This is a genomic window from Marinobacter sp. LQ44 (assembly GCF_001447155.2).
In the GTDB taxonomy this organism is placed as follows: domain Bacteria; phylum Pseudomonadota; class Gammaproteobacteria; order Pseudomonadales; family Oleiphilaceae; genus Marinobacter.
Map to the genome: position 1 here is coordinate 2,632,231 of NZ_CP014754.1, position 57,671 is coordinate 2,689,901.

The 57,671-nt window shown below is 58.6% G+C and carries 48 protein-coding genes and 1 pseudogene (1 of these 49 running past the window's edge); 30 read left to right on the forward strand and 19 right to left on the reverse strand.

The annotated features are described in order from the left end of the window. Both ASQ50_RS12100 and ASQ50_RS12105 read right to left on the reverse strand, forming a co-directional pair. Positions 1–815: the 5' end (the start) of an MHYT domain-containing protein gene (locus ASQ50_RS12100; RefSeq protein ID WP_058091603.1), read on the reverse strand. The gene continues 2,092 nt to the left of window position 1, outside the view; 815 of the gene's 2,907 nt are visible here — the first part of the coding sequence; its start codon is at positions 813–815; its stop codon lies beyond the left edge, outside the window. A 100-nt stretch (positions 816–915) separates the two neighbouring features. Continuing rightward, positions 916–2,184 carry a sensor domain-containing diguanylate cyclase gene (locus ASQ50_RS12105; protein WP_082888484.1) on the reverse strand — a complete coding sequence of 423 codons (1,269 nt, stop codon included), beginning with the start codon at positions 2,182–2,184 and terminating at the stop codon, positions 916–918. A 208-nt stretch (positions 2,185–2,392) separates the two neighbouring features. Here ASQ50_RS12105 and acnA point away from each other — a divergent pair, with 208 nt between their 5' ends. Further along, positions 2,393–5,152 (forward strand): aconitate hydratase AcnA, encoded by a 2,760-nt coding sequence (gene acnA, locus ASQ50_RS12110; protein ID WP_058091602.1) that lies wholly within the window; start codon positions 2,393–2,395, stop codon positions 5,150–5,152. 76 nt (positions 5,153–5,228) lie between these two features. On the opposite strand, the gene ASQ50_RS12115 is transcribed toward acnA, so the two are convergent. Beyond that, the gene (locus tag ASQ50_RS12115; RefSeq protein WP_058091601.1) at positions 5,229–7,298 is read right to left on the reverse strand and encodes a GAF domain-containing protein; all 2,070 of its coding nucleotides are present in this window, start codon (positions 7,296–7,298) and stop codon (positions 5,229–5,231) included. Beyond that, on the reverse strand, positions 7,295–9,070 hold the full coding sequence (locus tag ASQ50_RS12120; protein ID WP_058091600.1) for a sensor histidine kinase: 1,776 nt from the start codon (positions 9,068–9,070) through the stop codon (positions 7,295–7,297). Before ASQ50_RS12120 ends, ASQ50_RS12115 begins: the two co-directional genes overlap by 4 nt. Positions 9,071–9,164: 94 nt before the next feature. Here ASQ50_RS12120 and ASQ50_RS12125 point away from each other — a divergent pair, with 94 nt between their 5' ends. The 8 genes from ASQ50_RS12125 to ASQ50_RS12160 all read left to right on the forward strand — a co-directional run bounded on the left by ASQ50_RS12125 (position 9,165) and on the right by ASQ50_RS12160 (position 16,791). After that, positions 9,165–10,880: a diguanylate cyclase gene (locus ASQ50_RS12125; protein ID WP_058091599.1), complete on the forward strand. Its 1,716-nt coding sequence runs from the start codon at positions 9,165–9,167 to the stop codon at positions 10,878–10,880. 10 nt (positions 10,881–10,890) lie between these two features. After that, on the forward strand, positions 10,891–11,085 hold the full coding sequence (locus ASQ50_RS12130; RefSeq protein ID WP_058091598.1) for a hypothetical protein: 195 nt from the start codon (positions 10,891–10,893) through the stop codon (positions 11,083–11,085). Positions 11,086–11,297: 212 nt separating this feature from the next. After that, the gene (locus ASQ50_RS12135; protein ID WP_319823017.1) at positions 11,298–11,540 is read left to right on the forward strand and encodes a hypothetical protein; all 243 of its coding nucleotides are present in this window, start codon (positions 11,298–11,300) and stop codon (positions 11,538–11,540) included. A 108-nt stretch (positions 11,541–11,648) separates the two neighbouring features. Beyond that, the gene (locus tag ASQ50_RS12140; protein WP_058091596.1) at positions 11,649–12,056 is read left to right on the forward strand and encodes a response regulator; all 408 of its coding nucleotides are present in this window, start codon (positions 11,649–11,651) and stop codon (positions 12,054–12,056) included. Between the two features lie 86 nt (positions 12,057–12,142). After that, positions 12,143–12,463, forward strand: coding sequence for a DUF2288 domain-containing protein (locus ASQ50_RS12145; protein WP_058091595.1), 321 nt, complete (start codon positions 12,143–12,145; stop codon positions 12,461–12,463). A gap of 65 nt (positions 12,464–12,528) precedes the next feature. Beyond that, positions 12,529–13,437 carry a lysine exporter LysO family protein gene (locus tag ASQ50_RS12150; protein WP_058091594.1) on the forward strand — a complete coding sequence of 303 codons (909 nt, stop codon included), beginning with the start codon at positions 12,529–12,531 and terminating at the stop codon, positions 13,435–13,437. A gap of 121 nt (positions 13,438–13,558) precedes the next feature. Further along, entirely contained in the window at positions 13,559–14,515 is a 957-nt protein-coding gene (locus ASQ50_RS12155; RefSeq protein ID WP_058091593.1) for an ABC transporter substrate-binding protein, read from the forward strand. Then, positions 14,512–16,791, forward strand: a complete 2,280-nt coding sequence (locus ASQ50_RS12160) for a diguanylate cyclase domain-containing protein (protein ID WP_227513154.1) — start codon at positions 14,512–14,514, stop codon at positions 16,789–16,791. The genes ASQ50_RS12155 and ASQ50_RS12160 overlap by 4 nt, the downstream gene beginning before the upstream one ends. Here the strand turns inward: ASQ50_RS12160 and ASQ50_RS12165 are convergent. From ASQ50_RS12165 to ASQ50_RS12175, 3 genes are all read right to left on the reverse strand, one after another. Beyond that, positions 16,761–18,380, reverse strand: coding sequence for a Na/Pi cotransporter family protein (locus ASQ50_RS12165; RefSeq protein ID WP_058091591.1), 1,620 nt, complete (start codon positions 18,378–18,380; stop codon positions 16,761–16,763). The genes ASQ50_RS12160 and ASQ50_RS12165 overlap by 31 nt on opposite strands. A 66-nt stretch (positions 18,381–18,446) precedes the next feature. After that, on the reverse strand, positions 18,447–19,655 hold the full coding sequence (locus ASQ50_RS12170) for an HD-GYP domain-containing protein (protein ID WP_058091590.1): 1,209 nt from the start codon (positions 19,653–19,655) through the stop codon (positions 18,447–18,449). Further along, a complete protein-coding gene (locus ASQ50_RS12175) occupies positions 19,652–20,461 on the reverse strand; it encodes a TatD family hydrolase (protein WP_058091589.1) in 810 nt (269 codons plus the stop codon). The genes ASQ50_RS12170 and ASQ50_RS12175 overlap by 4 nt, the downstream gene beginning before the upstream one ends. Before the next feature lie 119 nt (positions 20,462–20,580). Between ASQ50_RS12175 and ASQ50_RS12180 the strand changes: the two genes are divergently transcribed. Both ASQ50_RS12180 and ASQ50_RS12185 read left to right on the forward strand, forming a co-directional pair. Beyond that, the gene (locus tag ASQ50_RS12180; protein ID WP_058091588.1) at positions 20,581–21,411 is read left to right on the forward strand and encodes a polyphosphate kinase 2 family protein; all 831 of its coding nucleotides are present in this window, start codon (positions 20,581–20,583) and stop codon (positions 21,409–21,411) included. Between the two features lie 12 nt (positions 21,412–21,423). Next, a complete protein-coding gene (locus tag ASQ50_RS12185) occupies positions 21,424–22,695 on the forward strand; it encodes a D-amino acid dehydrogenase (protein WP_058091587.1) in 1,272 nt (423 codons plus the stop codon). 2 nt (positions 22,696–22,697) lie between these two features. Here ASQ50_RS12185 and ASQ50_RS12190 read toward each other — a convergent pair whose 3' ends face one another. Next, a complete protein-coding gene (locus tag ASQ50_RS12190; RefSeq protein ID WP_058091586.1) occupies positions 22,698–23,378 on the reverse strand; it encodes a tRNA/rRNA methyltransferase in 681 nt (226 codons plus the stop codon). Here ASQ50_RS12190 and ASQ50_RS12195 point away from each other — a divergent pair. Further along, entirely contained in the window at positions 23,377–24,621 is a 1,245-nt protein-coding gene (locus ASQ50_RS12195; protein ID WP_058091585.1) for a methyltransferase, read from the forward strand. The genes ASQ50_RS12190 and ASQ50_RS12195 overlap by 2 nt on opposite strands. Before the next feature lie 81 nt (positions 24,622–24,702). Here ASQ50_RS12195 and ASQ50_RS12200 read toward each other — a convergent pair whose 3' ends face one another. Both ASQ50_RS12200 and ASQ50_RS12205 read right to left on the reverse strand, forming a co-directional pair. Next, complete coding sequence (locus ASQ50_RS12200; RefSeq protein ID WP_058091584.1) at positions 24,703–25,845, reverse strand: OmpA family protein; 1,143 nt, start codon at positions 25,843–25,845, stop codon at positions 24,703–24,705. Positions 25,846–26,009: 164 nt separating this feature from the next. Next, positions 26,010–28,334, reverse strand: coding sequence for an ATP-dependent helicase (locus ASQ50_RS12205; protein WP_058091583.1), 2,325 nt, complete (start codon positions 28,332–28,334; stop codon positions 26,010–26,012). A 189-nt stretch (positions 28,335–28,523) separates the two neighbouring features. On the opposite strand from ASQ50_RS12205, the gene ASQ50_RS12210 reads away from it, so the two are divergent. The 3 genes from ASQ50_RS12210 to ASQ50_RS12220 all read left to right on the forward strand — a co-directional run bounded on the left by ASQ50_RS12210 (position 28,524) and on the right by ASQ50_RS12220 (position 31,707). After that, the gene (locus ASQ50_RS12210; protein WP_058091582.1) at positions 28,524–28,904 is read left to right on the forward strand and encodes a DUF2237 family protein; all 381 of its coding nucleotides are present in this window, start codon (positions 28,524–28,526) and stop codon (positions 28,902–28,904) included. After that, positions 28,905–31,049: a tRNA(Met) cytidine acetyltransferase TmcA gene (locus ASQ50_RS12215; protein ID WP_058091581.1), complete on the forward strand. Its 2,145-nt coding sequence runs from the start codon at positions 28,905–28,907 to the stop codon at positions 31,047–31,049. 70 nt (positions 31,050–31,119) lie between these two features. Then, complete coding sequence (locus ASQ50_RS12220; protein ID WP_058091580.1) at positions 31,120–31,707, forward strand: ankyrin repeat domain-containing protein; 588 nt, start codon at positions 31,120–31,122, stop codon at positions 31,705–31,707. 10 nt (positions 31,708–31,717) lie between these two features. Here ASQ50_RS12220 and ASQ50_RS12225 read toward each other — a convergent pair whose 3' ends face one another. Continuing rightward, on the reverse strand, positions 31,718–32,821 hold the full coding sequence (locus tag ASQ50_RS12225) for an enoyl-CoA hydratase/isomerase family protein (protein ID WP_058091579.1): 1,104 nt from the start codon (positions 32,819–32,821) through the stop codon (positions 31,718–31,720). A 225-nt stretch (positions 32,822–33,046) separates the two neighbouring features. On the opposite strand from ASQ50_RS12225, the gene ASQ50_RS12230 reads away from it, so the two are divergent. Continuing rightward, on the forward strand, positions 33,047–33,382 hold the full coding sequence (locus ASQ50_RS12230) for a c-type cytochrome (protein WP_058091578.1): 336 nt from the start codon (positions 33,047–33,049) through the stop codon (positions 33,380–33,382). A 27-nt stretch (positions 33,383–33,409) separates the two neighbouring features. On the opposite strand, the gene ppnN is transcribed toward ASQ50_RS12230, so the two are convergent. Then, positions 33,410–34,792: a nucleotide 5'-monophosphate nucleosidase PpnN gene (gene ppnN / locus ASQ50_RS12235; protein WP_058091577.1), complete on the reverse strand. Its 1,383-nt coding sequence runs from the start codon at positions 34,790–34,792 to the stop codon at positions 33,410–33,412. Positions 34,793–34,913: 121 nt separating this feature from the next. Here ppnN and thiI point away from each other — a divergent pair, with 121 nt between their 5' ends. Next, positions 34,914–36,368 (forward strand): tRNA uracil 4-sulfurtransferase ThiI, encoded by a 1,455-nt coding sequence (thiI, locus tag ASQ50_RS12240; RefSeq protein ID WP_058091576.1) that lies wholly within the window; start codon positions 34,914–34,916, stop codon positions 36,366–36,368. A 1-nt stretch (position 36,369) separates the two neighbouring features. Here thiI and ASQ50_RS12245 read toward each other — a convergent pair whose 3' ends face one another. After that, positions 36,370–37,383 carry a histone deacetylase family protein gene (locus tag ASQ50_RS12245; protein ID WP_058091575.1) on the reverse strand — a complete coding sequence of 338 codons (1,014 nt, stop codon included), beginning with the start codon at positions 37,381–37,383 and terminating at the stop codon, positions 36,370–36,372. Between the two features lie 195 nt (positions 37,384–37,578). Here ASQ50_RS12245 and ASQ50_RS12250 point away from each other — a divergent pair, with 195 nt between their 5' ends. Together ASQ50_RS12250 and uvrD are read left to right on the forward strand one after the other, a co-directional pair. Beyond that, positions 37,579–39,027 (forward strand): NAD-dependent succinate-semialdehyde dehydrogenase, encoded by a 1,449-nt coding sequence (locus ASQ50_RS12250; RefSeq protein ID WP_058091574.1) that lies wholly within the window; start codon positions 37,579–37,581, stop codon positions 39,025–39,027. A 246-nt stretch (positions 39,028–39,273) separates the two neighbouring features. Next, a complete protein-coding gene (uvrD, locus tag ASQ50_RS12255; protein WP_058091573.1) occupies positions 39,274–41,439 on the forward strand; it encodes a DNA helicase II in 2,166 nt (721 codons plus the stop codon). A gap of 149 nt (positions 41,440–41,588) precedes the next feature. On the opposite strand, the gene ASQ50_RS12260 is transcribed toward uvrD, so the two are convergent. From ASQ50_RS12260 to ASQ50_RS21445, 3 genes and pseudogenes are all read right to left on the reverse strand, one after another. Then, positions 41,589–42,386 carry an undecaprenyl-diphosphate phosphatase gene (locus tag ASQ50_RS12260; protein WP_058091572.1) on the reverse strand — a complete coding sequence of 266 codons (798 nt, stop codon included), beginning with the start codon at positions 42,384–42,386 and terminating at the stop codon, positions 41,589–41,591. Between the two features lie 133 nt (positions 42,387–42,519). Next, positions 42,520–43,584 carry an ACR3 family arsenite efflux transporter gene (gene arsB, locus ASQ50_RS12265; protein WP_058091571.1) on the reverse strand — a complete coding sequence of 355 codons (1,065 nt, stop codon included), beginning with the start codon at positions 43,582–43,584 and terminating at the stop codon, positions 42,520–42,522. Positions 43,585–43,593: 9 nt separating this feature from the next. After that, positions 43,594–43,683 (reverse strand): annotated as a pseudogene (locus tag ASQ50_RS21445) (arsenical resistance protein ArsH); the annotation flags it as partial. A 120-nt stretch (positions 43,684–43,803) separates the two neighbouring features. Here ASQ50_RS21445 and ASQ50_RS12270 point away from each other — a divergent pair. Genes ASQ50_RS12270 through arsJ form a run of 3 tightly spaced genes read left to right on the forward strand, consistent with a single transcriptional unit; the run spans position 43,804 to position 46,813 of the window. Beyond that, a complete protein-coding gene (locus tag ASQ50_RS12270; RefSeq protein ID WP_058091570.1) occupies positions 43,804–44,568 on the forward strand; it encodes a metalloregulator ArsR/SmtB family transcription factor in 765 nt (254 codons plus the stop codon). Positions 44,569–44,613: 45 nt separating this feature from the next. Further along, positions 44,614–45,618: an ArsJ-associated glyceraldehyde-3-phosphate dehydrogenase gene (locus tag ASQ50_RS12275; protein ID WP_058091569.1), complete on the forward strand. Its 1,005-nt coding sequence runs from the start codon at positions 44,614–44,616 to the stop codon at positions 45,616–45,618. Position 45,619: 1 nt separating this feature from the next. After that, entirely contained in the window at positions 45,620–46,813 is a 1,194-nt protein-coding gene (gene arsJ, locus ASQ50_RS12280) for an organoarsenical effux MFS transporter ArsJ (protein WP_058091568.1), read from the forward strand. Positions 46,814–46,820: 7 nt separating this feature from the next. Here arsJ and ASQ50_RS12285 read toward each other — a convergent pair whose 3' ends face one another. Continuing rightward, on the reverse strand, positions 46,821–47,447 hold the full coding sequence (locus ASQ50_RS12285) for an outer membrane beta-barrel protein (RefSeq protein WP_058091567.1): 627 nt from the start codon (positions 47,445–47,447) through the stop codon (positions 46,821–46,823). 115 nt (positions 47,448–47,562) lie between these two features. Between ASQ50_RS12285 and ASQ50_RS12290 the strand changes: the two genes are divergently transcribed. From ASQ50_RS12290 to ASQ50_RS12300, 3 genes are all read left to right on the forward strand, one after another. Continuing rightward, positions 47,563–48,234, forward strand: coding sequence for an SDR family oxidoreductase (locus tag ASQ50_RS12290; protein ID WP_058091566.1), 672 nt, complete (start codon positions 47,563–47,565; stop codon positions 48,232–48,234). An 88-nt stretch (positions 48,235–48,322) separates the two neighbouring features. Next, positions 48,323–49,498 carry an MFS transporter gene (locus ASQ50_RS12295; protein ID WP_058091565.1) on the forward strand — a complete coding sequence of 392 codons (1,176 nt, stop codon included), beginning with the start codon at positions 48,323–48,325 and terminating at the stop codon, positions 49,496–49,498. 43 nt (positions 49,499–49,541) lie between these two features. Further along, complete coding sequence (locus ASQ50_RS12300; RefSeq protein WP_058091564.1) at positions 49,542–50,654, forward strand: DUF3524 domain-containing protein; 1,113 nt, start codon at positions 49,542–49,544, stop codon at positions 50,652–50,654. 183 nt (positions 50,655–50,837) lie between these two features. On the opposite strand, the gene ASQ50_RS12305 is transcribed toward ASQ50_RS12300, so the two are convergent. Continuing rightward, positions 50,838–51,242 (reverse strand): acyl-CoA thioesterase, encoded by a 405-nt coding sequence (locus ASQ50_RS12305; protein ID WP_058091563.1) that lies wholly within the window; start codon positions 51,240–51,242, stop codon positions 50,838–50,840. Positions 51,243–51,433: 191 nt separating this feature from the next. Between ASQ50_RS12305 and ASQ50_RS12310 the strand changes: the two genes are divergently transcribed. From ASQ50_RS12310 to phoU, 5 genes are all read left to right on the forward strand, one after another. Next, on the forward strand, positions 51,434–52,483 hold the full coding sequence (locus tag ASQ50_RS12310; protein ID WP_058091562.1) for a substrate-binding domain-containing protein: 1,050 nt from the start codon (positions 51,434–51,436) through the stop codon (positions 52,481–52,483). Positions 52,484–52,631: 148 nt separating this feature from the next. Continuing rightward, positions 52,632–54,020, forward strand: coding sequence for a phosphate ABC transporter permease subunit PstC (gene pstC / locus ASQ50_RS12315; protein WP_058091561.1), 1,389 nt, complete (start codon positions 52,632–52,634; stop codon positions 54,018–54,020). Continuing rightward, positions 54,013–55,290 carry a phosphate ABC transporter permease PstA gene (pstA, locus tag ASQ50_RS12320; RefSeq protein ID WP_058091560.1) on the forward strand — a complete coding sequence of 426 codons (1,278 nt, stop codon included), beginning with the start codon at positions 54,013–54,015 and terminating at the stop codon, positions 55,288–55,290. Before pstC ends, pstA begins: the two co-directional genes overlap by 8 nt. An 11-nt stretch (positions 55,291–55,301) precedes the next feature. After that, complete coding sequence (gene pstB, locus ASQ50_RS12325; RefSeq protein WP_058091559.1) at positions 55,302–56,189, forward strand: phosphate ABC transporter ATP-binding protein PstB; 888 nt, start codon at positions 55,302–55,304, stop codon at positions 56,187–56,189. A 30-nt stretch (positions 56,190–56,219) separates the two neighbouring features. Next, positions 56,220–56,942, forward strand: coding sequence for a phosphate signaling complex protein PhoU (gene phoU, locus ASQ50_RS12330; RefSeq protein WP_058091558.1), 723 nt, complete (start codon positions 56,220–56,222; stop codon positions 56,940–56,942). A 353-nt stretch (positions 56,943–57,295) separates the two neighbouring features. Here the strand turns inward: phoU and ASQ50_RS12335 are convergent, their stop codons facing one another. Further along, positions 57,296–57,661 (reverse strand): histidine triad nucleotide-binding protein, encoded by a 366-nt coding sequence (locus ASQ50_RS12335; protein WP_058091557.1) that lies wholly within the window; start codon positions 57,659–57,661, stop codon positions 57,296–57,298. Positions 57,662–57,671: the final 10 nt, after the last annotated feature.

The following is a 57,671-nucleotide window of genomic DNA, read 5'->3' on the forward strand; positions in this document are numbered from 1 at the left end:
AGCTCACCCGCGGTTTCGAGACTACGCCGCATCAGTGCCCGGTAGCGGACGATGGCATTGATACCGGCAGCCATCAGGCTGAGCCCAACAGTAATGAACGCAATGGCAAGAGCGAGAGCGGTATGCTGGTTGCTGCCGGGAAGAAAATCCGGGTCGGGCTGTCCGATAAATCGGGCAGCCTCCATGGCCGTGTAATGCATGCCGGCGATGGCCAGTCCCATGACTGTGCCTGCCAGCAGTCGGCGACTGAAACCGCGCATCCGGGTTCTTTGGCGTAAACCGAAACTGATCCATAACGCGAGCGTGCCCAGCAGCACCGCAACGACAATGGACAGAGCGAACAGAAGCGGGTCATAGCGCAGGGCGGGGCCGATTTCCATGGCGGCCATCCCCAGGTAGTGCATGGCACCGATGCCGGCACCTACCACCACGCCGCCGCTGAGCAATCTTGGGGCGGTGATCTCCTGCTTCGATAACAGGCTGAGTGCAACCCATGAGGCAAGCAGACTGGGAGCGGAGGACAACGCGGTGATCCACGGGTGATAGTGCACATGGGTCGGCACTTCAAACGCCAGCATGCCAATAAAGTGCATGGACCAGATGCCAAAGCCGAGCGAAGCGGAACCGCTGAACAGATGCATGCGGTGAATGAACACAGTGCTGCTTCGTCTTGCCGCTGCCGCCAGTGTCAGCGCCATGTAGGATGCGCCAACGGCAATCAAAAGTGACAGAACCACCAGTTCGGCATCGTACTGGCCGGTGACCAGTCTCTCTGCGGCGGGGTTCAGGACAAAAAAGTGATCAAACGCCAGCACGCGGAATACCTGTCAGAATTCGGGAAGCCCAGTTTGAGTACGTTAACAGTACAGGTTTCGTTCAGATATCGTCTTTTTGTTTTATTTGTGTTCAGGTTTGCTATGCCATCACACGGTTTTTTCCTTGTCGCTTGGCACGGTAAAGTTGCTGGTCTACCCGCTCGAGCAGGCCGGTGGGCGTATCGTTCACCTGCGATTCCGTCACTCCGATAGACAGGGTTATACGGCCTGCATCATCAAAGTTTGAGCCAGCCATCTCAGAGCGAATACTTTCGGCAATCGTCAGGGCTTTCGGAAGGTCGCAGAACGGCAGGAGCACAATGAATTCCTCACCGCCCCAGCGTATGCACTTGTCTGTTTTCCGGGTCTGGTCCATCAAAATCTCCGCCACAGCTTTGATGATTTCGTCGCCCCGCGGGTGGCCGTGGGTGTCGTTCACGGCTTTGAAATCGTCAATGTCGGTCATCAGCAGGCAGAACGAGGCTTCTTTCTCCTCGGCCTGAATAAGCGCGATGTCCAGCTCGATCTCGCCGGCCCGGCGATTCAGCAGGCCGGTCAGGGAATCGTGGGAAGCCTGCTCTCGCAGTTTCAGTTCCTCAAACACCCGGTCGGTCATGTCTTTTATGATGCTGATAAAGTGGGTGATTCTGCCATCCGAGCTTTTGACTGGCGTGATGGTTTGTTGGCAATGAATTTCATGGCCATTTTTGTGCCGGTTGGTCACCATGGCCCGAAAGGGCAACCCCTCGTTCAGGTGTCGCCATAGGCCTTTGTAAAACGTATTGTCGTGTTTGCCGGATTTCAGCAACGAGGGCTTTTTGCCCACCACCTCGTTGGGGCTGTAGCCGGTAATGATCTCAAAGCCCTGGTTGGCAAACTCAATCACGCCATCGGCGTTGGTGATGAATATACCGTCGTAGGCCGCATCGATGGCCTTGGCAAAAAGGTTGCCGGTGGATTGCTCGGCATGCAGTTGGGTAATGTCTTTCTGGATAGAGATAAAGTAGCGCAGTTCGCCCGATGCACTGCAAATGGGTGAGATGGTCCATTCCACCAGATAGGGGCGGCCATTTTTCCGGTAATTGATGGTGGAGCCGTTGAAAGAGACATTCTTTTGCAAAGCGGCGGTCATTCGGTCGATCACACTTTGTTCGGTGAGCGGCCCCTGAAGCATGCGGGGATTCTCTCCCAGGAGTTCGTCCAGCGGGTAACCCGTCATGTTACAGAATGCCGGGTTGGCGTAGATGATACGACGATCCGCCCCGGTTATCAGAATGGAGTTAAAGGACAACTCGGTAGCGGTGCGCAGCAGCAACAGAGAGTCTTCATTGGAAGTGCCGGATAGCGAAAACGGAGTGTCCGGGTTCAAGGGCGTTCCTGCAAGGGTTTGATTTATTGTGGTTGGAGTCTAGTCAGCTTTGTCTAAACACCGGTTGCTGTCAACGCGTGGAAATCCCTATTCTGCGCGCCGGATAGCGGTATTCATCCCAGCAATAGCGAACATTCATCGGCGTTGAGTTGAACTATGTTCATTCGATGCAATAGTTAGTGTAGATCACACCAAGAGGAGGCTCCGCATGTCGAACACCTCACTGAGCAAAGACAGCCTGAATACCCTCTCCACCCTGAGCGCGGGTGGCAAGACCTACCATTATTACAGTCTGCCCAAGGCGGCCGACACCCTGGGCGATCTCAACCGCCTGCCGTTCTCGCTGAAAGTCCTGATGGAAAATCTGCTGCGTAACGAGGACGACACCACGGTTGACCGCTCCCACATTGACGCCATGGTGCAATGGCTGAAAGACCGCAGCTCAGACACCGAGATTCAGTTCCGCCCAGCCCGGGTGTTGATGCAGGATTTCACTGGCGTGCCCGGCGTGGTGGATCTGGCGGCCATGCGCGAGGCGGTAAAACAGGCCGGCAAAGACCCGGCCCTGATCAACCCGTTGTCACCGGTGGATCTGGTGATTGACCACTCGGTGATGGTGGACAAGTTCGGCAATCCGTCGGCCTTTAAGGATAACGTCGCCATCGAGATGGAGCGTAACCAGGAGCGCTATGAATTCCTGCGCTGGGGCCAGCAGGCCTTCGACAACTTCCGCGTGGTGCCACCGGGCACCGGTATTTGCCACCAGGTGAACCTGGAGTATCTGGGTAAGACCGTGTGGCAGAAAGAGGTGGACGGCAAAACCATCGCCTACCCGGATACCCTGGTGGGCACCGACTCTCACACCACCATGATCAACGGCCTCGGCATTCTCGGCTGGGGCGTTGGAGGTATTGAAGCGGAAGCTGCCATGCTGGGCCAACCGGTATCGATGCTCATTCCCGAAGTGGTGGGCTTCAAGATCACCGGCAAGTTGCGCGAAGGCATCACTGCCACCGACCTGGTGTTAACCGTGGTGGAAATGCTGCGCAAGAAAGGCGTGGTGGGTAAGTTCGTGGAGTTTTACGGCGACGGTCTGAAAGACATGCCGGTGGCGGACCGGGCCACCATCGCTAACATGGCGCCGGAATACGGGGCCACCTGCGGCTTCTTCCCGGTGGACGATCAGACCCTTACCTATATGCGCCTGACCGGTCGCGATGAAGAATTGCTGGATCTGGTGGAAGCCTACGCCAAGGCGCAGGGCCTGTGGCGGGAGCCGGGGCACGAACCGGTATACACCGACACCCTGGAGCTGGATATGGGCGATGTGGAAGCCAGCCTTGCTGGACCGAAGCGTCCCCAGGACCGGGTGGCCCTGAAAAATATGAAAGCGTCATTCGAGCTGCTGATGGAAACCGCCGAAGGTCCGGCGCAGAATCAGGAGAGCAAGTTGGCATCGGAGGGCGGCCAGACCGCAGTAGGTGTGGATAACAGCTACGAACACCCGGCCAGCCAGCCACTGGAAATGAATGGCGAGAAAACCCGGCTCGATCCGGGTGCGGTGGTGATCGCGGCGATTACCTCCTGTACCAACACTTCCAATCCCAGTGTGATGATGGCCGCCGGCCTGATTGCCAAAAAGGCGGTGGAGAGGGGCCTTAAAACCAAACCCTGGGTGAAAACTTCACTGGCGCCGGGCTCCAAGGTGGTCACCGAGTACCTGAACGTGGCTGGCCTTCAGGACGACCTGAATCAACTGGGTTTCAACCTGGTGGGTTATGGCTGCACCACCTGCATCGGTAACTCCGGCCCGTTGCCGGATGCCGTTGAGAAAGCCATCAACGAGGGAGATCTCACTGTCGCCTCGGTGCTGTCCGGAAACCGGAACTTTGAGGGCCGGGTACATCCACTGGTTAAGACCAACTGGCTGGCGTCGCCGCCCCTCGTGGTTGCTTATGCGCTCGCCGGAAACGTGCGGCTGGATCTGAGTAAAGACCCCCTGGGGACTGACAAAAACGGCAAACCGGTGTACCTGAATGACCTCTGGCCCAGTCAGGCGGAAATCGCCGAGGCGGTCGAGAAGGTCAAAACCGACATGTTCCGCAAGGAATACGGCGAGGTATTCGAGGGCGACGACATCTGGAAGTCCATCAAGGTGCCGGAAAGCAAGGTGTATGAATGGAGCAACAAGTCCACCTATATCCAGCATCCGCCGTTTTTCGAAGGCATGGGCGAGCAGCCCGAGCCCATCGAGAACATCAAGGATGCCAACATCCTGGCCCTGCTGGGAGATTCTGTCACCACTGACCACATCTCCCCGGCCGGCTCCTTCAAGGCCGATACCCCTGCTGGCAAATACCTGCAGGAACACGGCGTGGAACAAAAAGACTTCAACTCCTACGGCTCCCGCCGGGGTAACCACGAGGTGATGATGCGTGGCACCTTCGCCAACGTGCGTATCCGAAACGAGATGCTCGATGGTGTGGAAGGCGGTTTCACCAGGTTTGTGCCTACCGGCGAGCAGATGGCCATCTACGATGCCGCCATGAAGTACCAGGAGCAGGGCACGCCGCTGGTGGTGATCGCCGGCAAGGAATATGGCACTGGCTCAAGCCGGGACTGGGCCGCCAAAGGCACCCGACTGCTGGGCGTCAGAGCCGTGGTCGCGGAATCCTACGAGCGCATCCATCGCTCCAACCTGATCGGCATGGGTGTGATGCCCCTGCAGTTTCCGGAGCGCACGGATCGCAAGAGCCTGAAACTGACCGGTGAGGAAACCATCAGCATCGAAGGGTTGTCGGGCGAGATCAAGCCGGGGCAGACCCTGACCATGACGGTGACCTACAAGGATGACTCCACCAAGAGCTGTGAGCTGAAATCACGGATTGATACTGCTAACGAGGCGGTGTATTTCCAGCATGGTGGGATTCTGCACTATGTGGTTCGGGAAATGCTGAAGAGCGCCTGATAGCCAGTGGGGGAAGCCGGCGCTTAGTCTCCGCTTCCCCCCCCCCCCCTGCTATCGGGGCTGGTTGGTCACCTGATCATGACGATTCTGAGGGTTCAGGTGGCTCCAGCGGTATTTCAAGCCAGAAAGTTGCCCCTTCGCCCTCAGTAGATTCGAAATCCACACTGCCACCCATCTGAACCATGATCTCTCGAGTGATGGCCAGTCCCAAACCCGTGCCTTGCCTGCCCCTTGTACTGGAGCTGTCGGCCTGGGCAAATTTCTGGAAAATGCTTGCCCGGAAGCTGTCGGGAATGCCAGTGCCCTGGTCTGTGACCAAGATTCTGACATGATCAGGGAGTAGTCTGGTAGAAACCTTTATGTTAGCACCCGCCTCTGAAAACTTGGCGGCGTTAGAGAGCAGATTATTCAGCGCCTGGCTGAGGCGTTGGGGATCGAACCAGGCCGTTTTATCCGGGTGATCCTGCTGGTGGAAAACCTGTATCTGCCGGCTTTCCAGGTAAGGCGCCAGGCGCTCGATCGATTCCTCAATAACCGGGACGACAGGTTGTTTGGCTGGGTGCATGGGCATGCGGCCGGATACCAGTTTTTCAATGTCGAGCAAATCATTGATCAGGTGTTTGAGTTGTTCGGTGTTTCTAAGGGCAATAGACACCATTTGCTGAGCTTTCTCGGGCAAAGGGCCCAGAGAGCCGCTATTGATAAGGCCCAGCGAACCGGCAATCGAGGTCAGGGGTGTGCGAAGCTCATGGCTTACCGTGGAAATGAACTGACTCTTCATTTCCTCGATTTTGTGGCGCTCATCAATATCCACAATATATCCGTGCCATAGTACGCTGTCATCGGGCAGTCGTTCGGGCTGAGCTTTGCCCTCAACCCAGTGCCAACCATCGTCTTGCCAGCGAATACGGTATTTCTGTATCCATGGGGTCAAATTCTCCGCCGATGACCGTATCGAATTGGCGACGATGGGCAAGTCGTCCGGGTGAATACGTTCAAACACCGGCGAAGCATCTTTTGCAGCCTGCTCTGCGGTGACCCGGTAAATGGCCTGGATCCCGCCACTGGTATAGGGAAAGGTGCTATGGCCGTCGGGCCACAAGCGGTATTGATAAAGCATGCCCGGCGCGTTCGCGACCAGTTTGTCGAGGACTTCAGTGTGCTTTTGCTGCTGAATAATATCGGCAACCCAGCAACCAAGAAGGTTGACGAAAGTCTTTTCCGTTTCCGTAAATCCAGGGCGGCGTGGGGTGCTTGAGGAGAAGTTCAGCGTGCCGAACAGTTCATCATCAATCCACACCGGCGCAGCCAGATAGCTTTCGAGCCGGAATTGCCGGTAACAGGGGTGTTTGTTGAAGTGGGAGCGTGCCATATGATCAATGGCGAGAACACTGGCGTGGGCCGCCAGAAGTGAGCAGTAGGTTTGTTCCAGTGGGAAGGTCGTGCCATTTTCCAGAGAAGTCCGGTGACGCTCATGGTGCCACAGGACCGTGTAAACGCCGCCAGTGATGTTGCTGACAATGGCGGTATCCATTTTGAGATATTGAGTCGCAATGACAAGAGCGCGTTCGATTCGCTCAGAGACGCTACCGCTGGAATCCAGAGAAATATCATTCAGGATATTCAGTGCCTGGGTTCTCTCCGCATAGTAGGTCCCGAGCTCCTGATACTGAAATTCCCGCTCGACCAGTTGAGCAAAATCGCGCAGCGTCCTCTGATCGTCGCTGGAAAAAGTTCTCGGCGTCCTGTCGATCAGGCACAAGGTGCCTAATCGAAACCCATTCCGGTCCTCCAGTGGTGCGCCGGCGTAGAAGCGGATATCGGGCTCGCCGGTGACCAAGGGGTTGTCTAAAAATCTTTCGTCCTCCAGTGCATTTTCAACGACAAAAGTATCGGCGCCGAGGATTGCATGGCCACAGAAGGAAATGTCGCGGGCCGTCTCGCGAACGCCGAGGCCGTAGCAGGATTTGAACCACTGGCGATCCCTGTCAATTAGGGAGACCAGGCATATGGGTACAGCAAAGGTCCTGGCCGCGAGCCTTGTAATTCGATCAAATCGTTCTTCTGGCGGTGTGTCCAGTAGCTGAGTTGCTTCCAGGGCAGACAGCCGTAAAGCTTCGTTTTGCGGCCGGTCCGGCGTTCTCATAAATGCTCCTTGCCCTGGTGATCAGCTTCAGGAAGCTCTAGCCAGAAGTGGGCGCCATTTGAGTAAGTGTAGCCCACCTCACCGGACATCAAATGGGCAAGTTCCCGGCATATGGCAAGCCCTAATCCGGTGCCGGCTTTGGCACGATTGGAACCGGCTTCTGCCTGGGCGAATCGGTGGAAGAGTTGGGGTAAGAAGTCCTCGGGAACGCCAGAGCCCTGATCTGAAACCGTAATGCGAACAACCCCGGAGGCTTTGGAGCTTGCTCTGACAGTAACAGTGCCGCCAGCCGGGGAGTGTTTTATGGCATTACTGATAAAGTTATCAAGGACTTGGCGTAGCCGGGCCGGATCCGCAAAAACGCTGAGCCTGTCATCGGGTTTAGCAACGAGTTTTGTGGCGTAATGAGCGGCCATTGGCTGGTTACCGGTGCAGGTCGCCTCTATGGCTGCGTTCAGGTTAATGCTGCATATCTGCACACTGAGCTTGCCGGCGATAGCCTTTTCAAAGTCCAGAAGGTCGGTAATCAGTGACTGCAGCTGCTGACCATTACGCAAGGCCAGCTCAACCATCACTGAGGCTTTGGGTGGCAACTCGCCGGCAGAGCCGGATTGCAATAGCTTTAGAGCGCCATTGATAGACGTCAGCGGCGTGCGCAGTTCATGACTGACATTTGACACAAACTGGTTTTTCATAAGGTCCAGCGCTTCTCGCTCTTCCATCAGGGTGTTGAACGCTTTTGCCAGATTTTGGGTTTCTGCGGGCCCTTTGGTGGCCAGCCGCTGGGCAGAAGAGCTGTCTTCCGTCATCCTTTTTATTTTTCCGGACATGTTACCCAGTTGCCGGGTGGCTGCCATGGACACAACATAGGTTACAAACAGCAATGGAAGCATTGCGAATATACTGATCCAGAGAAAGCTGCGAAAGGAAGCCCGGGCGGGCTGAATAGCCCGCTCATAAGGTGCCGCACTCAAAAATACCCAGCCGAGCCGTTCCAGATGTCGGGTGCTGTATACCCATCGTTGCCCGGAAAGATCCGTAACCACACCGAAGGGGATGCCTGACAATGCGGCGTCAATCAGAGGGTCTTCACCTGGGTTAGGTAGGTCGGGTGCCGGTTGGTCCTTCTGCAGGGCGTCTACCTGAATAAAGTTTCCTGTATCCAACACCTTGAGGATGGTGCCTTCATCAGTCTTGATATCTTGAGGAAGGATGCCTGCCTCTGCCAAGTTGATGGTGCCCCCGGCCAGCCCGAGTAAGTCGCCATTACCACTTTCAATCGGAGCGAGAAACGACAACAGGGGCAAGCCGGTTGTTCGTCCAACAATTGGCCGGCTGACGATCGGCGTGCGGGCTTGTACGGCCCGTTTGAAATGGGGGCGATCAGCGTAGGAGGTGCCTAACCGATTGGGTACAAAACGGCTCTCAGCGATGGCGACGCTCTGGTCATCAAAAACCAGTAGCCCGCCGCCAAACAGCCTTTCCAGGGTGGGTTGGCGCCCCAGCATCGTCTCGAGTTGCGATAAGGGTAACAGGCTGCCGCCTTCAGTTAGCACGCTGGCAAATGCGCCCAATGCGTTCAAGCGTATGGTCAATTCCTCGTTTACCCTAGTGGCCACTGCCGATGTTTGCAGCGCCTGGCGCTCCGTAAGTACCTGCTCGAAATCGCGCACCAGTCTGTCGTAGGCAATAAAAAGAATCAGAGCTACGCTGATAACAATGCTTGAGCTGGTAATCAGGACAACACGGGCATTGAGGCTTAGAGTTCGCAAGAAAGGCCCTTAGACGAATAGCTGTCGTAGATAAAACATGCTTTCATGAGAATAGTGCACTAGATGCTGTGAATAAAATAGTGAGGAATGCCCTTTGGATAAGATAGCCGTTGATCATTTGCAGGAACGTCTGAGGCTCCTGCAGGAACGGTTTTTGGAGCGTGCCCGGGACGACATTGAGACGCTGTCGGGATTGGCAAGCTTGATCGATCAGCAACAGCTGTCTCAGTCTGAGCTGGAAAAGTGTTATCAGTTGTTGCACCGGATGGCGGGCTCTGCGGGGACCTTCGGTTTTCCGGAACTCGGGCGGGCGGCCAGAGCCATAGAAAACCAGATGGAGGCGTGCCGTGAGTCCGTGGTCGATAGCAGTGCAAATACGGATGACTCGGTTTCTATTTCTGTGGAACTTGCCGATGAACTTCGACAACTGGCCAGACTACTTGAGAACGCTCCTGAAATGGCCTCTGCTTCGGGCGCACAGGCCGGGGCTCCAGCCGCGGCGGATTCATACGATGGGGCCCATGGCATGCAGGTCAATGTCACGGCCCTCGGGCGTAACATTGATTATCTGGCCGACCTGGTTAAATCGTTGGCCGTCTACGGTTTTTTCTGTGAATCGGTCTCTATTGATTGCCTGAACGACGTTGCTAACCGACTGACAGAGCGCAGCAACGCCTCAATCCTGCTGTGTTTGGATTCAGAGCTGGGTGAGGTCATGGAGTTTCGTGAGCATTATCTACCTAAAGCCGAGCATCGCAGATTCCCGGTGGTATGTGTTGGCCAAGAGAACTCGTTTGAGACGTTGTATCGGGTCGCAGAACAAGGGGCAACTGCCTATTTCTGCGAGCCGCTGGACATGCTGGAGCTGGCAGAACGGATCGAGTCACTGGCGTTGGAACGAGGTTCCCGTCCCCAGGGCCGGGTGTTGATCGTTGATGATGATCTGGAGCTGGGAGAGCACTATTGCCTGGTGCTCAAGCAGGCTGGCATCATTGCTCGCTTGGTTTCTGCCCCGGACGACTTGATGTCGGAACTGTCGGCGTTTGAGCCAGACCTTGTTCTAATGGATGTTCAGCTACGGGACTATTCAGGCGTTACGCTTGCCAGGCTGATACGTTACGAGCCGCGCTGGCTGGGTTTGCCAATTGTGTATTTGTCATCGGAAGATAATCCTGAAAACCAGCTGGATGCGCTGTCCAAAGGCGCCGATGAGTTCCTGGTGAAGCCGGTCACAGATGATTACCTGGTCCGGTCGGTGCGAATTCGTTGTTACCGCGCCCGCCAGTTATCGGATCTGATGAATCGTGACAGTCTCACCGGGCTGCTCAAACACTCCCTGATCAAGCAGGAAGTCGACCGAGAGCTGGCCCGCTGTCGTCGTGCTGGTCACACTTCGTGTGTGGTGATGCTGGATCTGGACCACTTCAAGCGGGTAAATGATACCTGGGGGCATGGCCAGGGAGATATGGTCATTCGTACCCTGGCCAATCTGTTGCGCAACCGACTGCGCGAGTCTGATGTAATCGGGCGTTATGGTGGCGAAGAGTTTCTGTTGATTCTGCCCGATTGTGAGCCGGCGTTGGCGGTGACACTCATCGAAGCCATAGGTAAGAGTTTTGCCGAACTCGTGTTCTGGGCAGGGGATGACAGTTTTCAGGTTACCCTGAGTGCTGGCGTCGCGTTAATCAACGATTTTCCTGTTTCCGATCAAGCCATCGAGGCGGCTGATAAGGCACTCTACCAACGAAAACGGGGTGGGCGTAATGGTGTGACGCTCTATGATCCGTCTCCTGTTGGAATGACATCTTGAGAGTTGCCTGTTGAAAGCGTTGATACTGGAAGACGACGAGCTGGTGGGTGAGCTTCTTGAGACTGTGGTGGCGGGTATTCAACAGGGGTTGCTGTCAGTCTTGCCCGATCTCTTACGGAAGGTCAGCAACGACTTGATCGGGGTGGCCGGTATCAGTTGTAGCCCGCTGAAACCGCTGGTAATGGCTCTGTCGATGCGTATTTGAGGGCGTCGTTAAATTCGGTGGTTCAATTGCCGACGGACATCGATCCTGCGGATGTACTGGATCTGATCGGCAGGCAACAAGAATTGTCACCGGCTCAGCAAGCGGCGCTGACGGTCCGCCTGCAGGCTCAGGCCGTGTCGTTCCATGACGTGGCCTTGTAGGTAGCACGTGAATCTCAAAAGCTGGCGGTCAGGCTTGGGAAGTCGCCGGCACTGTTCCAACAGGCGGGAGTGTTAAGCCGCTTGGGAGAATTGGCCGTTCTTAAAGTGCTGAACCAATTCAGCACAGAAGGAGGCTCGCTGAGCACCTCAGAAGTGCAGCAATGCATTGGCAAATGGTCTCAGGATTATGGCAATCGTCTGAAAGTACACTGGAAGCTGCCGCTGAGCCTGAGAGATATGATTGGCGCCGTGCATTTTTTGCCCAAAGACAGTGCTGAGAAGATCTCCTGGTGATGCGGGCCGCCGCATTGATTGCAGGGAGACAGTCAGGCAGTGATGACTGTCAGCGACTTTTGCGGCGTATTGGTCTGGATCTGAAACCATCTACCGAGGAGCCGAAGCATGGCGTCCGTTCCTGAGGCATCGCTGAACAAAATCCTGTACGTGGAAGATGACCCAGATATCCGGGCCATTGCCGAACTGGCATTGCAGGATGTGGGTGGATTTAACGCAGCACTTTGCAGTTCCGGGCAACAAGCTCTGCAGGTGGCTCCTGAGTTCGGGCCGGATCTGATTCTTCTGGACGTGATGATGCCCGAAATGGATGGTCCTGAAACCATGCGGAGATTAAGGGCTTTGGACGCGACACGATCCACACCGGTGATTTTCATGACCGCCCGTATTCAAAGCGCTGAAATTCAAGAATACCTGGCATTGGGGGCCATCGGTGTTATTCCCAAACCCTTTGACCCGATGACGCTCGCGGATGATATTCATCGAATAGTGAAAGAAAATACGCAAGGGGCATGATTAAGCGCAGGCCGTGACGAGTGCGTGATTGGCCAATTTGCGTTAGGCTGGCGCGCCTGAATGAGTAGCTGCTTAGTTGAGGTGTTATGTCTTCTTCTGAATCCCCTGACGAAATCAAAGCACGACTGAACCTGGAAACCTCCCGTATTCACTGGCACGAGCTGCAAACCTATTATGCCCGTGGCCAGGTGGTGCGTGTGGCTCCTGATCTGGATTTGTTGGACGTGGCGGTTCAACTGACTGCCGATAACAAGGTGCAGTTCGAGCACTGGATGGCTGGCGGGCAGGTGGGGGAAGTGGCTCCTGATCTCGCCCGCGCCTGGTACGATCGCAATGCCGAACTCTGGGCCGTGGTGATTGCCCCCTGGGTGCTGGTTCAGGACCGCTCTGGCCAGGGCCTGCATTGACCCAGTCCTGCTACCGGCTCACGAGGCCGGTTTCTAATGTTGTCTAACCTGCCCGTGAGGGGTTTATGCTGACCGGTGCGTTGCTTGTTCTGGCGCCTTTGTTCCTGGGTTTTGCCATAGCGCTCTCTAATCGCCGTCTGATGACGGCCATACACTACACCGTGGAAGCCCTGGTCTATTTCATTCTGGCGCTGCTGGGTCTGGGCCTTGGTCAGATGGATGGCCTGCTGGACCAGTTAGGCACCATGGCTGCCCAGGTGGTGGGGTTGGTGATGGTGCTACTGGTGGCCAATATGGTGGGCCTGTGGTTGTTCCACCGCTGGCAGCCGATGTCCACGGGAGAAGAGGCGGGGCAGGAGAGGCCGAGTTACCGCCGGTTGTTCCTCGCCGGTTTGAAACCGTTGTTGGCGGTTGTTGCAGGCGCTCTGGTTGGCTACTTCCTGTTACCGCAACTGCCGCTGGTTGACGACGTGGCTACCTGGGCGCTGATGCTTTTGCTGTTCTTTATTGGGCTTCAGTTGCGTAACGCCGGGTTGTCACTGCGCAAACTGCTGATGAACCGCCAGGGTTTGGGGATTGCCCTGGCGTTGGCGTCGAGTTCTCTGCTGGCTGGCCTTGTTCTGATTCCCTGGCTGGATGTGCCCTGGCACCAGTCCCTGGCCCTGGCCTCGGGATTTGGCTGGTACTCGTTGTCTGGCATCGTGATCGGCGATGCCCTTGGGCCCGCCTGGGGCGGCGTGGCCTTCCTGAACGATGTGCTGCGGGAAATCATCGCCCTTGCCATTATTCCCCTGGTCATTGGCTCGCGCCCGGCCATGGCTATTGGCTACGGTGGCGCCACCGCCATGGATTTCACCCTTCCGGTTATCCGCAGCAGCGGTGGCCTTGCCTGCGTGCCGGTGGCGATTGCCTCCGGCTTTTTGCTGTCGTTTTTATCGCCGGTGTTAATGGGGATTTTTCTGGCTTTGGGCTGAACAGCCCCAGTCAGATGAGATTCACAGCCTGAAATTGACCCGGTGCAATGCTTTGGTCAGATTTACCACTATAGTGGCTACGTATTAGTATCCAAATAATCGATGCCGCCCCGGAGCTTGAATGAACCGCCGCCAATTCCTGCAACTGTCCGTTGCCGCCCTCTCGGCTCTGGGGTTGGCCGGTTGCTCACGATCTGCACCTTTGCAGGCCGGCATCCACCCCTGGATTGGTTACGAATCCCTGTACCTGGCAGAGGAGTTTGGCTGGCTGCCGGATTCCGTTCGGCTGATCAAACATTCGGCAGCCAGCGAGTCGATGGCGGGCTTGCTGGCCGGCGAGCTCGATGCCGCTGCCCTGACTCTGGACGAAGCGCTGCGGGTATACGCCGAGGGTGTGCCCCTGCGCGTGGTGACGGTTACCAATGTGTCTGTGGGTGCCGATGTCCTGGTGGTCAAGCCCTCCATCACCAGTCTTGCCGGGCTCAGGGGCCGGCCCATCGCCGTCGAGCTGAGGGGCGTATCGGGGATTATGCTGTTCTCTATTCTTGAACGGGCGGGGTTGAGCACCGATCAGATCTCGCTGGTTGATCTGCCGGTGAATCGCCACCTGGACGCCTGGCAAAATGGCGATATCGAGGCATCGGTATGCTACGAACCGACCGCCTCTCTACTGGAAGAGGCCGGTGGTACGCGTTTATTTGATAGCAGCCAGGTGCCCGATACCATCTTCGATACCCTGGTGGTCACCGAGACAGCCGCCCGCAGAAAACCCGCTGCGGTGCGTGATCTAGTATATGGCCACTTCCGGGGCCAGCACCACCTGGTGCGTAGCATGCATGATGCACTCTATCGAGTGGCGACCCGTCAGGGCGTAACACCGGATTCGGTGCGCCGGTCCCTGGCCACGGTTATGCTTCCAGAGCTTGCTGCCAACCAGCGATACCTGGCACATCACGGCCGAATCGAGGTGGTCGCGAAGCGACTGTCCGACACGCTGGTTCGTGAGGGATTGATGGCCAGATCGCCTGTTTACGAACGGCTTTGTGATCCGTCGTTCCTGCCCCGGAGTGTGTCGTGATCGGGTGGTGTTTGCGCAGTCTCATGCTGGCGCTGGGCCTGCTGGTTGGATTATGGGCGCCGCAGGCCTTGGCGAAGGAGGCAGTTGTGCTGGGGATTCTGTCATACCGGCCAGAACCGGTCATCGAGGAGCGTTACGGCCTTTTGGCAGAGTATTTGAGTCAGGAAGCCGGACTGGATGTGCGGCTGCGGGTGTTTAACGAGGATGACCTGGACCGCGCGCTGGCCTCGAATCAGGTGGATTTCTTTCTGACCAACCCCAGCCACTTCCTGATGATCCGCAGTGAGCGCAGCCTGACCGGGGTGCTTGCCACCCTGGAACGGCAGTGGGAAGGCCGTTCCACCGGCAGTATTGGTGGTCTGATCCTGACCCGTGCCGAACGCAGTGACATTGATCGCCTGGCAGACCTCAGAGGCAAGAGCATAGCTACCCCGGGTATTCATTACCTCGGCGGCTTTCAGGCCGCGGCGCTGGAACTGAGGGATGCGGGTGTGGACATTCTCCGCCACAACCGGATGGTGCACCTGGGTAATCATGACCGGGTCATTCGAGCGGTATTGACCGGCGATACCGATGTCGGGTTTGTCCGAACCGGCATATACGAAGAACTCATCCGGGAAAATCCGGCGTTGGCAAACGAGCTGAAAATGATTCATGTGCAGACACTGACCGGCTTTCCGTTTGCGGTGTCTACCCGGCTATATCCTGAGTGGCCGCTGGTATCTCTGCCTCATGTGGATAGTCGGATTGTGCGTAGGGTGGCGTCTGCGCTGTTTGCCCTGGAACCTGGTCATCCTGCCGCCCGGGCGGCGGGTCTGGCGGGATTCTCGCCTCCAGCCGACTACGAGTCAGTTGAGGATGTGGCCCGAACCCTGAGAGTGGCGCCCTATGACCAGGTGCCGCGAGTCACCTGGGTGGATGTGCTGAACCAGTATCGGATCTGGGTGCTGACGGTTGCGGTTCTCTTTGTCATGCTCGTGGTCACCAGCCTCTGGCTCAGCCGCAAGAAGCGCCAGCTGGCTACCGAGGAACGGCGCCAGCGTGAGCTGATTGGCAGCTGGCCCCAGCCGATGCTGATGATCCGTAACGGGGAACTGGTCAACTGCAACCGGGCTGCGGTGGAACTGGTGCGGTACACTTCCGAGGCCTCCCTGCTAGGAAAAGGTTTGCCGGCGTTTTCGCCCCACTCGCAACCGGACGGTACCCCATCGTTGCTAAAAGCCAATGCGTTGATCAAACGCGTGATGACCGGTGAAGTGGCACAGTCCGAGTGGCTGTTCGTGCGTTCGGACGGTTCCGATGTATGGGTGGACATGACCCTGGCGCCGGTCTACGAACAGGATCAGGATAGCCCTTCCATTCTCTGCTCCTGGTACGACATTACCCGCCGTAAGTATGCAGAGGAGCGCCAGCGCCTGGCCCTGCGGGTGTTTGAGAATGCCCGTGAAGCCATTTTCATCACCGATGCCCACGGTGTTGTCATGGACATCAACGAAGCCTACTCACTGATCACCGGGCGGGACCATAAGGTAGCGGTGGGCAGCCTTCCCCCCATGCCTATGGACGAAGGCAGTGCCATCCTGATCGCGGCCCGCAAACACGGTGTCTGGACCGGCGAGTTTGCCAGCAGGCACCGGGATGGCCACGCCATTGTGCTCAGCCTCACCCTGAGCAGCGTGTTCGATGATCAGGGGCAGCTCAGCCATTTCGTCGGCGTGTTCAGCGATATTACCCAGCTCAAGGAAACCGAAAAGCAGCTGCGCACCATGGCGCACTATGACTCGCTGACAGGCCTGCCCAACCGCGTGCTGTTCTCGGACCGTCTGCATCAATCCATGGCCCAGGCCCGCCGGCAGAACTATCAGTTGGCGGTGATTTACATCGATCTGGATCATTTCAAACCCATCAACGATGCCTTCGGGCACGACGCAGGGGATGGTTTGTTGGTGGAAGTTGCCCGCCGCATGCGTTCAACCCTGCGCGAGGAAGATACGCTGGCCCGGTTGGGGGGGGATGAATTTGCCGCCATTGTGGTGAACGTCGCCGCCCAGCAAACCCTGGAGGCGTTGCTGGTGCGCATATTGACAAAAATTGGCGATCCCGTGTGGGTGGCAGACCACAGCGTTGAAGTATCTGCCAGTCTGGGTTACACCGTTTACCCACAAAACGCGGAGCTGGATGGCGACCAGCTGTTACGCCAGGCAGACCAGGCCATGTATCGCGCCAAACGGGAGGGCAAAAACCGCTACTGCAGGTTTTCCGACTCCGGCAGCTGATGCTGGGCGCCATTGAGCAAATGGGTGGCCGGTTGCCATTTCAGGGCCTTGCTCCACTGGTCATTGAGCCGCCGTACAGAACTCAGGGTATCCAGAGCCTGGTCCCCCAGGGCGGTGCTGAAATCCCGCCGTACCATCATCTGCAACATCGCGTTTTTCAACCGGTGGTAAGTGCCCTCTGCCTCGGCAAGCAAGGCCTCAGCCGGGCCTTCTGATGCGACCAGCTCCCGGATGGTATCCAGATAGTGCTCCAGTGTCTCAGCTTGCTCGGCAAACTCTGTTCGGTGGCTTAGCTGCCGCAGCTGCAATAGCCGGGTGGTCAGATCAGTGGCTTCGGCCAGGTAGCGGCAGGTGCGGATGCTGATGGTCAGGGCATCCACCACAGACGGGTGCATTTTTTCCGCCCTCAACCGGCCGATATAGTCAGTGATCGCCCGGTTCAGGTTGCGGATGGCATCGGCTTTCGGCCGGATATCGGCTTCGGTCAGGCTCTCCCGATCAAGACACACCCTCAGCAGGCCCCGGCTATGGCCGATCAGTCGTTTCATTTCCTGGTCCACCGCCCCGATCGCCAGTTCTGGCGTGGTGATCAGGGTATCGTCCAGATAACGGGGCACGGCATTATCTTCCTCCTTGCTTCGGAACATCCGGCCCAGAAACCGGGCAAAGGGTTTGGTAAACGGCAGCATAATGGCCGCCCCCAGCACATTGAACAGGGTGTGGAACAGCGCCAGAGACACAGCGGGGTTGGCTTCCAGGTTCAGCCAGTCGGTCAGCATCGCCACGGTCCACAGCATCACCGGCAGGATTATCAGGGCGATGGCGCCGGTAAACACGTTGAACAGGATATGGCCAATCGCCAGCCGGCGGGCATTGGCGGTGGCTTTGAGGGCCGACAGGGCAGCCGTAGAAGTGGAGCCCAGGTTGGCGCCGATCACCGCTGCTGCCGCATTGTCCAGACTGATCAATCCACCGGCTGCAGCGGTCAGAACAATGGCCAGGGCGGCGCTGGAGGATTGCGTCAGAACCGTGGCCAGAAACCCGATGACCAGAAACGTAAACAGGCCGTAATCCGGGCTGATAATACCGCCGTCGGTAAAGCCTCCGGCCAGGGATTCCAGTGCGGTCTTGAGAATCGACAGGCCGAGGAAAAACAGCGCAAAGCCCGCCAGCGCTTCCCCCAGGAACTGATTCCGCTGGTTGCGGCTGATCATCTTGACGCCGACACCGGCCGCCAGCAGCGGCAGCGCCAGGGCTTCGATCTTGAACCCGAAGCCCACCAGGCTGACCAGCCAGGCGGTCATGGTGGTGCCTATGTTGGAACCGAAAATGACCCCGAGAGACTGAGCCAGGGTCAGCAGGCCCGCGTTGACAAAGCCAATGGTGGCAACGGTAACCGCCCCGGAATGCTGCACAATACCGGTGATGGCAAAGCCGGCCATCAGGCCCCGCAGGGGTGTCCTGGTCCAGGTACCTAACAGGTGTCGTAACTGGTGGCCAGCGGCGTTCTTCAGGCCGGTGGTCATCATTTCCATGGCCAGCATGAACAGCGCCAAGCCACCGAGAATCTGGAACACGGATGAGATCATGGTTCGGTTGTCGTTGTGGTTTGCGGATTAGTGGCGAGTGTAGCAGAGGTTGGCCGGCGCGATGCCTCAGGCCAGGAATTTGCGCACATCCAGTTTGTAGTCTTCCGGGTCCACCGCCCGGACAATCCGGTCCTGATTGCCGGCGCGGGATAGATCGATGGTTTCCACTGTAATCGGTAGTCGAAACCGGGTGTGGTACATCACCCTTACCACGGGCAGGCGCTGATCCTGATCGTTGGTTTCCACCACCACCCCCAGCCGTCCACTCTCAAGCAGCACCAGCGAGCCCACCGGGTACAGGCCGATGCAGCGGATAAACTGTTTCACCAGTTCCGGGTCCAGATGGTCACCACTCCATTCGAGCAGTTTTTTCAGCCCCTGGGACGGCGTCATACCCTTGTGATACACCCGGTCGGAAGTGATGGCGTCGTAAACATCGGTGATCGCTACCATACGCCCGTATTCGGTGATTTCTTCGCCCTTGAGACCCTCCGGGTAACCACTGCCATCCAGTTTCTCATGGTGCTGAGCAGCGGTAATCACGGCGATTTCGCCGATGCCTTCGGTGCTGGCAAGAATGTCCCTGGAGTGCCGGGCGTGCAGTTTCATCACCTCAAATTCTTCCGCCGTCAGGCGGCCGGGTTTATGCAGGATGTCATCGGGGGTGAGGATCTTGCCCAGATCGTGGAGCAGGGCGCCCACCACGGTTTGATGCAGTACGTCTGCCGGCAGGTTACGGTAGTTGCCGAACAGCGACATCAGCACACTGAGGTTAACGGAGTGTTCCAACAGGTAGTTGTCTTTCTCGCGGATGCGGCCAAGGCAACTCAGGGCGTTGGCGTTTCTCAGAACGGAGTTTTGCAGTTCGTCGGCCAGTTGGTGAATGGGCGCGATATCAATGGCGGCACCCATTTTGACGTTGTTCATGAAACTGCCTACCAGGCCTTGGGCCTGGCTGTGAATGCGCTGGGCAATCACGATTTCTTCGGTCAGGGTGACTCTGGGCAGCACGCCCGGAGACTGCTCACCGGCGCTCTGCAGCGCCTGCTCGTTGCGCCGGTCGACCTCCTGGGCGGTCTCAGCGTCCTGGGAGTCCAGCCCCTTCTCAACGTCGATATAGACGTATTGGACCCCCATCTTACGGATTTTCTCGATGGTCTCTTCCCGCTTGATCACCCCTTTCTTGCGTTGGGTGTTATGGGGAATCCAGTCGTTATTCAGGTCGGAAATGTACATGCCGACCTTCAACGCAGCGATGGGGATGCGTTTGATCATGGTTGTGGGAAGAACGTCCTCAGGCTGTTCTGGTAAGTCTGAGCTAAGACCTGGTCGAGGGGGAGATCCTTCACCTCGGCGATTTTCTCGGCAACAAACGGCAGATAGAACGGTGCGTTTTCCCGGCCACGGTAGGGTACCGGCGTCAGGAAAGGTGCATCGGTTTCCAGCAGAATCTGCTCAATCGGGGCCATGCGCACGATATCCCGAACGTTCTCTGCCTTGTTGAAGCTGGTGATGCCGTTAAAACCAAGGCACCAGCCTTGATCCAGCGCATAGCGGGCCAGCCCGGGGCCGGAGGTAAAGCTGTGAATCACTCCCCGGCGGGTCAGGGTCTGCTCAAACTCCTGCAGGATGGCGATGGTGTCGTCGTCTGCTTCTCTGCTGTGGATCACTACGGGGCGGTCACTGTCGCAGGCAATTTGCAGCTGGCGACGGAATACTTCCCGCTGCACACCCCGGTCTGCATTGTCGTAGTAATAGTCCAGGCCGATCTCGCCGATGGCGACGATTTTGTCATCCCGGGCATGCTCGCGGATTTCAGCCTCTACCTCATCGGAATAGCTTTCCGCTTCGTGGGGGTGAATGCCCTGGGTGCCATACACCCAGGGCTCAAGCTGGCTGAGTTCTCGCACAGCGGCCAGGTTTTCCGGAGACACGGCAATGGTGATCACCCGTTCGATGTTCACCTTGCGGCTCTGTTCCAGGGTCTCGGCCAGTGGCCGATCCTTCAGGTAATCCAGATGGCAGTGGGTCTCGATGATCGGGTGATCAAATACGGGAATCTCACGACGTTTCTTACTCATGCCTGGGGTCTATGCTCCATCACAGCCGTCGCTTGGCTGCTATTATGAGAATTGGATCACGCTAGTTTATCACCTTGGGTGATCTTTGCATTGCATCGTGCTGATAGGGAGTTTCCTTGATGGAGTATACGGCGTTCGCACGAACATGGTTTCTGGACCCGAAAAAGCCGGCGCTGGGTCGATACCCCAGTCTGCTGGATGACGACGAAAAACTACCGGCACTGGAGTCGAGCCTGGAAGATATCGGCGAGTACCAGCGCCGGCTTTGGGCCAATGGTCGGAAAGCCCTGTTGCTGGTGATACATGGCCCGGATACCAGTGGCAAAGACAGCCTGATTCGAACACTTGCTACCTATGCCGATCCTGCAGGCTTTCATGCCTGGTCGTTCAGCCGGCCCACAGCAACAGAATCCGCCCATGATTTCCTTTGGCGTGTCACCCCTTTGTTGCCGGCCTACGGGCAGATGGTCGCCTTCAACCGAAGCCACCACGAAGCGGTGATTGCGGAACGGGTTTGGCCTGTGCGGGCTGAGGAAACCTACGACTGGCAAGCCCGGTACCGGGCGATTCGGGATTTCGAGCAGCACCTGGTCAGTGAGGGTACCTGTGTGGTGAAGGTCTGGCTGAACCTGTCCGAAGACGAACACAAGCGAAGGTTGCTAAAGCGCCTGGACAAGCCTCGTAAACGGTGGAAGTTTGACCGCTCCGATATCGAGGGCTGGAAACTGCGAGACAAATACCAGGCGTATGCGGAGGAAGCGCTGGCAGCCACCCATTCCAATGAGGCTCCCTGGTTTATTGTGCCCGGAGATCGCAAATCCGAGGCTCGGGCCGTTGTCGCAGCCCTGGTGGCCGAAGTTTTGAAGCAGCTGGCACCGGATTATCCGGAGGAGCATCCGGATGTACTGGAAGAGTATAGAACCCTGCTGGCTGAGAATGGCGTGGAGTAACGGAGGCGAGTTATGCATATCGTGGTTGTAGGCGGTGGTGTGGTCGGCGTTACCACGGCTCGTGAGCTGCTGCGCCGTGGCCACCAGGTAACGGTGCTGGAGCGCCATCCGCTGGCCGGTAACGAGACCAGCAAAGGCAACGCGGCCCAGCGATCCTATGGTGTGGTCTATCCCTGGGCAGACCCCTCGATGGTGTTCAAGGCCTTGCCCTGGATTCTGCAGAAATCCGGCCCATTGAAACTGAAAGTGCCGCCGTCACTGGATGCCATGCGGTTCATGTTCGCCACACTTCGTTATGCCTGGTCGCCGGGTCTGTTCGGATTGAACAAACGGGCCATGTTGCGCCTGGGCATGCACAGTCGGGAGCGCTTCCTGGCCCTTGAGCAGGAACACGATCTGGCCTTCGACGGCCAGCATCGGGGGCTGCTGCACCTGGCCAGCAAGCCGGAGGCCATGGATGACTATCGGGCTATTCACGAACTGCTGAATGACATGGGTATTGCCTCCCGGCTATTGACGCCTGTACAGGTCAGGGAAACGGAACCGGGCATGACCGGTGATGGCCCCCTGTACGGTGCCATCAGCTACGACACGGATGGCACGGGCGACTGCCATCTGTTTTCCCGCTCACTGGCAAGGGTGTGTGAGCAACTGGGCGCAAACTTTCGATACGACGTGAAAGTGGAGCGGCTGGTTGCCGACGAAACTCAGGTAAACGCGGTGCAACTGACCAACGCGGACGGCCGGCTGGAAACCCTGGAGGCAGACGCCTTTGTAGTCTGCGCTGGTTGCTGGTCACCGCAACTGGTACAACCACTGGGGCTGCGTTTGCCAATCTATCCGATCAAGGGTTACAGCATCACCGTACCCCTGCGTGATGCGGCCAAGGGGCCGGTCAGTACGATTCACGATGACAACTTCAAGGTGGTGTCTACCCGCCTGGGTGACCGGTTGCGTGCAACCGGATTTGTCGAGCTGGCGGACTTCAACCGGGACATTCCGCAAGCGCGGATTGAAACCATCAAACGGTCCGTTGAATCCCGTTTTCCGGGGTGTGCGGACCTGGCGGCGGCAGAGACGTGGACCGGGTTCCGCCCGATGACGCCGGATGGCCCAGCCATCATCGGCAAAGGCCCCAGGGACAACCTGTTCCTGAATACCGGCCACGGCACATTCGGCTGGACCCTGTCTGCCGGCAGTGCAGACGTGATTGCGCAGGTAATCGATGGTGAAGAGCCGGCAGTGGTACTGGACCCCTTCCGGCCCGGACGCTTTTCGGAATAGCGTCAGAGTTTGCGCTCGATATTGCCGCACAGGGTGTGAACGAAGCCGATATCGCGGTCAGACAGCAGCGGCAGTTTTTCGAACACCCACTGGGACAGCTTTTCGTCCGCCGGAGCGTCCAGTTCTGGCAACAGGCCCTCCAGCCGCGAGCGCAGTGCCGCCAGTCCTGATGTGCTGGCCGCGGTTTCCGACTGTTCACTGGTTTTTTGCAGCCCGGACAGCTCCCAGGCGTAGAGCATGACCGCCTGGGCCAGGTTCAGGGATGGATAGGTCACCGCCATGGGGAATCCGGTCAGCAGATCGCACAGGGCCAGCTCCTCGTTGGCCAGGCCCCGGTCTTCCCGCCCGAATACCAGGGCAGCCGTGGCTGCTGTGTCCCCCTTGTTAGAGATCACCGTGCGAAGTGCGGCGGGCTCGTGCCAGTCCTGCCGGTTATGCCGGGGCTTGGCCGAGGTGCCCATCAGCAGATCCGCGGAGTTTCTTACCGCGGCCAGATCAGGGAAAATGCGCGCATTATCGAGAATGTGATCACTGCCATGGGCCAGCCAGTGGGCTTCCGGCCGGGTATGCAGGTCGGAATTGACCAGCCACAGCTCGGAAAAACCCATGGTGCACAGGGCTCGGGCAGCCGCGCCGACGTTCTCCGGAACTTTTGGTTCAACCAGTACAAAGGCCAGTTTCATGACGTTACCTCCGGCGGCGAGTGTACACCAGTCGCCCGTGACTTTTTACAACCGCTGGCAGGCCGTGAACGACTGGCTTGCCCGGCATGAGCCACTCTGGCGCCCGATTCCCTTTATGGAACCAGCACCGGCGTGGAGCCGGGATTATCCGGAACTGGCGGACTGGCTGGAAGCGCTGGATGACCATGCCTGTGAGTATCTGGAAGAGAATCTGGCGGAGCTCTCGCAGAACGTCGCCCGTTTCGTCCCGGACCTCGCCGGTTACCCTGACTTGATTGCAGTGCCCGCGCTGAGCACAACGGAAGAAAGCCGGGCGGCGGCGCTGGCCGAAGTGGCTGCGGTGGATATGCCGGGGCGCAAGCGCGAGCAGGCGGGCGCCTTTTCAGCATCGGTGCGGCCATTGACTGGGCCGGTACTGGACTGGTGCTGCGGCAAGGGCCATCTGGCCCGCACTCTGGTTGGGCAAGGAGCGCCTTCGGTGCTGGGGTTTGAATGGAATCCGGAACTGGTGGCGGATGGCAATCGCCTCGCGCAGCATTACCAGGATCCTGTCACCCTGCGCCATCAGGATGTCATGGCTGAAACCCTGACCTGGCCCGGCAAGGTTCATGGTGTTGCCTTGCATGCCTGCGGAGACCTGCACCGCCAACTGATTCGCCGAGGCAGCGCGGAACAGACGCCGCGCCTGAGCTTTTCCCCCTGCTGTTATCATCTGACGGATCATGAAAACTACCGGTTGATGTCTGAGCATGCACGGCACCACGCTGGCGCATTGAGCATTGATCGCAACGGCCTTCGGCTTGCGGTGCAGGAGACCGTTACGGCCCCGGCCAGGGTGCGCGAGCAAACCCGACAAATCAGTATCTGGCGCCTGGGCTTTGATGCCCTTCAGCGGCACCTTCGCGGCGTCGATAGCTACCTTCCAGTACCATCCCATCCCGGGCGTTTGAATACAGGTGATTTCAGAACTTTCTGTGCCTGGGCGGCCGATAAAAAGCGCCTGGAGCTGCCGGAAAGCCTGGACTGGCAGCACTGGCTGGCTGAAGGGGAACGCCGGTTCCAGCAAGTACGCCGGCACGAACTGCTGCGGCACCTGTTCCGGCGGCCGCTGGAGCTCTGGCTGGTGTTTGATTATGCGGTGTTCCTGGAGGAGCAGGGCTATCGGGTGCGGCTGGGGGTCTTTTGTGAGCGCTCACTGACTCCGCGCAACCTGTTGCTGGATGCGGTCAGGGTGTCGGACTGATGTCTTTCTGAAGAGCGTTGGCCCGGAAACAAACAAGGCGCCGGAGGGCGCCTTGTTTGCTCATTACCTTATGCGTTGGTCTTAGCGACTAACCTGAATGCGTGCTTCAACACGGCGGTTCTGGGCACGGCCAGCGGCCGTGTCGTTGCTGGCAATCGGCTCGGCTTCGCCATAACCCATGGCGCTTACGCGATCCGGGTCAACGCCCAGAACCGTGGTCAGCCGGTTAGCAACGGCCTCGGCACGACGCTGGGACAGGAAGCGGTTGTACTCTGCGTCACCAATGCTGTCGGAGTGACCCGCGATTTCCACGGTGGTTTCCGGGTACTCGGCCATAAAGTCCGCTACGCGACGAATTTCGTTATCGAACGTGGCATCAATCACGGAGCTGTTCGTGGGGAACTGAACCCGCAGCTCAATGGTTTCCACGGTTTCAGTCACACCTTCGCAGCCGCGCTCGTCAACGGTGGCACCGGCAGCGGTATTCGGACATTCGTCGCGGTAATCCGGCACTCCGTCACCGTCGCTGTCCACCGGGCAGCCCCGGCTGTCTACCTGAACACCGGCTGGCGTGTTCGGGCACTGATCGCGGTTATCGGGCACACCATCACCGTCCGAATCTGCGGGAGCTGGTGCTGGCGCGGGTTCGGGGGCAGGAGCGGGCTTTGAGGAAGCAACAGTGCGGGTGAAGGCCCAGCTCAGGCCAAGTGAGGCCATGGTGTCAAAGGTGCTTTCATCAATACCGTGGAACTCTCGGAGATCGCCACGGATGGAGATGCTGTCGCTGACGTTGTAGCGGAAGCCCACGCCCACGTTCACACGGGTTTCTTCGTGATCGGTGCCTGCAGTGGTGTAGGAAATAGTATCACCCACACCAAATTCCGCATGGCCGGCACCCAGTGATATGTACGGGTTCCAGGCCGCGTCCGGGCCGGCAAAGTAGTAGGTGCCGTCGATTCTCAGTTCCTGGAACTCGGACTCTCCTGCAACGTACTTACGGTCAGCATCGGCGCGTGAATACACAGCTTCAACAGACCAGCGCGGCAGGAAGCGGTACTCAACACCAACACCAAAGGTGCCGGTTTCGCTCAGATCCCGTTTGTCATCAAACAGCTGGAAGCCGGCGAACGGGTTCAGGTAAATGGTTTCCTGGCGGTCGGCCAGAGCGGGAGTGGCAAGGGATGCTGTAAGGGCGGCCAGAGCGACCGGGCGCATGATCTTCATGCAGAACCTCCTGTTTAGTTGTTATTTCCTGCAGTTCTCTCAGGAATGAAAACTCCGAAAAACACCTGTATTACTCGGAATTTAGGTCAGTAAGCCAAAAAAAACAAAAAAATGACAGTAGTTAGTACGTCGGGAATTGTACGCAGTTCACTGACAGCGTCGTTTTAATCTGATGTCGCCGTGAAATACAGATGAGCGCTCTTCTTGCTGAAGTTCAGGGTATCGCCATTGGCAAAGCGCACTTCAAACGAACTTTCATCCTCTGACGTCACGTCGCCAGCACCGAAGATGGCGTGGACAACACGCGCATGGTGCCAAACCGGTTCCGTGGTATCAGCCTGAGGCGCAGTCTGGCCTTCAATGACAATTCCCTCCCGGTCTGCATAACGCAGGCTGACCGGTGTCAGCGGGATGCTAAGGCTCAGTGACCCTGTTTCTGTTGGATAGCTCCCCTCCAGTGCGGCACCCAGTTCCCTGGACAGCTCAAAGCACAACTCGGCCACAAACCGGCTGGGACCCTGGTCGCCCTCAAGGTGGGGTTGTTGACTGGCTGGCCGGGTGATCAGATGCAGGGCCTGTTGGGTTCGTGTCATGGCCACGTAGAGCAGGCGCCGTTCGCTTTCCAACAGTGCCCTGGCATCGTCCTGGGGCCTTGGGCTGTAGGGCAGGTATTTCTCCTGCAGGCCAGGAATAATCACCACTGGCCACTCAAGCCCCTTGGTGCGATGGATGGTGGACAGCAGCACCCCGTGATCTTGCTTCTCTCCAGCTTGCTGCTTCAATGCCTTGAGATGATCCAGCGCGCCCTCAGCAGTCAAATCCAGGCCCTTCAGGTAATCCCGGAAGCCCTGTACCGTATCAATGCGCTCCTCGGCACTGTCGTGGGTCAGCGCCAGGCTGCGAATGCCCTCGTAGAGCTCCATGTGCTCCGCATACACACTGATCAGCCCGGCCACCGGCCCCTTGTATCGCTCAAGCTGCGCCAGCACCTCCCCCAGCTTGCGAAGTTTGCGGCCCGCCATCGGCGCCAGCGCGTCAAAATCCATCGCAAGCAGCCGCTCATGCCAGGCCCCGTCAAACGACGCCAGGAACTGTGCCAGGTTCTCCAGTTCAGGCTCTTTCAGGCCCACATGGGGAAACCGGAGCAGCAGCCGCGCCAGATCCAACCGGTCGGTATCCGGCAGCAACTTCAGCCGGCCGGTGACGACCATCAGCAGGGCAGTTATCGCCTGCACCTCGCGACTGAACAGCGCCCCCTTGCCGGCGTCAATCCGATAAGGCACCTGCCGGGCCAGTAACTTCAGCTCAATCGGTACACTCTGACTCCACACCCGGAACAGAATCGCCGTCTGGCTGTTCTGCTCCGGCGTTTGCTGCTGCAGAATACGCAGCACCTGATCACCGTCATTCTCCGCCCGATGTAGGTCCACGGTGGTCGCCGGCGTGGACGGATGCGAATGACACATCACATCCTTACGCCCGGTGTTGTGACAGATCAGATGATTGGCCAGCAGCGCCACCTGATGCCCGTACCGGAAGGTGTAGCTTAGCGTCTGCTCCAGCGGGCTCTCAAACTCATCACTGAACCGGCGCAAAATAAACTCCGGCTTCGCCCCGCGAAACTCATAAATGGTCTGGTCCGGATCCCCCACCACCGTCACCCGCGCCCGGTCACCGGCCACGTAGCGCAACAATAGATGCTGAATTTCATTGGTATCCTGGTACTCATCCACCAGAATCAGATCCATCTTGTTGCCGACCAAGCGCTGCAACGGCGGGTTCTGATGAATCGCCATCACCGGCTCATACAACATATCGGCATAACTGATCCGCCCCTGGCCCTTGCGCCACTGCTCGAAACTGTGGAACAAATCGATCAGATACCGATGCTTGTCCGAATACCCCAACTCCTCAAACACCACCTCCGCCGGCGACAACCCGGTCTTCACCAGATCAATAAACCCGGTGGCCGTCTCCACAAACTCCTTCTTGTTGCGCCGAATCTCATCCGCCAGATCCTCCGGCGCCAACCGCCGGGTCAACAACCAGGCCTGAAACGCAATCTCCTGCTCGGTCAGAATCTTCTCCGAAAACCCCGGCAGATACCCCTCACGCACAAACCGCTTGTACAACCGCAGCCCCATGGCGTGATACGTCCGAATCTCCGGCAACGCCAGCCCGGACTGATCACACACCTCCTGCAGCTTCCGCTCAAAATCCACCCGGGCACTGCGATTGAACATCAACACCAGCATCCGGTCCGGATCATGCCCTTGCTCCAGCAGAAACCGAATCCGCCAGGCCAGCGTCGACGTCTTACCACTGCCTGCCACGGCAGTGATCACCGCATGCTCATAGCCGGCCGTAATAATCGCCCGCTGCTCGTCGGTGAGAAACTCGGGCAGGTGAGAGGTATCCGGGATTTGGGGTTTGGTAGGCATGCGGGCTATTGTACTGGCCAACTGGTAGCGGGAATAGCGCTCCCGCATAATTGCCGAGTCGATCTTTTGCGCTTTTGACTACACCACCCGTGTTTGAAAACAGGGTTTGGGTCACCTTTCCAAAACTGTGCGGAGCCAGGGATGGCGGAGCCCAAGCGTCACATGGATGTGCCGCAAGGAGCGTGTTTTGGAAAGGTGACCCAAACCCTGTCAACTCCGAAACTGGAAGGCTAGGAAATGCAGAAAACTGAGCAATCGCTAAACGTACTGGGCGAAAAACTGGAAACCTGCGGTAACAATCCGACAACCGGCTTCTACCGCGACGGCTGCTGCAACACCGGCCCCGATGACCTGGGCAACCACACCGTCTGCGCCATCGTCACCGCCGACTTCCTCGAATACTCCAAAGCCCAGGGCAACGACCTCTCCACCCCCAGGCCCGAATTCGGCTTCCCCGGCCTCAAACCCGGCGACAGCTGGTGCCTCTGCGCCGGCCGCTGGCAACAAGCCTTCGAAGCCAACAGTGCCCCGCGGGTCAAACTGCGCGCCACACACCAAAGAGCCCTTGAAGCTTGCGAACTTGCTGACCTAAAAGCCCATGCCGCGGATCTCAGCTGAATGACTGACACAAGCCGGGAGCATCCGACCGCAGACTGGCAAAGCCTGCAAGCCAGGCTCAGAACCATCGGCCACCGCCGCCTGATTCTGGTAGAGGGCTCGCAGGAAAACACCTGCACCTGGATGCACCGGCAACTGTCTCGGATGAATACCAGCCACAGTCTGTGGGTTGGCCGGGCCGAACACGCCGAAGCCGTGGGCCTGCCACACCTTCAGGCCAACCATTACCAGCAATGGCTGGGCCGGGAAACCAGCCTGCTGGTTTGGGACGGCTGGCGCGGCAATCCGCCCGATGCCTTTGCGGCACTGGCAGGCACGCTGCAGGCCGGAGGGTTACTGTTCTGGCTGGTGCCGCCCCTGGATCAGTGGCGTCACTATGCCGATCCGGACTATGCCCGCACCGGCCTTGATCAAGCCGAAGACCATCCATTTGCCGCAAGGCTGGCGATGGTGATCAGTGGCGATACCTCCATCATCCGGGTACAGGCAGACGACTCAGGCTTGATAAACTGGCCGGAATTGCCGGCACATACTGCCGGTTTCACCCCGCAAACTACCGACGAACAGCAACAACTGCTGCAACACCTGGAGCGGTTCGGCCAGGGCCGCCGCCGACGCCCTCTGGTGATTACCGCCGACCGGGGCCGTGGCAAGTCTGCCGCCATGGGCATCGCTGCGGCCCGCCTGCTCCTGGCCGGTCGCGAGCAGGTGCTGGTGACGGCACCTTCCCGGGATAACGTGGATACCCTGTTCAGGCACGCAGTGCTCGAACTTGGCGATGAACTGGCTGAACAGTCGGAATCGGATCTTGTAACCCGTGCAGGCCAGCGTCTGAGCTATATGCCGGTGCCAGAGCTGCTGGCCGCCCGCCCGGCCGCCGAAGTGGTTCTGGTGGACGAAGCTGCCGGCCTGCCGGCGCACTGGTTATGCGACATACTGCTGGGCTGGCCGAGGGTGGCTTTTGCCACCACGGTTCATGGCTATGAAGGCACCGGGCGTGGTTTTGCTATCCGGTTTCGCGAGGTTCTCGACCGGGAAACGCCCCACTGGCGCGGAATCCCGTTACACCAGCCGGTACGCTGGGCTGGTGATGATCCTTTGGAACAGCTGGTGTTCAGGCTGTTTCTGCTGGCCGCCGAGGGTGCGGCAGAGCCCGTGCCGGAGGTTGCTGACGTTGATATCCAGCCCTGGGTACCGGCTGACGCCAGCGAGCAGGAGCTGTCACAGGCTTTTGGTTTACTGGTGGATGCTCACTACCGGACAACGCCGGCAGACTTGCGGCAATGGCTGGATGACCCCGGCGCGCAATCCTGGCGCGCAGTGTACCGGGGGCAAACGGTGGGTGTGCTTTGGGGTACTGTGGAAGGTGGCATTGAAGCAGGGTTGGCCGAGCAGGTAGCGCAGGGCCGTCGTCGGTTGCGCGGCCACCTGCTGGCGCAATCTCTGGCCAGCCATGGTGGCTTTCCGGAAGCGGCCAGCCTGAAAACCCTGAGAGTGGTCCGCATTGCAGTTGTGGAACAGGCCCGCCATCTGGGGATAGGTCGCCAACTGGTGGATGCTGCCGTTGCGGGTTGCCGCGTACAGGGCCTGGATGCGATCGGCACCAGCTTTGGTGGCAACGACCCGTTGGTCAGATTCTGGCAGGCTTGTGACTTTCGGGTGGTTCGTCTGGGGTTGCGCCAGGAAGCGAGCACTGGCGAGTTTCCGGTACAAATGATGTGTGGCCTGTCTGATGCCGGGGCCAGTCTCGAGACGCAACTGAGAACCCGGTTTGCCCGCCACTGGCAAGTGTTGGTTCCTCGCCACTGGTCGCAGCTTGAGCCGGTACTGATGGGCACCCTGGGCGCAGACTTGCCGCCACACACCGGCCCGGATAACGACGATCGGCGGGATCTGCAGAGTTTTGCCCATGGTTTTCGAGGGTTTGAACTGGCCCTGCCGATGCTGCAAGCAGTGAGCGTCGCCCCGGGTGTGATGGCCTGGCTGAGCCGGCAACCGGACTTTCCGTTGTGGTGCCGGGCGGTGCTTCAGGGTTGGTCGTGGGCGGCACTGCAGGCTGCGTTGCTGTGCAGCGGTCAACGGGACGGAGAGCAGCGGCTCCGGGGGTTGGCCTGTCAACTTCTGCAAAACGGGCCGGAGTTGTGAACGGTTCGATTTAATTCTTGCCATCGGCTGCTCAGAATAGCTGCAAAAATCACACAAGAGATTGCTCATTATGGCCAGGGAAGCAGGCAAGGTTGTTCTTCTGTTAGTCACCGTCACATTGGCGATGCTGTCCGGCTGCGCGTCAACGGGCGCTGGAAAAGGCGCAGCCGACATCTCCGGAGACCCGGGCCAGCTAATGGCAGCGGTCAAGGCCGATGAGGACCGGACAGTGCTCAACCTGCTGTCGCAGGGAGTCAGCCCCAATGTTCAGGCCGATGCCGGGGAAAGCCCGCTGATGGTGGCCTCTGCCAATGGTAATCGCCGGATTGTGCGCCTGCTGCTGGCGGCGGGGGCAGAGGTGAATGCCCGGGATGCCCGTGGTTATACCGCCGTTATTCACGCGGCGGAAAACGGCCACCTGGCGGTGGTCAGGGCCTTGCTGGCGGCCGGAGCCAACGTGAATGTCAGCCAGGACGGACAGTCCCTGTTGATGAAAGTGGTGGAAAGTGGCGACTTGCTGACCGCCGAAATGCTGCTGGCGGCCGGGGCCGATGTTCACTTCCGGAGCGCCGATGGTCGCACCGCCCTGGACTTGGCCCGGGCCAGCAACAACCAGGACCTGGAAATGTTGCTGGTTCAGGCGGGCGCTGCGCGGTAGCTGAGCCAGGTTAGTCCAGACCCATCGGGTCGTCGGTATCATCCCACTCCGGCTGGAAGTGCCGCTCGATAACGTCTTCGGGCACATCCGCTACCGACGGGTAGGACCATATCGGCGATCGGTCCTTATCGACCAGCAGCGCGCGAATGCCTTCCACCAGATCGGGGCGGCGCGTGCACTCCTGTGCCATGGCCAGCTCCATTCGGAAAACGTCTTTCAGGGACATTTGCTGAGCTTTGCGCAATTGATTCCACACCAGCCAGGCGGTGACCGGGCAGCCGTGCCGGAGCGTTTTCTGGCACGCTTGCCACCAGGGGTCGTCACTACCGGAAGCCAGCAACTGGTCCACCACCACCGGCAGCTCATCTCCTGCGCTGAGGCGCGCAATGGTCTGTTCGTGTTGCTCCAGGTGGCCGGTCGCCAGACCTCGATAATCCAGAGCTTCCAGTTGGTTGAGCAGCCGGAACAGACGGTTGTCATCTGCAGCGGCTTCACCAGTCCAGCGTTCATCCTGTAACCGCGACAGCAGCGTGTCGGTCTGTGCAGGCTCGATAACCAGGTCTGCCAGGCCCACCCGAAGTGCATCGCTGACGTTGAGCCGCGCTCCGGTCAGGCCCATGAACAGTCCCAGGCGCCCTGGCAGGCGGTTAAGGAACCAGCTGGCACCGACATCCGGAAACAGACCGATGCTGATCTCGGGCATGGCCAGGGTGACATCCGGGGTTACCAGGCGGTAGCGGCAGGCCGATAACAGGCCCAGCCCACCCCCCATGACAATGCCGTGTGCCAGGCCGATGACCGGTTTTGGAAAACGGTGAACGCAGAAGTCCAGGCGGTATTCACGGGTAAAGAAGCGGGCCGGGGCCTCGGCGTCGCCCTGGCCTTTCAGGGCATCGTAGAGAGTACGGATGTTGCCGCCGGCGCAGAATGCGCGGTCACCAGCTCCCCGTAGCACCACCAGGCAGATCCGATCATCCTCGGCCCAGGCATCCAGGGCCTCCTGAGCCTGAATAATCATCTCTTCCGTCAATGCATTCAGGGTATCGGGTGAATTCAGTGTCAGCAGGCCAATATGGCCTTCCCGGCAAGGGAGTTCCTGAACCTCTACAGGCATGAAGTGTCTCTCCGGCAATCACATTGTTCTGTTACAGGTCGCAGTTAGCGGTTTGTTCGTACTGTCCTTTACCCGGTCCGAGAGTAAAAGAGGACCATGGTCGCACGAATGTCCTTGATCTATCACATTTGAGGCAGGGGCCGCCTGTGCTATAAGTGAAACCTGAATTACTGTCCGGCATCATCGCCGGTGAGTGAACGTTAAAACGATGAGAGGGTGAACACAATGAATCTGAAGCACTTCGCAGTTGCTGGTCTGTTTGCGCTGGGCGCAGCCGCTCCGTTTGCGGCTGTTGCGGGCGATGCCGCTGCTGGCAAAGCCAAAGCTGCAGTCTGCGCCGCCTGCCACGGGCAAAACGGTATCTCCCAGATCCCGATGTACCCGAACCTGGCCGGTCAGAAAGAACAGTATTTGGTGGCTTCCATGAAGGCTTACAAGAACGGCCAGCGCCAGGGTGGTCAGGCTCCGGTGATGCAGGCTCAGGCTACTGGCCTGAGCGATGAAGACATCGCCAACCTGGCAGCCTACTACGCCAGCCTGCCGGCTGACGGCGGCAAGTAAGACTTCCTGCTGTGAAAGTGGTGCGGCTCAGGCCGCACCACTGACAATCCGGTAGCAGGGCCGATAGGCCGACGTGCCGGGCAGTTTCATCCGGTTCTGCTCCACAAACTGCTCCAGCATGGCCTCCAGGGGCCGGATCAGCGTCGGATCACCGGCGATCTCAAACGGACCCTTCTCCTGGATCTGCCGGATACCACTCTCTTTGACGTTCCCCGCCACAATACCGCTGAACGCCTTGCGCAGATTTGCTGCCAGCAGGTGCACCGGCTGGTCTCTGTGCAGTTCCAGTGCTCGCATGTTGTCGTGATTCGGTTCAAACGGTAACTGGAACACCGGATCGATCTTCAGCATCCAGTTGAAATAATAGGCATCCTGCATGGCGCGCCGGAAGGTTTCCACGTCTTTCATGCCCTGCTTCATGGTTTGTGCCACCCGGCCAGGGTCATCAATGATGATCTCGTATTTGTTTGCAGCCTCATCACCCAGGGCGTTGCGGATGAACTTGTCGATCATCTCGAAATACTCGGCATTCTCCTTGCGCCCGGTGAAGACGACCGGGAAGGGCAGGTCGGCGTTGTCCGGGTGTAGCAGGATGCCCAGCAGGTACAGAATTTCTTCCGCAGTACCTACGCCACCTGGGAACACGATCACGCCGTGGCCGCAGCGGACAAAGGCCTCCAGGCGTTTTTCAATGTCTGGCATGATCACCAGCTCGTTCACGATTGGGTTTGGGGCTTCGGCGCCGATAATGCCCGGTTCGGTAATGCCGATGTAGCGGCCGTTCTTCACCCGTTGCTTGGCGTGGCCGATGGTGGCCCCCTTCATCGGCCCCTTCATGGCACCAGGCCCACAGCCGGTACAGATGCTGAGCCCGCGCAGGCCCAACTGGTGACCCACATCTTTGCTGTATTGATACTCATCGTGGCTGATGGAGTGGCCGCCCCAGCACACCACGAGATCCGGCTGGCGACCCGCCTGCAGCACCCGGGCGTTGCGCAGAATATGGAACACCAGGTTGGTGATGTCTTCCGGATTGTCCCGGCGGAAACCCGCGACGGTGTTGGGGATGGAATGGCTATATACGATGTCCCGCAACACTGAAAACAGGTGCTCACGGATTGCCCGCAGCATTTCGCCATCCACGAAAGCGTGGCCGGGGGCGTTGATCAGCTCCAGTTTCAGGCCTCGGGGCTGGGGCACCAGGCGAACATCAAAATCGGCGTGGGCCTCCATCAATTCCTTACAGTCGTCGGTTTCAACGCCGGTGTTGAGCACGGCCAGGGCGCACTGGCGGAACAGACGGTACAAGCCACCCTCGCTCTTGTCCTTGAGCCGGTTAACCTCGTGGTTGGAGAGGATTTCGAGGCTGCCCTCCGGGGAAACCAGGGCATTCATGGTGGGTTCGGTCATCGTTGATGGAGCTCCTGATGGTTTCGGCAATGACGGATTTTGAGCCACTCTGGCAAAAGGGTACACTAAGGCCTTTCTGCTTATTACGCTACCCGACGTTATTCCGATCAAAGACTTTTTTATGAAACTGCTTATTCGTCCCGCCCCGGAAGTGGCCATCAAGAGTAAACCCGTTCGCCAGCAGCAAATGCGCCAGTTGCGGCAGAATATTCGTAAGTTGCTGTCCCGGCTGGACCCTGAGATTCGGGTGGACGGCAGTTGGGACCGGGTGGATGTGGAGGTGCCCGATGACCGCAGTCTTGAGGGCCCGGTCATCGATGAGCTGACCCGTATACCGGGGATTTCCACCATCCAGGAAATCGGCGTCTTCCCCTTTGTCGACATGGAGGATATCGGCGAAAAGGCGGTGCAGGCCTACGCAGACCGCCTTGCGGGCAAAACCTTTGCCGTGCGGGCCCGGCGCCATGGCAGTCATTCGTTCCGGTCCATTGATCTTGAACGCTCGGTGGGTGCCGCATTGCTCCAGGCTTCCGATGCCCGGGGCGTTGACCTGAAGAATCCGGACCTGGAAGTGCGGATTGAGCTCAATGAGGAACAGTTCCATATCGCCCATCGCCGCCACGAAGGCCTGGGGGGCTACCCTCTGGGAACCGTGGAAACGGTAATGACCCTGGTGTCTGGGGGTTACGACTCTTCCGTCGCTGCCTACCTGATGATGCGCCGAGGTATCCGCAGCCACTTCCTGTTCTTCAATCTGGGCGGCACCGCCCACGAAGTGGGTGTGCGCCAGGTGGTGCATTACCTTTGGCAGCGGTATGGGGCCTCCCATGGCGTGAAGTTTATTTCGGTACCCTTTGAAGGTGTGGTCGCCGAGATCATGCGGTCAGTGGATCACCGGCATTGGGGTGTGGTACTGAAGCGCCAGATGCTCAAAGCCGCGGCGGAAATTGCCCGGGACTACACTGCGACCGGTCTGGTGATGGGCGATGCCGTCGCCCAGGTGTCCAGCCAGACCCTGACCAACCTGAACGTGGTCGACCGCGCCAGTGACGAGGTGGTGTTACGCCCGCTGATTGCCATGGACAAGCAGGAAATCATCCGCATTGCCAAAGAAATTGGCACCGAGCCCTTCGCCCGGACCATGCCGGAGTACTGCGGGGTTATTTCCAGCAAGCCGGTGACCCGCGCCAAGCTGCATCGGGTTGAGGAAGAAGAAGCCAGCATGAACCCGGAGGTGCTGGCGCAGGCGATCGCCAATCAGCAGGGTACTATGGTCAGCCAGTTACTGGACACCATCACCACCCCGGAAGAAGTGGAGCTGGTGCAGACCCCTGCGGTGGAAGACGTGATCATCGACGTGCGACACCCGTCGGAGGAAGAACGTTCACCACTGACACTGACCAACAACGAGATCCTGAAAATCCCGTTCTACGAACTGAACCAGCAGATTTCTGTTCTGCCGGCCAACCGCCAGTACCTGCTGTACTGTGACCGGGGCACCATGAGCCGGATGCACGCCGGTCACCTGAAGGCGGAAGGGCATGGCAATGTGAAGGTTTACACGCCTGCGGTTTGACTCAGCCCGCCAGGCCCTTGAAAAACTGCTGGACATTCTCGCTGAGGGTGTCCAGATCATACCCGCCTTCCTGCACCACCAGCGTCGGTAGGCCCAGCTGGCGGATGTGGGAGCTTAATCTGCAGAAGCCCTCGGATGTTACCGAGACCTTGGCCTGCGGGTCGTTTTTGTAGATATCAAAGCCCAGGGTCAGGATCAGCGCATCGGGCTGGTACAGCCGGATTGCGGCCAGGGCCTCCTCAACCTTGGCAAAGAAGTCGTCCTCGCTGGCGCCATGGGGCATCGGCATATTGATGTTGTAGCCGTAACCTTCGCCCTCGCCCCGTTCATCCTCGAAACCACTGACCACCGGATAGAAGTTGGTGGGGTCGCCGTGAATGGAGATGTACAGCACGTCGCTGCGGTCGTAGAAAATCTCCTGTATGCCCTGGCCGTGGTGCATGTCGGTATCCAGAATGACGGTACGCGGGAACCGGGTTTTCATGTGCTCAGCGGCAATGGCGGCATTATTCAGATAGCAGAAGCCCCCGGCTGCGTCTTTTCGGGCATGGTGGCCCGGTGGGCGGCACACCGCATAGGAGGTGCGTTCACCCGCAATCAGGGCATCCGCCGCGCCCAGGGCGGTCTGGGCCGACCAATAGGCCGCTTTCCAGGTGTTCTCGCCAATCGGGCAGCTGCCATCCGCCAGATAACAGGCGGCCTCGGCCAGTATGCCGCGCATGGCATTGGGTGAGCGCACGAAGATATTGGACATCACCTCATCGCCCCAGTCCTCGTTTTCCATCCATCGACGATGGGCAGATTCCAGGAAACGAAGGTAGCCCAGGTCGTGCACCTTCGAAATGGGCGCCGCGCCCTGATCGGCCGGCTGAAGAACCGGAATCCCCATCGCCTTCAAGCCTTCCAGCATCTGGCTGGTGCGGTCGGGAACCTCCTGAGGCTGACGCATCTGACCACGGGTGAAATACGTTTTGGGAATATGCAGATCCTGCGCCGGATGAAAAAATGCCTTCATTGAACCGCCTCCTCGGGAGTCTGGAAATACTCTTCCGAGTATAGGCAGTGACACTGAGGGGTCAACGAATCGCCGGCCGCGTTTTTTACACGCTGCCTTTACAGGCCGGCGATCAGCATCCACTATGAAAGACGTTCCAATACACCCGCGCCCCGTCGCACCCGGGCGCACCCAGGTTATTGAAGAGGAGCCGAAATGATCGAGTCACCACTGCTGAAAAACCTGACAGGCTACATCGGTGGGCGCTGGGCCGACAGTGCCGGCGGTAACACCTTTGATGTGTACAATCCAGCCACCGGCGAAGTGATTGCCAAAGTGCCGTCCATGTCAGAGCAGGATGTGCTGGATGCCGTCGAAGCAGGCAAGTCTGCGCTCCGGCTCACCAACCCCTGGCCCATCGAAACCCGGCGCAAGTGGCTGGAAGACATTCGCGATGGTTTGAAAGAGCATCGCGAGGAAATTGGCCGAATCCTGTGCATGGAGCACGGCAAGCCGTTGAAGGAAGCCCAGGGCGAGGTGGACTACGCTGCGGGTTTCTTCGATTACTGCGCCAAACACGTCAACGCCCTGGATGCCCATACCATCCCGGAGAAGCCCAAGGATTGCACCTGGACCGTGCATTACCGGCCCGTTGGCGTGACCGGCCTGATTGTACCCTGGAATTTTCCCATTGGCATGATTGCCAAAAAGCTCTCGGCTGCCCTGGCGGCCGGCTGCCCGTCTGTGATCAAGCCGGCCAGTGAAACGCCGCTGACGATGGTGGCCTTCTTCAGCGTGATGGACAAGCTCGGGTTGCCGGATGGCATGGTCAATCTGGTCATGGGCAAGGCCAGCATGATCGGCAAGGTGCTGTGCGAGCACAAAGACGTGCCGATGCTCAGCTTTACCGGTTCCACCGAAGTGGGGCGCCGGTTGATTCTCGATACGGCGGAGCAGGTGAAAAAACTGGCACTGGAGCTGGGCGGTAATGCACCGTTCATCGTATTCGACGACGCCGACCTGGACGCTGCCGCCGACAACCTGATCGCCAACAAATTCCGTGGTGGTGGCCAGACCTGCGTGTGTGCCAACCGGATTTTCGTGCACGAAAAGGTGGCGGAGGAGTTTGGCCAGAAACTGGCTGAGCGGGTCAACAAGATGACCGTTGGCGATGGCATGAAAGACGGCGTCGACATTGGCCCGCTGGTTAACCAGGCCGGTTTCGACAAGGTCAAACGCCACCTCGAAGATGCCCTGGAGAAAGGCGGCAAACTGGTGGCCGGCAAGCAGCCGGCGGAGTTGGGCAAGGGTCTGTTTTTCCCGCCCACCGTGGTTATGGGCGTCAATCGGGATATGTGTTGTTACCAGGAAGAAACCTTCGGCCCGCTGGTGCCCATGGCTCTGTTCCGCACTGAGGAAGAAGTCATTGATGCCGGTAATGACACCGAGTTCGGCCTGGCGTCCTACGTGTTCACCGCCGATGCCGAGCGTGCCCAGCGAGTCGCCGCCGGCCTGCGCTTTGGTCACGTTGGCTGGAACACTGGAACCGGCCCCACGCCGGAAGCGCCTTTTGGTGGCATGAAAGCCTCCGGTATTGGCCGTGAAGGTGGTCTGGAAGGCCTGTTCGAGTTTGTGGAGGCGCAGACGGTACCCAGAGGTTTCTGATCACGAAGGCTAAGCCCTCACCAAAAGTCTGAGAGCGCAGGGGCAGGCACCTCTCTCCAGGACTGTCTGTGGCCATGTATGGCCTCAGTCAAGCGCACAGGGAAGTGCTTGTAGCGTGTCCTGGAGAGAGGTGCCTGCCCCTGTGCGATGCCCCGCACCTAGAGGGCCCCCGCTTGCAAAGAAATCCCCGTTTTCTCCTGCTATACTCCATCTCCTGTTTATTTAACCAGTAAAAAGCCAGGTGCTATGGACGTTTCCCACATTATCGACCCCCTGAACGACGCCCAGCGCGAGGCCGTTACCGCCCAGAACGATCACCTGCTGGTACTGGCTGGCGCGGGCAGTGGTAAAACCCGGGTGCTGGTGCACCGCATTGCCTGGCTGATGACGGTAGACCGGGTGCCGCCCACCGGCATCCTGGCGGTCACCTTTACCAACAAGGCCGCCAAGGAAATGCGTTACCGCATCGAGGAGATGATGAATATTCCCTCCCGCGGGTTATGGTTCGGTACTTTTCACGGCATTGCCCACCGCCTGTTGCGTTCCCACTGGAAAGACGCCGGCCTGCCGGAGAATTTCCAGGTGCTGGACAGTGACGACCAGCTGCGCATGGTCAAGCGGGTGATGCGGGAGTTCCAGATTGATGAAAGCCAGTGGCCGCCCAAGCAGGCCCAGTGGTTTATCAACAGCCAGAAAGACGAAGGCCTGCGCGCGGATCACATCCAGGAAAACCCGGGCGACCATTTCGCCAGCACCATGCTCAAGATTTACCGCCAGTACGAAAAGCTCTGCCAGCAGGGCGGCTTGGTGGATTTTGGTGAGCTGCTGTTGCGCTCCCACGAGTTGTGGCTACATCGCCCGGAATTGTTGAAGCATTACCAGCAGCGTTTTCAGCACATTCTGGTGGACGAGTTCCAGGACACCAACACCATTCAATACGCCTGGCTGCAGGTGCTGGCCAGCAACCGGGTGCCGCTGACCGTGGTGGGTGATGACGACCAGTCCATTTACGGCTGGCGTGGCGCCAAGATTGAGAACATCCAGCAGTACCAGCGGGACTTTCCCAATGCCCGGCTGGTCAGACTGGAGCAGAACTACCGATCCACCCAGATGATCCTGAAGGCCGCCAACTCGGTGATCGCCAACAACCAGGGCCGTTTGGGCAAGGAATTGTGGACCGACGGCCCGGATGGCGAGCCCATCAGCCTGTACGCCGCGTTCAACGAGCAGGATGAAGCCAACTACATCGCCGATTCCATCAATGCCTGGGTTAACGACGGCAATCTGCGCAGCGAATCCGCCATCCTGTATCGCTCCAATGCGCAATCCCGTGTGCTGGAAGAGGCGCTGATGCGCCAGGGTATTCCTTACCGGGTATACGGCGGCCTGCGCTTCTATGATCGCCAGGAAATCCGCAACGCCCTGGCGTACTTGCGCCTGGTGCAGTACCACCGGGACGACGCCGCCTTTGAACGGGTAGTAAACATTCCCACCCGGGGCATCGGAGCCAAGAGCCTGGCGGAATTGCGGGAATACGCCACCGAGCAAGGCATTTCCCTGTGGGAATCCGCCGAGCGCCTACTGGCGGCGGGCCAGGTCAAAGGCCGGGCGAAAACCGGTTTGCAGTCGTTTATGGAGATCATCAACGGCTTGTCTGAAATGGTTGGTGAGGCGTCATTGCAGGGCCTGATGAAACAGGCCATCGAAGCCAGTGGCCTGAAGGACTACCACGCCAGCGAAAAAGGCGAGAAGGGCCAGGCGAGGGTAGAGAACCTGGAAGAACTGGTGAACGCGCTGTCGGATTTCGAGGTGGAAGACGGTGTCGATCCGCTGGCGGAATTCATCGCCCAGGCCGCGCTGGATGCGGGCGAAGCCCAGGCCGATGCCCATGAAGACAGCGTGCAGTTGATGACTCTGCACTCTGCCAAGGGCCTGGAATTCCCGCTGGTGTTCCTGGCGGGTGTTGAGGAAGGTTTGTTCCCCCACAGTATGTCACTGGAAGAACCGGGGCGCATGGAAGAGGAGCGGCGGCTGGCCTATGTGGGCATTACCCGGGCGATGAAAAAGCTGGTGCTTACTTACGCGGAATCCCGCCGTTTGTACGGGCAGGAGAAGTTCCATGCGTTGTCGCGGTTTGTGCGGGAGATTCCGGCGGATTGCCTGCAGGAAGTGCGGTTGCGCAATACGGTGACGCGCCCGGCGATGGTCGGTCGTCCGAATGAGAGCATGTTCAGCCAGGATTCGGCCCAGCAGTCCGGTTTCAGCCTCGGCCAGCGCGTTCGTCATCCGAAGTTTGGTGAGGGCATCGTGATGAACTCCGAGGGGACCGGGCACCATACTCGCGTGCAGGTGAACTTTGATGAGGGGGCCAAGTGGCTGGTGTTGGCTTATGCTCCGTTGGAAGCCTGCTAGTTCAGGAGTGTCGCACAGGGTTGGGTAGGCCTTTCCAAAACACGCTCCTTCGGCACATCCATGTGACGCTTGGGCTCCGCCATCCATGGCTCCGCACAGTTTTGGAAAGGCCTACCCAACCCTGCGCCCCAGCAATGTGTTGGCCGCCGTTACATCAGAACCGCGTAAATCACACCCGCCAATGCGATGCGGTAGAGAACATAGGGCCACATGCCTACCTTGTTCAACCACTTCAGGAAGAAGTGGATGGCGGTAATGGCGGTGATGAACGACGTAACACCACCCACCAGAAAACCGCTCCAGTCGACAATCACATCCGATGAAGCCACATCCAGCAATTTAACCGCAGACGCCAGCGTGATAATTGGAATCGCGAGTAAAAACGAGAACCGGGACGCCGTCTCCCGGGACAGGCCCAGGAACAGGCCAGCAGTGATGGTGGCGCCGGAACGGGAAGTGCCGGGAATCAGGGCCAGGGCCTGGGCGCAGCCGACCAGAACGGCGTCTTTCCAGGTCAGGGAGTCCATCGTGCGCCCCTTGTTGGGACGCCAGTCAGCCCAGCCCAACAGCAAGCCGAAAATCAGGGTGGTGAAGAACATCACCTCCACCGCCCGCAATTCGTTGTCGATCATGTCCAGCAGGGCCAGGCCAGCCAGACCCGCGGGGATGGTGCCGATTACCAGAAACCACGCCAGGTTGCCCTGGCCAATCATCCGTCGCTGGCTCAGGGAGAGCAGGCCGTCCCGGGTGATGCTGAACACGTCCCGGCGAAAGTAGATCACCACGGCCAGCAGCGTACCCACGTGGACGGACAAGTCGAAGCCAACGCCCTGGTCGGTCCAGTCAAAAAAGGCGGGTACAAGGATCAGGTGGCCGGAGCTGGAGATCGGAAGAAACTCGGTCAAGCCTTGGAGAAGGCCGAGGAATAATGCCTGAAAAAAATCCATGTTGTCCTGTCCGTCTGCTGGGAGAAGCCCCTCCCGGTTTACCAGCGGGCGATAGTATCAGGCGCGGGCGGGGCTGAACAGGCAGTTGAGATTACCCGCAGGACAGGCGTCGCGCGGGCAGGTTTCCGTTCGATCAGGCAGGAAAGTGGCCTCGGGTCTTGTTGGCAATGCGCACCAGCATGAGCATCAGCGGTACTTCCACCAGCACACCAACCACCGTGGCCAGCGCTGCGCCGGACTGCAAGCCGAACAGCGCTATGGCGGCGGCCACCGCCAGTTCAAAGAAGTTGCTGGCACCGATCATGGCGCCGGGTGCAGCAATACAGTGGCGTACCTTCCACAATTTTGCCCAGCCGTAGGCAATAAAGAAGATCAGCACGGTCTGGATGATCAGCGGCACGGCAATCAGGGCAATGTGCAGCGGGTTTTCCAGAATAACCTCTCCCTGGAACGCGAACAGCAGTACCAGTGTGACGATCAGGGCCGCCGGAGTCACCGGGCCGAGCCGTTTCATGAACACCTCGTCGTACCAGCGCTGGCCTTGGCGTGCGATCAGGGTTCGGCGGGTCAGGTAGCCGGCGGTGAGCGGAATCACGATGTACAACACGACTGAGAGAATGACTGTATCCCAAGGCACCTGGATGTCAGAAATACCCAGCAGGAACACGACAATTGGCGCAAAGGCAAACAGCATGATGATGTCGTTCAGGGACACTTGCACCAGGGTGTAGGCGGCGTCACCACGGGTCAGGTAACTCCAGACAAACACCATGGCGGTGCAGGGTGCGGCACCCAGCAGGATAGCGCCGGCCAGGTATTCGCTCGCCAGCTCGGGGGCAATGAATGGCTCGAACACCACTATCAGGAAGAACCAGGCGATGGCAAACATGGTGAAAGGCTTGATCAGCCAGTTCACCGTAGTGGTGATGGCCAGCCCCTTGGGCTCTTTGCGCACCCCGACAATGGCGCTGAAATCAATTTGGGCCATCATTGGGAAGATCATTGCCCAGATCAGGATAGCGATGGGGATGGATACCTGTGCGTATTCAAACCGGGACAGGGTTTCCGGCACGGAGGGCGCCAGTTGGCCCAGCGCTACGCCGGCAATAATCGCCAGGGCTACCCAGACAGACAGATAGCGCCCGAAAATCCCCATGCCGCTGGATGAGGCTTCCGCGGCCAGTTCGTTACTGCTCATAGCACTTCCTTAAATGGAACGTTGGTTCACGCGCTTGGACAATTGTTCTGCACTTTCCCTGCGCTCGGAATAACGATCGGTCAGATAGTCGCTGCGGTCGTGCCGTGCTGGGCTGACTGGGGTTTCATGATTCCGGTTTCGTCCTTTACGACATCATCTTGTCACACTATTATGCATAAAATTAGATATTCGAAAAAACGTATATTTGGGGGTGTGGATATGAAGCGCCGAGTTCTGTTTATCTGTACCGCAAACAGTGCCCGTTCCATCATGGCAGAGGCCTTGCTGCGGCACATGGCCGGAGATCAGTTTGAAGTGGCCAGCGCCGGCACCCAGCCCACAGAGCCGCATCCGCTGGCGCTGCAGGTATTGTCCGAGGCCGGTATTGCCACCGAAGGGCTGTATAGCAAACAGCTGGCCGAGCTGAAGGGTCAGTACTGGGATTACGTGATCACCCTGTGTGAAAAAGCCGCCCGGGAATGCACCGCCGCTTGCCAGGGTGCGCAGCAGATTGCCTGGGACTTTCCGGACCCGGCAGAGACCAACCGCCACGCTACGTTTGCCCTGACGTTGAAAGAGCTGAAGGAGCGCCTTGGCCTCTTTACCCTGGTGCACCAGAAAGAAACCGGCCTGAAACCCGCCGACTACAGCCCGGTTGCGATCTTCAAGGCCATGGCCGACGACCTGCGCCTGGCCGCCCTGTTACTGATCAAGGATCAGGAAAAACTGTGCGTATGTGAGCTGACCGAAGCCTTCGAGGTGTCGCAACCCAAAGTCAGCCGTCACCTGGCGAGCCTGCGGGATGCCGGGCTTCTGGAAACCGAGCGTCGTGGCCAATGGGTCTATTATTACCTTAACCCCCGGCTACCGGCCTGGGTGGCGCGGGTGCTGGATGAGACCGCTCAGAGTAACAGGGCATTGATTGAGCGCCCCCTGGCGCAATTGCAGGCGATGGCAGACCGGCCTGTTGTGCAGTGCCCCTGATCATTTCATAAATACACGGATTGCGAACGTCGCAAGGAGATCACGATGAGCAAGATCAAAGTAGGTATTAACGGATTTGGACGCATTGGCCGGCTGGCGCTGCGGGCTGCCTGGGACTGGCCGGAACTGGAGTTCGTTGCCATCAATGACCCGGGAGCAGGTGCGGCAAGCCTCGCGCACCTGCTGAATTTCGACAGTATCCATGGCCGCTGGAGCCATGAAGCCAGTGCCGATGGCGACGACATGGTGATTGAAGGACAGCGCCTGCGCGTTACCCGAAACCGGGCCATTTCGGACACCGACTGGTCGGGCTGTGATCTGGTGATTGAAGCCAGCGGCGTGAACAAGAAAGTCGAGGTTTTGCAGGCCTACCTGGACCAGGGGGTGAAGCGGGTGGTCGTCACCGCGCCGGTAAAGGAAGCGGGCGCCAAGAACATTGTGATGGGGGTGAACGAACACATCTTCGACCCGGCCACCGATCGGATTATCACCGCGGCCTCTTGCACCACCAACTGCCTGGCCCCGGTGGTCAAAGTGATCCATGAGAAACTGGGCATCAAGCACGGGTCCATCACCACCATTCACAGCCTGACCAACACCCAGACCATCATCGATGCGCCCCACAAGGATCTGCGCCGGGCCCGGGCCTGTGGCAGTTCACTGATTCCCACCAGTACCGGTTCTGCGACCGCGATTATCGAGATCTTTCCGGAGCTCAAGGGCCGGCTGGACGGCCACGCGGTGCGGATTCCGCTCACCAACGCGTCACTGACCGACTGTGTTTTCGAAGTGGAAAAGCCCACGGACGTGGAGACGGTTAACAGGCTGCTGAAAGAAGCCGCCGAGGGCGAGCTGAAAGACATTCTGGGCTATGAAGAGCGTCCACTGGTGTCCATCGATTACAAAACCGATCCCCGTTCATCCATCGTTGATGCGCTGTCCACGTTGGTTATCAACGGCACCCAGGTGAAGATCTACGCCTGGTACGACAACGAGTGGGGTTATGCCAACCGTACCGCCGAGCTGGCGCGCAAGGTGGGCCTGGCCTGATATGAATGCCGCCATTCGCCAGTACCTGGTCATCACCGGCAACTACTGGGCCTTCACTCTCACGGATGGAGCCCTGCGGATGCTGGTGGTACTGCATTTCCACCAGCTGGGTTATTCACCCCTGGAAATTGCCCTGTTGTTCATCTTCTACGAGTTCTTCGGGGTGGTAACCAACCTGGTGGGCGGTTATCTGGGGGCCCGTATGGGCCTGAACCGTACCATGAACATCGGGCTGTTCCTGCAGATTGTGGCGCTGGCCATGCTGGCGGTACCGTCGACCATGTTGACGGTCGTCTGGGTGATGGTTGCCCAGGCGCTGTCTGGTATCGCCAAAGACCTCAACAAGATGTCCGCCAAGAGCGGCATCAAATTGCTGGTGCCGGATGAGCAACAGGGCACCTTGTACAAGTGGGTGGCCATTCTCACCGGCTCCAAGAACACCCTTAAAGGGGTAGGTTTCTTCCTGGGTGGCGTGCTGCTAATGGCGGCCGGCTTTACAGGTGCCGTGGTGATCATGGCGGTGGCTCTGGGGCTGGTATGGCTGGCCAGCCTGTTCCTGCTTAAACAGGAGCTGGGCAAGAGCAAGGCCAAGCCCAAGTTCACCGATATTCTGTCCAAGAGCCGGGCGATTAACGTGCTGTCTGCCGCGCGGATGTTCCTGTTTGGTGCCCGGGATGTGTGGTTTGTGGTGGCGTTGCCGGTGTACCTGCACACCGTATTTGGCTGGGACCACTGGAAAGTGGGCGGCTTTATGGCCAGCTGGATCATCGGCTATGGCTTTATCCAGACCATAGCCCCCAGGATTACCGGCAATATGGAAGGCAAGAAACCGGCGGTACTCTGGGCGGCGTTTCTGGCGCTTATTCCGGCAGCCATTGCCAGTGGCCTGATGGCGGGCTGGTCGCAACAGGTGGTCATTGTCGGGGGCTTGTTGCTGTTCGGCGTGCTGTTTGCCATCAACTCCTCCCTGCACAGCTACCTGATCGTCAGCTACGCCCGGGGCGACGGCGTGTCGCTGGATGTGGGGTTCTATTACATGTCCAACGCTGCCGGCCGGTTGTTAGGTACCATCCTGTCCGGTTGGGTGTATCAGGTGTATGGGTTGGAGGCCTGTTTGTGGATTTCGGCGGGGCTGGTTGCTATGGCGGCTTCGCTATCAATGCTGCTGCCTGAGCGGCGACAGGTGATGGCCTGAGCGGGTACTAAAAACGTACCACCAGGCCAGCACTGGCTTCTACCTGCAGGTATCCGCTGCTGCGGAACTTGAGCTCACATCCCCCGGAGCAGAACACCGAGCCACCGGAATCCAGGGCGGTGTAGACACCCCGCAGGTCCAGTCGCAGGCGCAATTGTTCACTCAGGAAAAACTGGTAGCCGCCGCCGAGCGACAGGGCGGCTCGGTGGTGGGTGTCGTAACTGGAATCGTCCGGCTCTAGCCGGGTAACGCCCAGCACGCCGGAGACAAACCCGCCATAGGTTTTACCGCCCGGAAAGTAGAGCCCGCCAAACTGCAGCTGGTAGATGGTCAGGTCGATGGACCGGGTGCCCGGTGCGAATAACCCGTTGTCCAGCCTAGCCGAGGTGCTTTGTCGGCCAAAGTAGAGCTCGCCCTGTTTGCCGGCTTCCGGCAGGTCGAAGTTGACCACCAGCCCATGGCTGACGGAATCGCGAAAGCGGATCTGGTCATCGGTGCTGGCGCCGGCCGTCTCGATATCCACCGAGCCACCCATGCGATAACCGGCAAACGGTGACAAACCGATGTCTGCCGCTGCCGGTGATGAGGCCAGCGCCAGGGTGAGTGTGACAGCGGTGAGGGTTCGAATGTTCATGGGCGCCGATACTCTGCGGTGGGTTACTGGCAAGATGGTGTGCAATGGTGTAACCATTACAGATTCGGCAGACCCTGCCAATAGGGCTGAACAAACCGTGTAAAAGGGAGGTGTTATGTCTGAACCCCAAGTGGTTGTGATTACCGGTGCCAACCGTGGCATTGGCCTGGAACTGGCCCGGCATTACGCGCGGGAGGGCTGTGAGGTGATCGGCGTATGCCGGCAGTCCTCGGACGAGCTGGCTAAGGTTGCGAATCAGGTGATTGATGGGGTGGATGTCACCACCGATGCCGGTATTGACGCGCTCAAAACCGGCCTTGCGGGCAAGTCCATCAGCCTGCTGATCAACAACGCCGGGCTGTTGCAGGATGAACAGCTGGGCAGTATCGATTTCGATTCCATCCGCACCCAGATGGAAATCAACGCCTACGCACCCCTCAGGGTCACCGAAGCCCTGGTGCCGCAAATCCGTGAAGGCGGCAAGATCGCCAACATCACCAGCCGCATGGGTTCCATTGCTGACAACGACTCCGGCGGCCGCTACGGCTATCGTGCCTCCAAGGCGGCCCTCAACGCTTTTGGCAAATCACTGGCCGTGGACCTGAAACCGCGGGGCATTGCGGTGGCTCAGTTACATCCCGGTTATGTGAAGACCCGAATGGTGAATTTTGGTGGTTTGATCACTCCGGAAGAGTCCGCCAAAGGGCTGGCCGAGCGTATTGCCAACCTGAACCTGGAGAACTCCGGTTCGTTCTGGCACAGCAACGGTGAGGAACTGCCCTGGTGAGCCGGGGCTACCGGGCACCAAAGTAGTATGGGCAGGCCATTGGTGGGCGAGCTAGGCTGCAGGCACCATCGGTAAAAAAGATAACAGTATGATCGGAGTACTTCGAAGTTATCCCCTTCCGGTGATTGTGCTGGCACAACTGTTTGGCACGTCCCTCTGGTTCAGTATTAATGGGGTCTGGTTATCCCTGGCTGGTGAGCTGGGGCTGGCGGAATCGGATCTGGGGCGGCTTACCCTGTCGGTTCAGGCCGGATTTATTGTCGGTACGCTGACCCTGGCGGTTACCGGGCTGGCCGACCGTTTTGGCGCCAGTCGGATTTTTCTGGTCTCCAGCGTCCTGGGCGCCCTGGCCAATGCCGGTTTTGTCCTGGTTGCTGGGGTGTTTCCGGTGGATAGTCTGTTGCGATTCGCCACTGGTCTGTGCCTGGCTGGTATCTACCCTCTGGGCATGAAGCTGGTGATTGCCTGGACGCCCAAGCACGCGGGCGCTGCTTTGGCGTGGTTGGTGGGCATGCTCACGTTGGGCACTGCGCTGCCTCATTTGATGCGGGGTGCCACCCTGGGTCTGCCGTGGGAGTGGCCATTGCTGGCGGCGTCGGTTCTGGCGATCGTGGGCGGATTGCTGGTATTCCTGCTCGGCGATGGCCCGCACCTGCCCAAAGCCAAGGGTGGGCTACCCATCACTCAGGGCCTGGCAGCCCTGCGAATTTCAAGGTTCCGGGCGGTGGCCGGCGGTTACTTTGGCCACATGTGGGAGCTCTATGCGTTCTGGACTCTGGTGCCGTTACTGATCGCCCGGGAGTTAAACCGCCTGGGGCAGGGTGAGGCGCTGGTGCCCTGGCTATCGTTCGCGGTCATCGGTATCGGCGCGGCCGGCTGTATCGGCGGTGGCCGGCTCAGTCGAACCCGGGGCAGTGAGTGGGTGGCGCGGCGGGCGCTGATGGTCTCCGGGGCGCTGTGCCTGCTGTACCCCTGGTTGAACGGCCTGTCGCCAACACTGCTGATCGCGTTACTGATGATCTGGGGCATTGCCGTGGTGGCGGATTCGCCCCAGTTCTCGGCTCTGGCGGCGGCTACCGCACCGAAAGAAACGGTTGGTTCCTCACTGGCGGTGATGAATGCCGTCGGGTTTGGTCTGACGCTGCCGGCTATCTGGATCACCAGCGGGCTCTGGAGCCCCTGGGGTGTGTGGGTGGCGTTACTGTTGCTGCCGGGCCCGGTGTTCGGATTGCTGTCGCTGGGCCGAGGCAAGGCGCCAGCCTGATACAATAGCCCGATTCCAGCCGCCCCATCTGTTACGGACCGCCATGACCCCGCGAATTCTTCTGTTATCCGCCTACGACGCCGCGAGCCACCAGCGCTGGCGGAACCAGCTGGTGGCGATGTGTCCCGACTATCACTGGCAGACCCTGACGCTTCCTCCCCGGTTCTTCCAGTGGCGCATTCGCGGTAACCCGGTAAGCTGGCTGGCCGAGCCATGCCTGTCACAACCCTGGGACCTGATAGTCGCCACGTCCATGGTGGATCTGGCCACCCTGCGGGGCCTGCATCCCCAGCTGGCAACCACTCCCTGCCTGCTCTACATGCATGAAAACCAGTTTGCCTTTCCGGTGAGCGAACAGCAGCAGGGTCGGCTGGAGCCGCAGATGGTGAATCTATATAGTGCGCTGGCGGCAGACGCGGTGGCGTTCAACAGCGCCTGGAACCGTGACAGTTTCTTGCGGGGCGTTGACGCCTTACTGAACAAAATGCCCGATGCGGTGCCGCCGGGGGTGGTGCAGGCATTAACTGAGAAATCCCGGGTGCTGCCGGTGCCGATTGAAGACCGCCTGTTTGTCGACCAGGGGCGCGCCTTGAACTGGCGGTGCCCACACCTGCTCTGGAACCATCGCTGGGAATACGATAAAGGGCCGGATCGCTTGCTGGCGTTTTTGCAGGCGCTGGAGGGCCGGTCCATGCCCTTTCATTTGAGTGTGGTGGGGGAGGGCTTCCGCCGTTACCCGGAGGCATTCGACCAGATCCACCAGCAATTTGCCGGTCACATCAAACACTGGGGCTATGTGGAAAGTCGTGATGGGTACGACCGGTTGCTGCGCGAGGCAGACATTGTTTTGTCCACAGCCTTGCACGACTTCCAGGGTCTGGCGGTGCTGGAAGCCATGGCGTCGGGCTGTGTGGCCCTGGTGCCGGACCGGCTGGCGTACCGGGAATATGTGCCCGAGCCTTGCCGTTACCGGAGTGATGAATCGAGGCCGGAAGCGGAAGCCAGGGCGGCGGTTAACTGCCTGGAACAGATCATGGTGGATAAACCCGCTTCTAATTCCCCTGATGCCTGGCGGGCGTCTCGGTTGGCGGGGCGTTACCGGGCCCTGCTGGATGACCTGATTGCTGGCCACCCACGACTTGTCGATCTTCTGTGACCATTCGGATGTCATGAGCGCCCGGGGTGCCGGTTTTGCCCTGCTGGCCTCGGGCTCGGTGCAGGAAGCGCAGGATCTGGCGCCGAGTGTGCCCATGAAACCGTCGAATGGTTGCTGGCAAAGGGCGGGAAAGTGGGCGGACTCGAGGTGCGCCTGTTCCAGCCCTGAGCCATCAGCGGAACATCAGTGGCTCTGGTCCGGGACTTCCCGGATGCGGCCATGTTCATCAATGGCCACGTACACGAACAGGCCTTCTGTGACCTTGCGCGGGGTTTTCGAGGCGCGATCGAGGGTCCACACCTCCACATTGATTTTCATCGAGCTGCGGCCAATATCCACCAGCTCGCAATAACAGCCCACCTGGGAACCCACCCGTAAAGGTGAGAGAAATTCCATCCGGTCCATGGCCACGGTGGCATTGCGCCCCTGGGAAATACGCCCGGCCATGGTAGCGGCGGCTATGTCCATCTGTTTCACCAGCCACCCGGCGAACACATCGCCGTTGGGGTTGGTGTCTGAGGGCAGGGGCACCACTTGCAGGGTGAGTTCCCCGCGGGGTTTGGGTTTGTCGTCATCGTATGCAGTCATGGGCGTCGCCTGTAGATACTTATGAGTTGTTTTCCCTGCATGGTAACGGGCTGGCGGCGTGCTGCAAGAAAATTTGAACAATGACGTCTATATTTCAAATGCTGTAACAAAGTTGTCACAGACACTCCTTAGGATGCACTCATCGGTAAAGCAGATACATACACAACGTCCACCGATATTGGAGACTCAACGTGATGAAACTGAAAGCAGCTCTTGCCTCTGTTGCCCTGGCTGGCAGCATTGCGGTGGTATCTACCCCGGCCATGGCCCGTGATACCGTAAACATCGTGGGTTCTTCCACGGTTTACCCGTTCGCCACTGTGGTTGCCGAGCGTTTTGGCCGTAACACCGACTTCCCGACCCCGAAGCTTGAGTCTACCGGCTCCGGCGGTGGTCTGAAGCTGTTCTGTGCCGGTATCGGTACCCAGCACCCGGACATCACCAACGCTTCCCGTCGCATGAAGACCAGCGAATTCCAGGACTGCCAGAACAACGGCGTGAAGGACATCACCGAAGTGCGCATTGGCAGTGATGGCATTGTAATTGCCGCTGGCAACGATGCTCCTGAACTGAACCTGTCTCTGCAGCAGCTGTTCCTGGCCCTGGCCAAAGACGTTCCGAACCCGGATGGCGGCGAAAACCTGGTGCCGAACCCGTACAAGAACTGGAGCGACATCAGCTCTGATCTGCCCAACATCGCCATCAGCGTAATGGGCCCGCCTCCGACTTCCGGTACCCGTGACGCCTTCGTGGAAATCGCAATGGAAGGTGGCTGTAAGAAGTACGACTGGATCAAGTCCAAGAGCAAGGGCGACATGCGCGCCATCTGCCACAACATGCGTGAAGACGGTGCCTTCATCGAAGCCGGTGAAAACGACAATCTGATCGTGCAGCGGCTGATGCGTGATAATGGTATTTACGGTGTATTCGGCTTCAGTTTCTACGAAGAGAACCGCAACCAGCTGCAAGTTGCCAACATTGATGGCGTTGCACCCACCCAAGAAACCATCGGTGATGACAGCTATCCGGTTGCCCGTTCCATGTTCTTCTACGTGAAGAAAGCCCACGTGGGTGTGGTTCCCGGCATCCAGGAATATGTTAACGAGTTCACCAGCGAAGGTGCTTGGGGCGATAACGGCTATCTGGTAGACGTAGGTCTGATCCCGAACCCGCGTGATGTGCGCATGCAGGTGGCCAAGGATGTCAAGGCCCTGAAAACCATGACCGGTAACGAGCTGTAAGGCTCGCTAAGCCGGAGACCAGGGATGGTCTGTAATGCGAGGGAGCGCGGCCTTAAGGCTGCGTTCCCTTGTTGCATTAAAGTAAATATCCTTTGGGCTTTGCTGGCACGATAAGCCAGCGAGAAACCCTTCCAGGAAAGAGACAGTTATGCAATCGGCTAATTTGTTGCCAATCGTTCTGGTGCTTGCAGTGGTGGCTTACATGCTCGCCTATATGCGATCGCGAGCGGTGGCAGAACCCCTCGGTGGTATCCGAAACCTCAAATCCCTGCCGTTTTACTACGCGGCCCGTGCCGCCTTGTGGTGTGGTATTCCAGCCTTAATCACCCTTGGATTATGGGCCGGTTTTGAAGGCCGGGTGATTCAGGGCATTGTAATTGCGTCGCTCCCGCCGGAAGCGATACCAGAGTCTGTCGGGGAGGCCAGCCTGGTGCTGTCCCAGATCGGTAATGTCGCGGCGGGCAAACTGAATCCAGACTTTGTACCGGAGCACATTGCCGGTGCCGCCGCTTTGCTGGAGACATTGCGCTCCCAGAGCAAGAATTTCATGACCATCATGGTGCTGTTGATCGCCGTGCTGGGCGCCGTAGTGGCCTGGTTCCGGGTTGCTCCTCACGTGAATGCCCGTGAGAGTGTGGAGACAACCCTGCGCCGGATTTTCTTTGTGTGCGCCGCCGTTGCCGTGATGACCACGGCGGGGATTATCTTCTCGGTAATATTCGAGACTGTCCGGTTCTTCGGCATGGTGTCGTTCTGGGACTTTTTCTTGGGTGCCAACTGGAGTCCACAAACCGCCTTGCGTGCGGACCAGGTGGGTGCAGATGGCTCGTTTGGCATGATCCCGCTGTTTACCGGCACCCTGTTGATCTCGGCCATCGCCTTGTTGGTGGCGGTACCGGTCGGTTTGTTGTCAGCGGTGTACCTCTCCGAATACGCCGGTAAAAAGGCGCGCTCTGTTATCAAGCCTTTGCTGGAAATGCTGGCGGGTATCCCGACCGTCGTTTACGGCTTTTTCGCCGCCCTGACGGTGGCCCCGTTCATTCGTGATCTGGCGGAAACGGTTGGCCTTAACGCCTCCTCCCAGAGCGCTCTTGCGGCAGGGCTGGTGATGGGCGTGATGATTATCCCCTTCGTGTCGTCACTGTCTGATGACGTGATCAATGCGGTTCCGCAAACCTTGCGTGACGGCTCATTGGCCCTTGGGGCAACCCAGTCTGAAACCATGAAACTCGTGATTTTCCCGGCCGCCTTGCCTGGCATCATGGGCGGCATACTGCTGGCTGCATCCAGGGCCATCGGGGAAACCATGATTGTGGTGATGGCCGCCGGCCTGGCAGCCAATCTGACCGCCAACCCGCTGGATTCTGTCACCACCGTCACCGTACAGATCGTCACCCTGCTGACCGGCGACCAGGAATTCGACAGCGCCAAGACCCTGGCAGCCTTTGCCCTGGGCATGATGCTGTTCGTGGTCACCCTGATTCTGAATGTGATTGCCCTGAAGATTGTGCGCAAATATAGGGAACAGTATGACTGATCAACGCTCCCAGGCGGAGATTGTCCGCCAGTCCCTGAAACGTCGGTATCGCAAGGAACGGCGGTTCCGGGCCTATGGCATGGCCGCCATTGCGATCGCTTTGTCGGCATTGGTGATCCTGTTTGCCGATATCATTGGCAAGGGTTACACCGGTTTTATTAAAACCACGATCACCCTGGATGTTCAATTGAATGGTGAGGCCATGTATCTGGATGACCCCACCGATGCTGACCAGATCTCTATGGCGGATTTCAACGCACCGATCATCAATGCGCTTGGTGAGTTGATTCCGGGTGTGGAAGACCGAGCGGCCCAGCGCGAGTTGAGCCGTTTGGTGGGTAGCTATGGTGCGAATCAGATCCGAGACTTGCTCCGCAGCCAGCCAGAGCTGCTTGGCACTACTCAGACTATGACCTTTCTGGCCCATGATCGGGTGTCGGTGTATGTGAAGCATGCCGATAACCCGAGTTACAGCGTGCGACTGTCAGATCAGCAGATCGAGTGGGTCGATTACCTGTTGGAGCAAGGCGTCATAGAAACAGCCTTCAACGATGTGTTCTTCCAGTCTGGTGACTCCCGCGAGCCATCCAATGCCGGTATCCTTGGTGCCATCGTCGGGTCTCTGCTGACCATGGCGGTGACCCTGGTGATCGCTTTCCCGGTTGGCGTTGCTGCGGCAGTCTACCTTGAGGAGTTCGCGCCACAGAACAAGTTCACTGATTTTATCGAGGTGAACATCAACAACCTGGCGGCGGTGCCATCTATCATCTTTGGTCTTCTGGGCCTGGCGGTGTTTATCGGGTTGTTTGGCATGCCGCGTTCGGTTCCCGTGGTGGGCGGTCTGGTCATTGCACTGATGACATTGCCTACCATCATCATCTCCAGCCGCGCCGCCATCAAGAGTGTGCCGCCCTCCATTCGCGAGGCAGCTGAGGGCATCGGTGCCTCCAAAATGCAGGTGGTGATGCACCACGTGGTACCCCTGGCGATGCCAGGCATGATGACCGGCTCCATCATCGGTATGGCGCAGGCGTTGGGTGAAACCGCCCCGTTGCTGCTGATCGGGATGGTCGCATTTATCGTGGAAATTCCGGACGGCTTCTTCAGCTCCGCCACGGTACTGCCGGTACAGATCTATCTGTGGGCCAGCAGCGCGGAACAGGGTTTTATCGAATTGGCGTCAGCGGGCATCATGATCCTGCTGACCTTCATGATCAGTATGAATGCACTGGCCATTTGGCTGCGTAAACGTCTTGAGCGCCGGTGGTAAGGAGAGTACTAATGAATACCATGAATCCGACAATCACGAGTGAGGCGGACATGCCGGAAGAGACCATTGTCCCGGTAAAAGACGAGCGGCCAGCGGAAACGGTCATTGAAGAAGGTGCGACCGTTGGGATCCCCTACGCTGATGACCCCAAGTTCAAGCTGCGTAATGTGGAAGTGTTTTATGGTCAGGATCGGGCTATAAAGAACGTCAGCCTGGACATTGGCCGTAATGAAGTCATTGCCTTTATCGGGCCCTCCGGCTGCGGCAAATCGACCTTTCTGCGGTGCCTGAACCGGATGAACGACAGCATTGATATCTGCCGGGTCAAAGGTCAGTTGATGATCGACGAGCACGATATCTACGACCCGAAACGGGACGTCGTTGAGCTGCGAGCCCGGGTGGGCATGGTGTTCCAGAAGCCGAACCCGTTCCCCAAGTCGATCTATGACAATGTGGCCTACGGCCCTCGAATTCACGGTCTTGCCAACCGAAAATCCGATCTTGATGAGATTGTTGAAAACAGCCTGCGCAAAGCCGGTCTTTGGGATGAGGTGAAAGATCGCCTGGGTGCCACGGCCACCGGTATGTCCGGCGGCCAGCAGCAGCGCCTGTGTATCGCCCGGGCCATTGCTGTTAGTCCGGAAGTGATCCTGATGGACGAGCCATGCTCGGCTCTGGACCCGATCGCCACCGCGAAAGTGGAAGAGCTGATTGCCGAGATGTCGGAGAGTTACACCATCGTGATTGTGACCCACTCCATGCAGCAGGCAGCCCGGGTTTCTAACCGTACAGCCTATTTCCATCTGGGCCACCTGGTGGAGGTAAATGAGACTGACAAGGTATTCACCTCGCCGGAGCACGAGCTGACGGAATCCTACATTACTGGCCGCTTTGGTTAAGGGCACCGGGGAACACTGGAGATATCAGATATGCCGAATAAAAAGGACGATGTATACGGGGATCACATTTCCCACAAGTTCAACAACGAACTGACCGAGCTGAAAACCCAGTTTCTTAACATGGGTGGACTGGTTGAAAGCCAGGTTGAGCGTGCGGTTCAGGCGCTGGTAGACGGTGATGGTCACCAGGCCGAAGACGTCCGTGCGGGAGACAAGAAGGTTGACCGGATGGAAGTGGATCTGGATGAAGAGGCCACGCTGATCATCGCCCGCCGCCAGCCCACGGCTCGGGATTTGCGGTTGGTGATTGCGGTGATCAAGATGGTGGCGGACCTTGAGCGGGTTGGCGATGAGGCCAAGAAGATCGCCAAGATGGCCATCAAGCTGTCCGAGGAAGGTCAGGCGCCCCGAGGATATGTTGAAATTCGCCACATTACCACGCATGTGCTGAGCATGCTGCACGATGCGCTGGATGCGTTTGCGCGTCTGGATTCGGAGCAGGCGCTGCGGGTGATGAAGGAAGACAAGCGGGTAGATGAGGAGTATCAGGCAGCGGCTCGTACGTTGCTGACGTTCATGATGGAAGATACCCGCAACATTTCACGCTGTATGTCGGTGATGTGGGTTCTGCGGGCATTGGAGCGGGTGGGTGATCACGCCTGTAACATTGCCGAGAACGTCATCTTCATGGTCAAAGGCGAGGATGTTCGCCATACGCCCGTGGAAGAAGCTGAGAAGGTGGTTGGCCGGTAATTTTGCTCGGGCTTTGCGGGAGGGCTGCGGGGGCGGGCCGCTATGCCGCAGTGCCTTCCGGGACACGCTCGAGCCGTCCCTGGTCGCTCAGCTTTGGCCATCCCTGGCCAAAGATGGTCCCGGAAGGCACTACGGCACATCGGCCGACCTGACTCCAGAGCTGTTTTCACCAAAATCGTGTTTTAGTCTGTCAGCCTGCCTCTCAAGCTTCGGGCACGCGGGCTGGTATGGCTGTTTGGGACTATCTTTGGCCATGGATGGCCAAAGCTAAGCGAGCATGGATGCCTTGAGCGTGTCCCAAACAGCCATACCAGCCCGCTTGCTTACTCCAAAGCCCTGGAACAGGTAAAAACTCAGGCCTGCTTCATCTTGTCAGTATAAGGCGGCCAGCCCAGCGGTTTGCCGGCAAGAACGTGCAGGTGGATATGGAACACTGTCTGCCCCGAATTTTCCCCGCAGTTCATGACAACCCGATAGCCATCGTCGGCAAACCCTTTCTCTTTGGCAATCTTCGCTGCCACCACATACAGATGCCCCACCACTTCCCGATCATCCTCGGTGATGTCGTTGATCGTGGCGATGGCTTTCTTGGGGATAACCAGGAAATGCACCGGTGCCTGAGGATTGATGTCGCTGAACGCCAGGGCGAGGTCATCCTCGTAGAGAATGTCGGCGGGGATTTCCCGGTTGATGATCTTGGTGAAAATCGTCTCTGACATGGTGGCTCCT

Bases quoted from the DNA above. Each gene is read 5' to 3' on its own strand.
- ASQ50_RS12215 (WP_058091581.1), top strand. From the start codon at position 28,905: ATGACTGACACAAGCCGGGAGCATCCGACCGCAGACTGGCAAAGCCTG.
- ASQ50_RS12185 (WP_058091587.1), top strand. From the start codon at position 21,424: ATGCATATCGTGGTTGTAGGCGGTGGTGTGGTCGGCGTTACCACGGCT.
- ASQ50_RS12170 (WP_058091590.1), bottom strand. From the start codon at position 19,655: ATGATCAAACGCATCCCCATCGCTGCGTTGAAGGTCGGCATGTACATT.
- ASQ50_RS12180 (WP_058091588.1), top strand. From the start codon at position 20,581: ATGGAGTATACGGCGTTCGCACGAACATGGTTTCTGGACCCGAAAAAG.
- ASQ50_RS12195 (WP_058091585.1), top strand. From the start codon at position 23,377: ATGACGTTACCTCCGGCGGCGAGTGTACACCAGTCGCCCGTGACTTTT.
- ASQ50_RS12210 (WP_058091582.1), top strand. From the start codon at position 28,524: ATGCAGAAAACTGAGCAATCGCTAAACGTACTGGGCGAAAAACTGGAA.
- thiI (WP_058091576.1), top strand. From the start codon at position 34,914: ATGAAACTGCTTATTCGTCCCGCCCCGGAAGTGGCCATCAAGAGTAAA.
- ASQ50_RS12275 (WP_058091569.1), top strand. From the start codon at position 44,614: ATGAGCAAGATCAAAGTAGGTATTAACGGATTTGGACGCATTGGCCGG.
- ASQ50_RS12295 (WP_058091565.1), top strand. From the start codon at position 48,323: ATGATCGGAGTACTTCGAAGTTATCCCCTTCCGGTGATTGTGCTGGCA.
- ASQ50_RS12145 (WP_058091595.1), top strand. From the start codon at position 12,143: ATGTCTTCTTCTGAATCCCCTGACGAAATCAAAGCACGACTGAACCTG.
- ASQ50_RS12155 (WP_058091593.1), top strand. From the start codon at position 13,559: ATGAACCGCCGCCAATTCCTGCAACTGTCCGTTGCCGCCCTCTCGGCT.
- ASQ50_RS12230 (WP_058091578.1), top strand. From the start codon at position 33,047: ATGAATCTGAAGCACTTCGCAGTTGCTGGTCTGTTTGCGCTGGGCGCA.
- ASQ50_RS12220 (WP_058091580.1), top strand. From the start codon at position 31,120: ATGGCCAGGGAAGCAGGCAAGGTTGTTCTTCTGTTAGTCACCGTCACA.
- ASQ50_RS12305 (WP_058091563.1), bottom strand. From the start codon at position 51,242: ATGACTGCATACGATGACGACAAACCCAAACCCCGCGGGGAACTCACC.
- ASQ50_RS12335 (WP_058091557.1), bottom strand. From the start codon at position 57,661: ATGTCAGAGACGATTTTCACCAAGATCATCAACCGGGAAATCCCCGCC.
- acnA (WP_058091602.1), top strand. From the start codon at position 2,393: ATGTCGAACACCTCACTGAGCAAAGACAGCCTGAATACCCTCTCCACC.
- pstB (WP_058091559.1), top strand. From the start codon at position 55,302: ATGAATACCATGAATCCGACAATCACGAGTGAGGCGGACATGCCGGAA.
- arsB (WP_058091571.1), bottom strand. From the start codon at position 43,584: ATGAGCAGTAACGAACTGGCCGCGGAAGCCTCATCCAGCGGCATGGGG.
- ASQ50_RS12115 (WP_058091601.1), bottom strand. From the start codon at position 7,298: ATGAGAACGCCGGACCGGCCGCAAAACGAAGCTTTACGGCTGTCTGCC.
- pstC (WP_058091561.1), top strand. From the start codon at position 52,632: ATGCAATCGGCTAATTTGTTGCCAATCGTTCTGGTGCTTGCAGTGGTG.
- ASQ50_RS12165 (WP_058091591.1), bottom strand. From the start codon at position 18,380: ATGATCTCATCCGTGTTCCAGATTCTCGGTGGCTTGGCGCTGTTCATG.
- ASQ50_RS12245 (WP_058091575.1), bottom strand. From the start codon at position 37,383: ATGAAGGCATTTTTTCATCCGGCGCAGGATCTGCATATTCCCAAAACG.
- ASQ50_RS12140 (WP_058091596.1), top strand. From the start codon at position 11,649: ATGGCGTCCGTTCCTGAGGCATCGCTGAACAAAATCCTGTACGTGGAA.
- ASQ50_RS12190 (WP_058091586.1), bottom strand. From the start codon at position 23,378: ATGAAACTGGCCTTTGTACTGGTTGAACCAAAAGTTCCGGAGAACGTC.
- pstA (WP_058091560.1), top strand. From the start codon at position 54,013: ATGACTGATCAACGCTCCCAGGCGGAGATTGTCCGCCAGTCCCTGAAA.
- phoU (WP_058091558.1), top strand. From the start codon at position 56,220: ATGCCGAATAAAAAGGACGATGTATACGGGGATCACATTTCCCACAAG.
- ASQ50_RS12260 (WP_058091572.1), bottom strand. From the start codon at position 42,386: ATGGATTTTTTTCAGGCATTATTCCTCGGCCTTCTCCAAGGCTTGACC.
- ASQ50_RS12285 (WP_058091567.1), bottom strand. From the start codon at position 47,447: ATGAACATTCGAACCCTCACCGCTGTCACACTCACCCTGGCGCTGGCC.
- ASQ50_RS12225 (WP_058091579.1), bottom strand. From the start codon at position 32,821: ATGCCTGTAGAGGTTCAGGAACTCCCTTGCCGGGAAGGCCATATTGGC.
- ASQ50_RS12200 (WP_058091584.1), bottom strand. From the start codon at position 25,845: ATGAAGATCATGCGCCCGGTCGCTCTGGCCGCCCTTACAGCATCCCTT.
- ASQ50_RS12150 (WP_058091594.1), top strand. From the start codon at position 12,529: ATGCTGACCGGTGCGTTGCTTGTTCTGGCGCCTTTGTTCCTGGGTTTT.
- ASQ50_RS12270 (WP_058091570.1), top strand. From the start codon at position 43,804: ATGAAGCGCCGAGTTCTGTTTATCTGTACCGCAAACAGTGCCCGTTCC.
- ASQ50_RS12250 (WP_058091574.1), top strand. From the start codon at position 37,579: ATGATCGAGTCACCACTGCTGAAAAACCTGACAGGCTACATCGGTGGG.
- uvrD (WP_058091573.1), top strand. From the start codon at position 39,274: ATGGACGTTTCCCACATTATCGACCCCCTGAACGACGCCCAGCGCGAG.
- ppnN (WP_058091577.1), bottom strand. From the start codon at position 34,792: ATGACCGAACCCACCATGAATGCCCTGGTTTCCCCGGAGGGCAGCCTC.
- arsJ (WP_058091568.1), top strand. From the start codon at position 45,620: ATGAATGCCGCCATTCGCCAGTACCTGGTCATCACCGGCAACTACTGG.
- ASQ50_RS12205 (WP_058091583.1), bottom strand. From the start codon at position 28,334: ATGCGGGAGCGCTATTCCCGCTACCAGTTGGCCAGTACAATAGCCCGC.
- ASQ50_RS12300 (WP_058091564.1), top strand. From the start codon at position 49,542: ATGACCCCGCGAATTCTTCTGTTATCCGCCTACGACGCCGCGAGCCAC.
- ASQ50_RS12290 (WP_058091566.1), top strand. From the start codon at position 47,563: ATGTCTGAACCCCAAGTGGTTGTGATTACCGGTGCCAACCGTGGCATT.
- ASQ50_RS12175 (WP_058091589.1), bottom strand. From the start codon at position 20,461: ATGAGTAAGAAACGTCGTGAGATTCCCGTATTTGATCACCCGATCATC.